Source organism: Nostoc sp. NZL (assembly GCF_015714705.1).
Lineage (GTDB): Bacteria > Cyanobacteriota > Cyanobacteriia > Cyanobacteriales > Nostocaceae > Nostoc > Nostoc foliaceum_A.
This window is the reverse complement of sequence record NZ_WBKL01000082.1, coordinates 1-57,671: the sequence shown is the minus strand read 5'-3', so window position 1 is coordinate 57,671 and position 57,671 is coordinate 1. Positions and strand designations below refer to the sequence as shown.

Genomic DNA, 57,671 nt, shown 5'->3' with positions numbered 1-57,671 from the left:
CGCGTCCAGTATCTTTGACTGTCAACACCACTTCATCACCTTGTTGTTGCGCCCCCAACCAAACCGTAGAACCAGCAGACGAAAATTTAATGGCGTTACTCAGTAGATTGGTCAAGGTTTGGACAATGCGATCGCAATCTGCCAATACTTGACCGGATAGGGCAGAAATGGATAGCGTCACTCCGGCTTTGTCGGCCAGAGGCTGCATGACGTTTACTGCTTGAGTGATCAGATCAACGATATCGCAGATTTCTGGCTCCATCTTCGCTTTACCTGACTCGATCCGCTCAATGTCTAGAATGTCGTTGATTAAGCGTACTAGGCGTTCGGTGCTATCAGTAGCAATTTGCAGCAGGCGTTTTCCCTGGTCTGAGTCTGTCGGTAGTAAACCACTGGCTAGCATTCCTAGAGACCCGTAAATCGAAGTTAAAGGGGTGCGGAGTTCATGACTAACAACAGAGACAAACTCATCTTTCATGCGTTCGATTTGCTTGCGCTCTGTGACATCTCGCAAGATAACTGTATAAAATATCTCCTTACCCATATCGATTTTAGAGATGGAAGCCTCCGCTGGAAATTCAGTCCCATCCTTGCGGCGACCATAGATTTCCCGTCGTTCTCCCATCCTGCGGGCAATATTGGGAGATTGGCCAAAGTCAACCACATGTTGACGATGCGCTTGAAAAAAGCGCTGCGGTAAGAGTAAATCAAGACCTTGGCCAATCACTTCCTGGGCAGAGTAGCCGAAAATCTTCTCTGCTCCTTGATTAAACAAAGTGATGCGTTGGAACCCGTTGATGGAAATAATTGCATCATCAGCAATATCTAAAATCCGGGCAAATCGGGCTTGAGAGAAGCGTAATTCTTCCTGTGTCCGCTGACGTTCATCAAGTTGTGACTGCAACTGTTGATTCACGGTAATTAACTCGGCGGTGCGCTCTGCTACTCTCAATTCCAGTTCGTTGATGGCTTGGTCATTAAGGGATGAGGGAGAAGTTTCTCTCTTTGTTCTCCTGCCCACCTGCGCCACGCGTTGCCGCAATTTTAACCGTTCTAAGCGATTGACAATCCGGGTAACTAATTCTGGCCCCACAATTGGCTTGCTTACAAAGTCATCAGCACCAATGCTAAACACCTGATTTACCATCTCGGCATCGCTATGCACAGTGAGGAATAAGATGGGTAACTCACTCCAGTGCGGATCGTTGCGTACCAATCGGCAAAGTTCTATACCATTTGTATAGGGTAATTCCACATCCAGAATCAGCATATCTGGCGCAACTGCTTCTAAAGTTCCCCAGAACTGAAGTGGATCTTCAAGAGCGATCGCTTTAAGTCCCCAAGGACTAAGTAAGGTTTGCAACAATGCCTGAATTTGCGGATCATCATCCACAACCAATATTTTAGTTTCTGCATGGGGCTGATTTTGCAGCGGTTGCGTCACTGTTTTTAATACCTGTGGGGTTGGTGATGCAGATATTGCCGCTACGTCGTTTCCGTGAATTTCCCGACGCAATAACTTTACCCAACTTTCGAGGTTGCTGATCTCAGATTTACTCAAGGTTTGATCAAAACTCAGTAGCAGTTCAATATTGCGTGCCAATTTTGAGCCAAGAGGCAAGCCAAAAGTACCTAAAGATCCTGCCAAAGTATGCGCCTCTTTGGCTGCAAGCGATCGCAATTCGGGATTTAAACTATTTTGATTTAAAGCTGCGATCGCTTGCTCTAGCACTCTTACCTGCTCGTCTACTCGCCCTTGAAATCGTTGCCAAATTTCCGCAACTGCCATTAGCGCTTGCTGCTGTGATTTGAGATTTAGGACTGGGGACTTTGCATGAGCTAATTCCCTTCTGCTCTCCTGCTCCTCTGTTCCCCTGCCACTCTGCTCCCCTTCTTCAAGCGTTTTCAAACGATAGCCGATACCATAAACTGTTTCAACCAAATCACTGGGCGCTCCTACAGCTTTGAGTTTGTGTCGTAACCCTTTAATATGAGTGCGAACAGCTTCTTCTTGTGGAGTATCTTCATAAGACCAAAGATGTTCTAAAATCATGTCGCAGCTAAACACGCGGCGACTATTTCGTAAGAATAGTTCTAACAGAGCAAACTCTTTTGGGGTAAGTGGCAACAGATTGCCAGCATAATTCACTTCACAGCTACTAGGGTCTAGCCGCAACTTACCATACTCCAGCACAGGTTGCGAGGTTACACCTTTGCGACGTAACAGCGCTCTAATCCGAGCAATTAACTCCTCTTGATCAAAGGGTTTAACTACATAGTCATCTGCGCCTGCATCTAATCCGATCGCTTTCTCATGACTACTATCACGCCCTGTCAATAACAATATTGGCATTTGCAGACCACTAGACCGGATTTTATGACAAAGACTAATGCCATCCAGCTTGGGCAATACTACATCTAAGAGGATTAAATCATAATCGTAAGTTTGAATAAAATCCCAAGCCGCCTCACCATCAGTGGCAACTTCAACCGCATAGTTTTGGTTAGTCAAAACGGCGGTGAGTGCATAGGCATTTAACTCGTCATCTTCTACAACTAAAATTTTCATGTTAAAAGCTTTCCGAATATGGATGCAACAGATAACAAGCAATAAGCTGAAATTGCAAAATAAATTAATATTTATGCTAAATTTGAAAGCATCTTCTAAAAGGTTTATATTTTGGGTTTATACTCATTAATCAATATCAATAATATCAATATTGATAAATTTTTGATTAGATTTTTATAGCTGCCTGCTTAGAAGCCATAGGGGCACGGCACTGCCGTGCCCCTACACCTGGCGATATAATGTTGTACCGCATCTGAGTGGGAACCGCTATACCTTACTTCCAGGTTCTCTTAGTACAGCACGACGTTAATCTACCTACCATCTAAATTAACCAGACAAGGTGCTTAAGCAACTGGTTAAAGGTAAGCAAACTTTCGCCATAGTTTACTAGTGTAATACTATTTCACGTTCACGAAATATCTTCTCTAGTAAGAACGTACATCTAATTTATTTGTTACAAAGATGGTAATGGTATAAGCTATGTATCTTGAGATAAAGGGCAGGGACAGAACACTCCATTGCATCCTCTACCTGAATAATGATCTTTAGAGTTATAAAACTCTCAATACGCTACAACAGAAAAAACCCTCTGCTAAATCTGTGAAAAAACGAGTAACGCTTACCTTTCCGAGACGCGCCGTACAAATGCCAGTCACTTACGTACTGGCTAAAGAGTTCAACGTCGCCGCCAATATTATTCGCGCCCAAGTTGCCCCAAATCAAATTGGCAAACTAGTAGTGGAACTATCGGGAGATATCGATCAATTAGATGCGGCGATCGAGTGGATGCGATCGCGTCATGTTAACGTTTCTTATACTTTAGGCGAAATTGCGATCGATGAGGATGTTTGTGTCCACTGTGGCTTGTGTACTGGGGTTTGTCCTACCGAAGCCCTCACCCTCCACCCAGATACGTACAAGTTGATGTTCACGCGATCGCGTTGTATCGTCTGCGAACAGTGTATCCCCACCTGTCCTGTACAAGCAATCTCCACTAACCTTTAAATTATCCCAGTTCAAACACATCTGCTATTACACCAGCATCACCCACCAACCTAGTTTTTGCTGGAGAATCATAAACTACTAATAGCGAAGGTATGCCATTTACATCCTGAAACAGTGTCATTCCTTCAGCGTGGTCTTCCCGATTTCCATAGGGAATATCTTGCACAAAATCTGGATTGCTGAAGACATTTTCTCGCAAGTTAACGCCATTTATCCAGCGATAAACTTGCACGGGCCCATCTAAATCCATCGTTGGCCCAGCTAAAATCAACAAATCTTGTCTATCTACATACAAATCCCGAATTCCCAAACCATTCAACCAGATAAAATGCTTTTTATATAACTCTTTTGCTTCTCCAATTTGCCGCAGTTTCAGAATTCCAGGGCTAGAATCTTCTAACTCAATTTCCAGCACTACAGCCCAGCCCCGCAATACAGGGCCACGCAAACCCAAAAAAATCCGGTTTTGATAAATGCCTATTCCTTCAATATCAAAGCCGTTATCTTTCCCCGCAATTGCTGCCTTAAGGAACAAGCCTAAATGGGGGTCATCCGCTAAAGCTGTCATCAGTAAATTACCCTCATTTGTCACCTCTAGTTTAGCGGCATTCAACTGCACATCTGGATTTTGGGGGTGTGGGCAAGATGAGAATAGCTTACCTTCTATCAAAGGAATTCGTCCTAAGAGGTAACGGTTGGGTTCTGATTCAATTTTTGCTAGTCTTTTAAAGTTTTGTGCATCAGTTTTATCAGGTTTAGCTTTTTTGCGTTTGTAACTATGAGAACCAACAAACCATAAGTAATTATCTGTATAAGCAAGTCCTTCTATGTCAATTTCTTGGTCTTCTGGCGCAGGTAAATTGATAAATTCAGCTACCCTAAATTGTTGATGACCTGTAAATTTATCAGTATCAACCAAAGAAAGACGTTCAATAGTTGAGGTTTCATCTGACCCCAACCATAAATACTTCTGGTGTGTTAGCAGCACAGCCGATAAGTCTTCTCTATGTTCTTTAAAATTATCTACAAAAGTCAAAATAACTTGATTGAGCAAATGTAAGCTTGGCATTCTAAATCATCTTAATAGTTATAAAAATGTTAATTATGCTATTATAATGTAAACTCCAGGCTCTAACAAAAATATTTAAAATCTACAAATGATATCAAATATCAAGGCAGAATCTGCTCTTATCCTTTTGATAGATATTATATGTTGCTAAAAGAGGATGCAAGTCTTAAAGAGCATAAGCATACTTTATAATTCTCATTGAATAAAAAATATCAAAAGCAGATGCAAATTTTTAACTAATGTTATTATGCAATAACCTCATGAGGTAATCGTCATTTAAGATCAATTATGAAATTAGCCACACAACCCACAGTCAAAACTCTAGGGGACTACGCCTACCAAGCGATTGAGAAACACTTTAAGAAAACCTTGAAGTGGGAAAAATCAGTGAAGAAAGATGAAGACCCAGAAGCGCTACACCAAATGCGAGTGGGAATGCGTCGCTTACGCACAGCGGTAACTCGGTTTGGGGTAGCGGTGGATGTGCCGAAACCAATTAGCGATAAAAATATTGGTAAAATAGCCCGTCGTCTTGGTAGTCTCCGAGATTTAGACGTACTCAAAGAAAGTTTGGAAAACAATTACAAACCAAACTTACCCCGCAAAGAACAAGAATCTTTGCAAACAGCTTTCAAAGCTTTAGCTAAACAACGCGAAGATGTACTATCGAGTGTGCAGAAAACGTTAAAAGATGAGTCTTATAAGTCTTTAAAAGATGCATTAGACAAGTGGTTAGAAAAACCTAATTATCAACCTTTGGCATCTTTTACTATTCAGCAGGTACTACCAGATTTACTTTTACCAGAAGTGAGTAACTTTTTACTGCATCCGGGTTGGCTAGTTGGCACTCAATTTGTAGAATCAGAAGTGAAAATCCATAAAAATTGGGAACCAGAAAAGATAGAAAAACAATTAACAACAGAAGGTGAAATTCTTCACAGTTTGCGGAAGGAAGCTAAACGTATACGCTACCAGATGGAGTTATTTACTGAGTTATATGGCGAGTCTTACGCAGCTTATCTTACAGAAGTAAAAAGTATCCAAGAAATTTTGGGTACGATGCAAGATAGTGCGGTCTTAACTGACTGGCTTACAGATGTCTTCAAGTCAGAAATTCAGACTGAACTGCCTACCCTTGCTACTTTGTTAACTGAAAATCGCTACCAGTCATGGCAGGAGTGGCAACCCTTGCAAGAACGCTATCTGAAAGCTGAAACTAAGCATAGCTTTCATTTAACAATACTGCACCCCCTTTCAGGAGTAATAGGCTAAAAGGATCTAGCGATAAATAAAGACGGGTTGCAGCCCGTCTAAATAGCTTGAAAGTGCAAATACACCTTGTATAGTGTTGAACATAACACAATTAATTTTCTCAGAGTTGCCAATTTGCCAAGCCAGAAAAAGAGCAGATATTGAACTCCTACTGGTTTATATCCGTCCCAATACGGTTCGGTTAACATGTTTGTCTCTCAAAGATTCCCCCAACCCCCCGATAAATTGGGGTTTTTTCTCCTCTTTACCCCCCTGGCTGTCTGCAAAGTCGATTTTGTAAAGAATTTTTAAGAAATTAACATCCTCCAGAAAAAGAAAGACGTAATCCTGAAGTAATCTTCAAAAGTTCAGAATCATAGATTTTGTAGTTTACAGACACGCCCTAGTGTTAAGAGGGAATTATGGCGTTAGGAATGTCGATGCTTCACTTTAGGGTTTTCACCAACCGTTACCATATCTAAAAACTATCAACCAATAGGTTGAACATTCTTCCGTCCCGCATTCCTTGTCCATGTAATCTATGGGCTTCGCACTCTTGAGCAATTTTGAGTCCTCTCTAATCTAAAAGCAGTAATAATTCCCCTTAAAAAATATTGCTTTGTCTAAATCAGTCATAGTAGAGTTTACAGCTACTACATACAAAGGCTTCTCTAAGTGTGTTATCAGAGTGGCTAAGTTGTATGTGAACTCAACCAGCAGCTAAAATCAAGGTTTATAAGCATCAAATATGAATGTTTTACTTCTATACCCCCGTTTTCCAAAAAGTTTTTGGTCTTTTGAAAAAACACTGGCTTTATTAGACCGGAAAGCAATGCTACCGCCTTTAGGTTTGGTTACTGTAGCCGCGATATTACCTCAAGAATGGGAGTATAAACTGGTAGACCGAAATGTTCGCGTCTGTACGGAAGCAGAATGGGCTTGGGCAGATTTGGTTATTATGTCGGCGATGATTGTGCAAAAAGAGGATTTGCTCTCTCAGATATTAGAAGCAAAACAAAGAGGTAAAAGGGTTGCTGTGGGTGGGCCTTTCCCGACAGCGCTACCAGATGAAATGACATCCGCTGGAGCAGATTACTTGATATTGGACGAAGGGGAAATTACCCTACCCTTATTTGTAGAAGCGATCGCCCGGGGCGATCGCACAGGCATTTTTCGCTCTGGCGGTGAAAAACCAGATGTGACTAATACTCCAACTCCTCGCTTTGACTTGCTAGAGTTTGAAGCCTACGCGGAGATGTCGGTGCAATTTTCGCGGGGATGTCCCTTCCAGTGTGAATTCTGCGACATTATTGTGCTGTATGGTCGCAAACCCCGCACCAAAAACCCAGAACAACTCTTAGCAGAGCTTGATTATCTCTACAAACTGGGTTGGCGACGCAGTATTTTCATGGTGGATGACAACTTCATCGGTAATAAGCGGAATGTCAAATTATTTCTGAAGTCTCTTCTACCCTGGATGGTAGAACATAACTATCCCTTTTCCTTTGCCACAGAAGCTTCAGTTGATTTAGCCCAAGATCAAGAACTGATGGATTTGATGGTAGCGTGTAATTTTGGAGCCGTTTTTCTGGGAATTGAAACCCCCGATGAAGAAAGTCTCACTTTCACTCAGAAATACCAGAATACGCGAGACTCACTTAGTGACGCGGTGAATAAGATTACCCGCTCAGGATTGCGAGTCATGGCAGGCTTTATCATTGGGTTTGATGGCGAAAAGGCGGGAGCCGGCGCACGAATTGTGAAATTTGTCGAGCAAACAGCAATTCCCACGGCCTTATTTAGTATGTTGCAAGCGCTTCCAGATACAGCCCTTTGGCATAGATTAGAAAAGGAAGGACGACTCCGCAATAAATCTGCGAATATCAACCAAACCACGTTGATGAATTTTGTCCCAACTCGACCGTTAGAAGACATCGCTCGTGAATATGTGCAGGCATTTTGTGATTTGTATGAGCCAGAACGGTTTTTGGAACGTACATACAAACACTTCCGGCTTTTGGGCGAAGCAACCTACCCGAAAAAAGGCAAAGCTGCCAAGAAACCATTGAATTGGAAAGTACTCCGAGCGTTTCTAATCATTTGCTGGCGGCAGGGTGTACGTCGTCAGACACGCTGGCAATTCTGGCGCAACTTGTGGAGTATGTATCAGCATAATCCGGGTGGGGTGAGTAGCTACTTAGCTGTTTGTGCCCAAATTGAGCATTTCTTGGAGTATCGCCAGATTGTTCGAGATGAAATTGAGGCTCAAGTGGCTGAATTTCTGGAAGCAGAAGCGAGGGTAAAACCTGAAGCACAAGTGATGGTTAATTCGTAGCGAATTAAATTTGGCAATACCTTGCAATGGTAATGCGTCGGGATGCATTGCAATACGGTTTGGTTAAGGCAAGAGACGCGATTTATCGCGTCTTTGTGATCTATAACTTTCATTGAGATGCATTGTTAATGCGTCCCCTTACAATGCATCCCGATACAATGTCCTTGTCCTTAATATGGTTTAGTGCATCTTCATACAGAATTGGTATAAGTGACCATGCCACCCGATAATTTGGAGATTAATGAAACGATCGCGGCACAATTTGCTCAATTGGTGCTGGATTGTATCGGGCGGGAATATCCCCATAGTGGTCTGTATTGGGCTGATAGCGACGAGGATATAAAACCACCGCGTGAATTGACTCCTGCTTTTTATGGCTGCTTAGATTGGCATTCAGCCGTACATGGTCACTGGTTGTTGGTGCGTCTTATGCGTCACTTTCCTGAAGCATCCTTCAATGTAGCGTCAAAGCAAGCACTTGAGCAGAGCCTAACACCTGAGAAGATTCAAGGAGAAATTGCCCATTTTCAACGGCTACCCTTTTTTGAATTTCCTTATGGTGTGGCATGGTTTCTGCAACTGGCTGCGGAACTTCACGAGTGGAATCATGCTCAAGCGAAAGAATGGCGGCTGATATTGGAACCGCTAGAAAATTTGATTGCAGATAATTTACAGCGCTGGATTGACGGACTGAAACTCCCAAATCGCACAGGGATGCATAGCCAAACAGCTTTTGCACTTGGTTTGATGCTAGATTGGGCACGGATTACCAAAAATGCTGATTTTACTCAGTTAGTGGAGAACAAAGCAAAGCAATTCTATCTTTGCGATCGCAACTATTCCTTAGAATTCGAGCCGCTGGGCTACGATTTTCTCTCTCCTGGCCTTGCTGAAGCAGACCTCATGCGGCGAGTTCTCCCAACAACAGCTTTCACTGACTGGCTGACCGATTTTCTTCCACAAATACCGATTGATAATTCAGCAAATTGGTTAGAACCTGTCAGAGTAGATAATCCTCAAGATTATATGCAAGCCCACTTCCACGGTCTTAATCTCAGTCGTGCTTGGATGCTTGAGGGGATCATTTCTGGATTGGCAAATAGCGATCGCCGCATAGAAACACTTCGCTCTGCTGCCGTTCATCATCGTCGGCATGGACTAGCAGATGTTGTAATTGAACATTATGCAGCTAGTCACTGGCTAGGAACTTTTGCTATATATGGCTTAAGGAACTGGGTTGAATAGGGACTTAAACAAAGTAAAAATGAATTAGGATGATCTGCTGAATCGGGTTACCGACTATTCCCAAATCCAGAAATGGTGGTAAATAGTTATGAGTGCTTATCTTTTGGTTAATCTTCACTCTCAAGTTTTGAACAATATCCAGAACAAGGGTTGAACCAACTGACAGATCCAGTTGTAGCAAAATTCCAAGAGCATGATTGGTGGGACTTTGGTCAGGGCTGGACGAATCTACTCAACAATTTAGTCCTAGTCCTTCAACCTTTCATATTCTTTAACTTACTAAAACCTAGGCTCAGGGTTTTTCCAGTTTCACATTTATCAATTGGATTTCTCCCACTAATTGCATTTATAAATCGAATGCAAGGCGCTACTCCAGACACCTTATATTCTGAGGACTTATTATTTGCCTCTGCTTAGAGTGATGGAAGAGCGATATAAAAAATAAGAACAATATTATTATTTGTGCAACTTAAAAGCGCAACAGCTTAACATTTCCCTCGACTCTACCTCTCGGCTGAACTTCTATTATTCGTGAGAAATCTTCTCTTAATCCCCCTGGTTGGTCATCGCAACCAGAATCACTACCTACCCCGCATTACTGAGGGTATACGATTTAGTTACCTTTTTGAAGATCCAAAAATATCTTTTTAGCCCTATAGGTTCATTGAAGGGGAACATCAGTAGCTCAGGATAAAGATTTTTAATTAAGTCATTAGCAAGCATTTGAGAACGCTTATAATCGGGCGGTAAACTTAACATTATTTCAATAATTTTACGATGACAGAAGGGATAAGCCCGGAAAGCACTTGTTATGTGACCATAATGTTGGGGTCCAGCCCAACATCCTAATTTCTGTTCGATATGTAAAAAGTCTAATATTGTAAAAGAGTTATTAATTGCTAAGTTAGTAAGCCATTGATTTGCTTGTTTTTTCAGGTAAGCAGTAACTGGGAGTTTAAGTCTTTGTAAGAGTTCATTTGAATCAATAAAAGTGGATTCTGTATCAGACCCGCTCCAATTTTGAGAACGTCCAACTCCGCTACCGATTGCTATTAATATTCCACGCTGCGGATCTAACTGTTTAAGTGTCCGAACATTTCTCCATGTCCTCCCTGCAACACAATTTCCGGTTCTATACAACCATTCGTTTAGTTCTGTTTCCGTTGCTTCTTCAAATTCTATAACCCTATGATTTAATCCATAGCTCTTTGCCATTTTAGAGGCAACTTCGCAATCTAACCTTCCTCCTTTATCAGGTATTCTTATTGTAAAAAATTCAAGATTTTTGAGATGTTCTCGTGCACATGCTAGGAGCATCCTGGAGTCTCTCCCAGCTGTTAATGACATATAAAGCGGGTAATTCCGAACAAGTGCTGTGATATTATTCTTTACAATAGATACAATTTCATATACAGAACGTTCAACATCTTCATCTTGAATCATAGTTATTTCGTCAATAGGCCAATGCCTTGTTGATTGCCAATTCTTCAAATCTAAAAAATGATTGGGTAATAGTCGTTCAACTGAATGCCTTGGGGTTAAACCAAATGGATACCAGTTATCCTTTCTAGGAATATCTAGTGTATTAATTAATTCATAATTATCTTTAGAATCTTCCGAATATGGAATTAAGGCTGTTGACGAAGCGACAATCTGCTGTTGAGCACAGAAAACTGTTGAGAGAGAACCAAAGGGATCTAAATAAACACGTGAGATATCACTTGTGAGAAAGATGGCTAGGAAACGTCCACCAAAGGCATAAAGTGATGATTCCAGTTGAGAAGCTGCGCTGCTATCCTTTGGAGACACCGAGATTTGTAAGCTTTTATTCAGCAATAGACCATTTGTATCAATTGGATAACCGAGTAACCATCCTATAGAAGAGGAATCAGATGCAAGAATTTCAATTACTGGCAAATCTGGATGAAATCCTAAGCACCAGGAGCCGCTACGTCGTGTATTCCAATTTTTTGGTATATAATTTTCTATTTGACAGAGAATAAACTGTCCGATTAAACTATTAACATTAGTAATCATAATGTATTCCTAACAATTAAAAAACTAGAAACTCTCTTACAGTAGTATGAGTGGGTGCAAGTATACTTGTATTCAGCAGCGGGCGCTGCTAAGGATATAGGCATCACTGTGCCAAAACGGGTTGCATTGTAAACGCTTGAAACTTCGTTTTCCAAAGTTTGTGGTTTACTAATAACTACCAGCAATTAAGCATTTGATACAATCTCTCTAAAGAGATAAGAAAATTGATGAGCCGCTTTCAATACTGCGTAGCTTGCCGCCGCAGGCATGGCCACGGATAAGACTGTAACCAACAAAACGAGGCAAACGCATTAGTGCATTGGGAATATGGCAACGGCAACGTCGCTTTGATGACGGCAACGTTGGCAACAACAAGGTTTATTCCTGTTCTTTCTTCCGCCACATTCGCCACAAATGAATCGGATTGAGGATGAATGGTTACACCTTAAACGTGAGCAGCTATCAAGCCAAGTTTTTGAAGATGATTATGAAGTGGTGATGGCTGTAATTTCTGGTATTGAAGCTAGAGGTGAAAAGGGTGGCTACGAAGTTGAGCGTTTTATCTTTAATTAGATCCCTCTACTTACCTCCTAAGGAATCGTGGGTTGCAAGGACAAATTATTTGAACAGTCTGGGCGATCTCACAACCTATCAGACTTTGTAAATAGGGGTTTTCCCCATCCCCAATCTCCAAACCTTAAAAGATGCCAAGTAAATATGCCTTAGCTGACTGAGACTGTCAGGATCAAAGAGTAAAGAGTAAAAGGCAATCTATTTTGACTTTTAACTTTCTCCTTTTGTTCAACTTCCACAACGGGAGGTTTAATCTTGACTAAATTGAAAGTTGGTATCAATGGCTTCGGCCGAATCGGGCGACTCGTGCTTCGTGCTGGCATCGATAACCCCAACATCGAGTTTGTGGGAATTAACGACCTAGTACCACCAGATAACCTCGCTTACCTATTAAAGTACGACTCAACCCACGGGAAATTAAAGCAAAAGGTTGAAGCCAGGGAAGACGGCATTCTCATTGACGGACATTTCATTCCTTGTGTGTCGGTGAGAAATCCAGCAGAGTTACCTTGGGGAAAATTAGGTGCAGATTATGTCGTAGAAGCCACCGGACTCTTCACTGACTACGAAGGAGCCGCCAACCACCTGAAAGCAGGTGCAAAGCGAGTGGTAATTTCCGCTCCCACCAAAGATCCAGATAAAGTTCCTACCCTACTAATGGGTGTAAATCATCACCTATTTGACTCCAGCAAGGATATAATTGTATCCAATGCTAGCTGCACTACAAACTGTCTAGCTCCCATAGCTAAGGTCATCAATGACAACTTTGGGTTGACCGAAGGGTTAATGACCACAGTTCATGCCATGACCGCCACTCAGCCAACTGTAGACGGCCCCAGCAAGAAAGACTGGCGGGGTGGTCGAGGTGCAAGCCAGAATATTATTCCCTCGTCCACAGGCGCAGCTAAAGCCGTGGCGTTGGTTTTACCAGAATTGAAGGGTAGGCTGACTGGTATGGCATTACGAGTTCCGACTCCTGATGTCTCTGTAGTTGATTTAACTTTCAAAACTGCCAAAGCCACCAGTTATAAGGAAATCTGTGCTGCCATGAAGGAAGCTGCCGCAGGTTCGCTAGCGGGTATCCTGGGTTACACAGATGAAGAAGTAGTTTCCACAGATTTTCAAGGCGATACCCATTCCAGTATCTTCGATGCAGGTGCTGGGATTGAGTTGAATTCCAACTTTTTCAAGGTAATTGCCTGGTATGACAACGAGTGGGGCTACTCGAATCGCGTGATTGACCTGATGTTGTCTATGTCACAGAAGGAAAAACTCGCACCGACAGCTGCTGTGGTTTGATTGGTCATTAGTCATTGGTCATTGGTCATTGGTGATTAACTTTTGACTTTTGACCCTTGATTTTTGGGATCTGGGTCAAATGGTAAATACTCCGAAAATAAAACGTAATTTAGTACCTTTATTTAGTAAGTGCGTGATATGAAGCACATGTGAATTTGGATGGTTTGGGCGATGTCTATAACGGATTGTGACGCTTGATGACTCGCTAACGCTGCGCTATCGGTGAGGCATCGCATAATACCAATTCTTCAAAAGAATGCTAAAGATTTAAACCGGGCAACCCAAATAAAATCTGAAGTTTCTTAATTACGTAGCTTGCTTCTCGCCTTTGGCGAGTATTACAAATTACGAATTACGAATTACGAATTGGTATGAGGCATCCAAATTTGCAAGTTACTCCTCAACCCCTAATCCCTATGCGTCGAACCAAAATCATTTGTACTGTTGGGCCGGCTACATCTGCACCCGAAAAGCTGCAAGCTTTAGTAGTAGCTGGAATGAATGTGGCTCGGCTGAATTTTTCCCACGGAGCCTATGAATTTCACGCCCAAACGGCTCAGTATCTCAGGCAAATTAGTACTGAGCAGCAAAAGCCGATCGCAATTATGCAAGACCTGTGTGGCCCCAAGATTCGCTTGGGAACGTTACCACCAGAAGGGTTAAATTTAGAAGCTGGTAGTGAAGTCACCTTTGTTTTGCAAGAAAAGGGTGAGAGTATTGACGAACTACCCTTACCATTACCGACTTTGTTCGCAATGGTGCGACCGGGCGAACCGATTTTGATTAATGATGGCCGCGTCAAGTTGATTGTTACTGCTCGTGATGCTGATCGCATTCGCGCCCAAGTAAAAATTGGCGGGCTAATTTCTACGCACAAAGGAGTAAACCTACCACAAACGCCTTTACCTGTTAGTTCGATCACCGAAAAAGACTTGCTGGATCTACGCTTTGGGATTCAGTTGGGTGTAGACTGGGTAGCGGTGTCCTTTGTGCGCTCGCCACAAGACTTAGAACCCGCCAAGCGCATGATTGAAGCTGCTGGTGCTTCCATCCGCTTAATTGCCAAAATCGAAAGAGCAGAAGCAGTAGAGAATTTTGACTCCATTCTTAAGGTTGCCGATGCGATTATGATTGCCCGTGGCGATTTAGGGGTGGAAGTACCAATTCACGAAGTGCCCCTAATTCAAAAAGATATTATTCGCCGTTGCAATCGTGCTGGCAAGCCGGTGATTACAGCCACCCAAATGCTAGAGTCGATGATTAGCGCCCCTGATCCCACCCGCGCTGAAGCCACCGATGTTGCCAACTCCATCTTAGATGGTACGGATGCAGTAATGCTTTCTGGTGAAACAGCTGTCGGACAATATCCCATCGCCGCCGTCGAGATGATGCACAACATCGCCGTGCGGACAGAACAGGCTCTAGATGAGGGTAGCAAACATGCCTGGTGTCATGAGGCAGGCAGTCTCAGCGTCACCGAATCTGTAGCAGAATCCGTGTGTCGCATCGCCTATGAAACAGGCTCACGGGCAATTCTCTGTAACACTTCATCAGGAAGTACGGCGAGAATGGTGTCTAAATATCGCCCTACTTCTCCCATTATTGCCCTCACCTCTGACATCACTGCTTATCGCCAACTAGCCCTTTCTTGGGGTGTAGAAGCTTTGCTGATCCCACCAGTTCATAATGCCGAAGAGATGTTTACCAATGTAGTGAACACAGTTGTAGTCATGGGCCTAGCGAATAAGGGCGATAAAGTAGTGATTACCTCTGGTGTTCCAATTGGTAAATCGGGCACAACTAGTTTAATCAAAGTGCATTCCATTGGACAGCCAATTTCGGCATAAGGCACTTAGAATAGGGCTGTGGCTCAAGATAGTAAGCAAAATTGGGCAATGATTAAGAAAAATTGCCAGAATCAGAATTGAAGGAAGAGTAAAGAGTGTAAAGAACTGGGGAATAAGTAAATCCTAAACAAACATCACGGAGTCTTTTATGTCTAAGAATTTACTGGAACAATTGCGAGAAGTGACTGTTGTAGTCGCCGATACAGGGGATATCCAGGCAATTGAAAAATTTAAACCCCAAGATGCCACCACCAATCCTTCTCTGATTACTGCTGCGGCGCAAATGCCAGAATATCAGGGAATTGTCGATCAAACTTTACTCCAGGCTAAAAAAGATGCTGGAGCCGGAGCCACCCAAGCACAGATAGTTTCTCTAGCTTTTGACCGTTTGGCAGTTGCCTTTGGATTAAAGATTTTACAAATCATCCCCGGTCGGGTGTCTACGGAAGTGGATGCTCGTTTGTCTTATGATACTGAAGCTACCCTAACTAAGGCACGGGACTTAATTGCTCAGTATAAAGCCGCTGGGATTGGTCGCGATCGCGTTTTAATTAAAATTGCCACCACCTGGGAAGGCATTCGCGCTGCGGAAATTCTCGAAAAAGAAGGTATTCACTGTAACCTTACCTTGTTGTTTGGTCTTCACCAAGCGATCGCCTGTGCAGAAGCTGGCGTTACCCTAATTTCTCCTTTCGTCGGTCGGATTCTCGACTGGTACAAAAAAGATACCGGACGCGATAGCTATCCAGCAGCCGAAGATCCGGGAGTTTTGTCCGTCACCAAAATCTACAACTACTACAAGAAATTTGGCTATAAAACCGAAGTTATGGGAGCTAGCTTCCGTAATCTTGGTGAAATTACTGAACTTGCAGGTAGTGATTTGCTGACTATTTCACCGTCACTTTTGGCTGAATTGCAGTCAACTGTTGCAGAACTGCCACGTAAACTTGACCCCGCCAAGGCAGCAAGTTTGTCAATCGAAAAGATATCCATTGACAAAGCTAGCTATGACAAAATGCACGCTGCTGACCGCATGGCAACCGACAAACTAGACGAGGGCATCAAAGGTTTCACTAAGGCATTAGAAGACCTTGAAAAACTTTTGGCAGACCGACTGGTTCGCCTTGAAGGAGAGGTAGTAGCAAGTCATTAGAAGATAAAAATCGTTAGTGGTTAGTGGTTCAACCACCAATCACTAACCATTAGTTAGTTGCATCAGCTATCATCAATACCGTCGTCTGATAATCTGGTATCTTCCGTAAGGCTGCCGTCGTTGGATAAACTGCCGTTGTCTAAACTGCTGCCGTCGCTGGATATTTTGGTATCTTCCAAAAGAGCGCCGTGGTCGAATATTTTGGTATCTTCCAAAAGGCTGCCTTCGTCGGATCATTTGGTATCTTCCAAAAGGCTGGCGGCGTCGGATAATCTGCCGTCTTCGAATAATTTGGTATCGTCCTGGCCGCCGTTGAGCAATTAAAAGCTCTCCGGTTTTGTCTCCAACTAGGTTGGCATCTGACGCAGCACTCTGTTCATTGCGAGCATTAGTTAAAGAAATATCCTTGGCTTCAGCTAATGAGGGCGGATACACAAAGGCACATAGCAATAGTGCTATTGAGGATAACTTCCTAAAACCTTTCATGTTTTTGCTTCCACTAGACTTTCGGTAATAACTTTATTAAAACACCTGAAAGTCAGCAAATTATCGCTTATACACTTTTTTTAAACTTAAATTGGGATGAAATATTGTATTCAAATTCCAGCCTTATGAATAATTGCAAATTGGCTCAAACTGTGCATTTCAAGAGTTAGTTTCTAGCAAAATATAATTTTTTTCAATTAATTACCTTTTGCACAAACCACCCTAAGACACTTAATCCTAGCAACAAAGGTGTTAACCAATCACTCCAACGCACATATAAAGTTTGTGTCTGTCGCCGATAAATTGTTTCAGCATGAGTTTCGTAAGTATTATATCCAGACATCCACAAAGTTTTACCGTGAGGATCTACAAAGGCTGAATATCCTGTATTCGTTGCCCGTGCTGACCATCTATCAGTTTCAATTGCCCGCATGATATCCTGTGCATGGTGCTGAAATGGCATGGATGCACTGTAATGGGCATCGTTAGAAGAACTGAGGATAAATTGCCCACCCATAGCAGCTTGACGGCGAAATTGTTCAGGAAAAGCAGATTCATAACATATACTAGCGATCGCACGACCAAAAGGCGTGTCAAATAACTGATTTGGTGAACCAGGAACTTGGTGTGCCTCCAAAGGCGACAAGCGTTGAACTAGTCCGCCTAAAATTTCTTCAAAGGGAATATATTCTCCCAATGGTACTAGTTTGGCTTTATCGTAGCGGCTGACAATTTCACCCTTACCGTTGAAACTAAACAAGCTAATTGTATAACTGTCTCCCCGTTCGCCAAAAGCCCCAATCCAAGCAACTACACCTTTTTTCTTCACTGCTGCGACTAAAGCAGTTTCCATCAAGTTGCGCTGGAAAATAGGTAAGGCTCCTTCAGGGGTGAGGACTGCATCTACACCTTGGTCTGCTAAAGTTAGATATCCATTGGTGTAGTTTTCTTGGGCGCGACGAAACCCTTCGGAACTTCGTAAAAGTCGGTTTGGGATATTACCTTGAATAATCCCCACTTTCAAGGCTGCTTCTGGTACTTGGGCGATGGGACGGCTATATAAGATAAAACCAATGAGGTGTAAGGTAATTAATAGTCCTGTGGCGATAACTAAGTATTTATTAACGAACCGCAGAGGCGCAGAGAAGCCAGTGCGCCCTTGCGGTTCCCCGACTTCTAGCAACTGGCGCGACACAGAGGAAATCTTGGTGTCTCGGCGGTTTATATATGCTTCAGCAATTAAACCATTAACAGCAACTATTGCTGCTGTCACAGTATTAGGCCCAGAGAGTTGACCCAGATGTACAATTACGAGATTGTGCGGGCTTTGGGTGTAAGCAAGAGAACTCCACCACAGGGGGCCGGCACTCCACAGACTCTCTAAGCCGCACCAGACTGCTGTACCAATCAGTACACGTAGCCAAGGTTTTTGTCCGGCTAGGCGAACCATGACAGCCGCCCAAATAGCAACGAATACCCCTCCCAAGAGGCTGATAAATCCCCAACAAAAAAGAGTGATTGCCAAACTTGGCAACCAAGGAACGCCCAACCATGTCATCGGATGAATTCCGGTAATCCAAGATAGGGCGACACCGTGATAACCAATACCCCAGAGGAAAGACGGGGGGGATTGGTTTTTGCCTTTAGCTGAAGTAACAACTAGCACCCATAAGGGGACTAGGGCAATCCAAGCCAAGAACCATGCACCTACTGGGGCTACGGTTAGCCCCATTAAAATGCCGCTAGCTAAGGCAGTTAAATAAGGGAGTAAGGCGGTTAACCTCTCTCCCTGCTTTTTATTCTGCTTCTTCTGCATCGACAGCATCAGGTGGAACTATTGCAACTCCGGTAATAGCGTCATCTTCGTCTAAACGCTGCACTCTGACTCCAGTTGCCGATCGCGATTGGATAGAAATTGCATTGACCGCTTGACGGATGATAATACCGCGATTTGTCACCATCATGATTTCATCATCATCATTGTTGACAATGCGTAGGGTTGCCAACTTGTCTTTGTTTTTGCGGTTTTTGAACTTGGTTGCCATTAAACCCTGACCAGCACGGTTTTGCAGGCGGAACTGGGCAACTGGTACGCGCTTACCATATCCTCCCATTGTAATTACCAACACCCAAGGGCCAACTACGCCACTGCTAGGCACTTCTGCTGACTCTTCAGTAGTTTCGGTAATTTCGATATCTTCTGTTTCGATTGTCTCGATTGCTTCGATATCTTCAACTTCGGCTTCTGCAACATCCAAAGTTTCAAGAATTGCTGCGGGTAGAATATCCATGCCCACGAGTTCATCTTTATTTTTGAGTTTCATGGCTTTCACCCCACGAGTCGCCCTACTTAAAGGACGTAGTTGTTCGTGGTTGCACCGGAAGTTAATCGCCATCCCGTTACGAGAACCAATAATTACACTGTCCTCTACTCTGGCGCGTCGCACCCAGCGCAGTTGGTCGCCTTCTTCTAAGGAAATGGCAATCAAACCATTGGCGCGAATGTGACTAAAGGCTGCCAATTCGGTTTTCTTGATATTGCCGCCCTTAGTGAGCATGACTAGATATTCTTCGTTGCTAAACTCGTCAACGGGTACAATCGAGGTGATTTTTTCCTCTTTGGGAATGGGTAACATCTGGACGATTGGTGTGCCGCGACTGGTACGCGAACTCGCTGGAATTTGATAAGCTCTCAGGCAATAAACAACACCACGCTCACTAAAGAATAAAATACTGTCGTGATCGCAGCAAGTCAAAAAATGCTCAATGGTGTCATCATCTTTCACCTTGGCTGCGGCTTTACCTCTGGTAGCACGGCTTTGGGCTTCAAAGGTGTTGACTGGCATCCGTTTGATGTAGCCTTGCTCTGTAACCAAAATGATCGCTTTTTCATTGGCAATTAGATCGCGATCATCTAATTCCCCTTCCCCTGGTAAAATCACCGTGCGGCGGGGTGTGGCAAAGTTAGTTTTCAGTTGCCCGACTTCAGTTTCAATAATTTCCAGCACCCTCTCGCGGCGTGCCAAGATATCTTGCAAGTCGGTAATTTTCGCTTGTAATTCCTCGTGTTCCAAACGAATTTTGTCTGCTTCTAAGGCAGTCAACCGTCGCAATTGCATCTGCAAAATTGCATCTGCTTGCACTTCCGAAAGTCCGTAAGTTGTGATCAACTCGCCTTTGGCTGTGGGCGCATCGGGAGCATGGCGAATCAAGACAATAATCGGATCTAACTGGGACAAGGCAATCAATAACCCTTGCAGGAGATGATCGCGTTCTTCAGCTTTCCGCAGTTCGTAGCGGGTGCGTCTGGCAATGGATTCGATGCGGAAATCTAAGAAGACGCTTAAGAATTGCTTGAGGGTGAGTACCTGGGGTTCGCTATTCACCAACGCCAGCATATTTGCGCCGAAGTTGGCTTGCAGTGGCGTTTGTTTGTAAAGGTTGTTCAGTACAACGCGGGGATAAGCATCACGCTTAAGTTCGATGACAACTCGCATCCCGTCGCGATCGCTTTCATCCCGGATATCTGCAATGCCCTCTAGCCGCTTTTCGTTCACCATTTCGGCGATTTTTTCAATCAGCGCCGCTTTATTGGTTTGATAGGGCAATTCGGTGATGATAATTGCTTCTCTATCTGGTCGTCCTCGTTGTTCAACGGTTTCAATGTTAGCCACACCACGCATGGTAATGGAACCACGCCCGGTAGTGTAAGCTTCTCGAATGGCAGATGTCCCTAAAATTTGCGCCCCAGTCGGAAAGTCTGGGCCGTGGACATACTGCATTAATTCGAGATCGGTGATTTCTGGATTGTGGATTACAGCCACCAAAGCATCAATCAATTCGCCCAAATTGTGCGGCGGAATGTTGGTTGCCATGCCCACGGCAATCCCAGAGGAACCGTTGAGCAACAATTGGGGAATCCGTGCCGGTAAGACTGTGGGTTCTTGCTGGGAACCGTCGAAGTTATCTGCGAAATCTACGGTTTCATACTCGATGTCATGCAATAGCCCAGCGCTAGTTAAAGCTTGTAAGCGGCATTCTGTGTACCGCATTGCCGCTGGCGGATCGTTGTCTACCGAACCGAAGTTACCATGTCCGTTTACTAGGGGCGATCGCATGGAAAAATCCTGTGCCATCCGCACCAAGGCATCATATACTGCCGTGTCGCCGTGGGGGTGATATTTACCCAACACTTCCCCCACCACACGGGCGCATTTCTTAAACGGGCGATCGTGGAGCAGACCTAGCTCGTGCATTGCGTAAAGAATGCGACGATGCACAGGTTTTAGACCATCCCTGGCATCTGGCAACGCCCGACCCACTATCACGCTCATGGCGTATTCCAGATAAGACTGCGACATTTCGGTTCGCAAGTCTATCGGGATAATCCTCTCCTGTGAGGTTGTCATAACCTAAAAATCTCCAAAAATCGTAGATTTTAGCTTTTTTACTCAACAAAGCGCAAAATTATTCTAAATTGCTCTTGAATAATTGCCATAATTTGATACAATTCTAGCATGTATTGCCTTTTTTTGACTCGAAGACTAACCCAAATATCTAGTTGAAAAAGAGTATAATAATTTACCCTTTATAAGCTCTAGCTAATTAACAAGAGCAATGAACGAAAAGGTTGCTTGGTGTAAAATTGCTTAAATTAAAATACGACGGGGTAAATTTAAGACAACAATCTAAATTGGCTTTATAAGCTCTTACTTTTATAACCGTTATTTACTCGACTTGTCACTAAATAAGGTCTGAAAAATGAAACCATAGTTTATCATTTCTACTTAGACAAACAGCAGAAATGGATAAAGCTTTCCAAGATGTAATTAAAGGAACACTCGCAAAAATTGGTATCAGAATTAACAGGGTATTTTCACATAAAGGAGAGCAAATTTTGGCAGCAGTCCGAGTCCGCCAGCATGTTAATCCACTGGGTAAAAAGTATCAAACACCAGCAAGCCCCATTGACTGGGAAAAAATTTATGCAAAGCCAAATCAACCACTACATTTAGATATTGGCTGCGCTAAAGGGCAGTTTTTGGTGAATATGGCCCAAATAGAACCCAACTGGAATTTTCTCGGCTTAGAAATTCGGGAACCGCTGGTGGTGGAGGCGAATAAATTACGTTCTGAGTTGGCTTTAACAAACCTGCACTACTTATTTTGCAATGTGAATAACTCACTGCGATCGCTGTTATCTTCCCTCCCTTCAGGAAGTTTACAACGCGTTACAATTCAATTCCCCGATCCTTGGTTTAAAACCCGTCATGCTAAACGCCGTGTAGTGCAACCAGAACTAGTGGCAGAATTAGCCAATTATCTTGCGGTTGGAGGAGTTGTATTTCTGCAATCAGATATGGAATTTGTCGCTGTGGAAATGCGCGATCGCTTTGCTGCTCACCCAGCTTATCAGAAAGTGGGTACAGAAGAATGGTTGGCTGAAAATCCGCTACCAGTCCCTACAGAACGGGAAATAGGTACACAAAAAAAGGGCGAACCTGTTTATCGGGCTTTGTTTAAAAGGGTGAAAAGTACTGATTAGAGATAGTAAGCCAATACAGTTAAGTTAAGCATTCCTTTCTTCCCTTTTTTCTCTTTCTTCTCTTCCTTTGCGCCCTACCCTTCTCCTTCGGAGACGCTACGCGAACGGGAAGCCACTTCGTGTCTATGCGCCCTTTGCGGTTCGTTAAAAAATTGACTTTGTTTGACAAAGAGTTGAGCCTTAACCCAAACGTATTGGATAGTAAGCTGATGCGCATCTAAAGTATATAAACACTCTTGATGGTCGTTAACTGTTGACTGTTGACGGTTAACAGTCATCAGTCATTAGGTAAATGTACAAATTATTATGAATCTGGATTGATACATTTAAGATGCTCACAGCCAAAACCTTGAGTCATCATTGCAGATAGTTGTTGAGAAACTTGTCCATCAAAGTTGAATTCTCGCATGATTTGGTCATACATTTGCCCTTGGGCTATCAGCTTTGCCATTTGCTGAAACTCGACCCAACTCAAATCACTCTCAACAAATGCTTTAGCAAGGGTAATTACCAGTTCCTCATAATCATTGTCTTCCAGTTTCGTCATCATCCGGTGTTCAATGTGAAGCGAATCATCGAAACAGTAATACCAGGATTTCGGTTGCTGCTTAAGTACTCTTCGGAAAAAATCCTGCTGTTTGGAGCGACTAACAGCCTGATCTCCTTCACTACATACCATTAACATAGGGGCAGAAACACAGCCTTGAGCCTTTTCTAAAACCTGACCTCCCAATTCAAGAAATATCCGTAATGCCTTGAGATAAAAACCTTTATAACCAAAATTGCCTGATGCATCTTTGTTGAACCATTCAAAGTAAATTGGCAAAATTTTGATCAGTTGATCGAATAGTGAATAGCGGCTACCCAAATAAGGGGTGAACAATAAGGTGCGGTCAATCTGCTGGGGATGCTTTAAAGCTAACCAAGCAGCTAAAGTTCCACCTGTAGATAATCCACCAATTACAACTTGTTGACCTATCGTTTTGGCAATCTGCAACCATTTGATGACAAATTCCTGGTATATCTGAATATCTGTTGGGAGCGGTGGAGGATTTTGACGGCTCCAGTTACCTGAGCGTCCATGACCGGGTTGTAAAGGAATCAAAACATTGTATCCTGCTTTAAAAAAAGCTTTGCCGAGTGGCTCAAACTGGTAAGGCCCTGCTGTGAAACCATGCAAGAATAGGCAAACTTTTGATGTGGAATTAGGATGAATAAAGAATTTTGAACGACAGGCTTCGTTTTTTAGCCCAAGTGCCGACTCTGATTGATGAACTTGCTCAAGGATCTGTGCTGTCTTGCGAATGGCAACTTCCATTTTATTACTTATCGTACTTCTGCATATATCTGTTATTTTCTTCACTCAGTAAGCCTGCCGAATCTAGCAAATGGTATATTGTTGATTTTGCCGCTCGCAGATGAATAGGAAGTTCGGCTGGTCAAGCATTAGAAACTATATTCATCTCCCTGGTCTGATACTACGATATCTGTCGGTGCGAATATCAGTAATTACTCGATCAATCTGGCTTTTTGCTGCCCCTAAAGTGGCTAGGAGATGTGCGCCTAATTCTAGGGCGGCTTCAAATTCTGGTTGGACGACTTCCTTGGCTCCCATTTGCGTGAGCAGGTCAATTTCATTATCATGGTGCGATCGCGCAATTACATCTAATTTGGGGGCGATCGCTAATGCGCGTTTTAGAAGTAATCGCGAACTGGCAGGATCAGGTAAGGCAATTGCTAGGGCTTTGGCAGTTTCTAAATGAGTTTTCTCTAACACTAATTCGGAATCAGCATCACCAAAAATATAGGGGATGCGCTGCATTCTCAATCTTTGAATAGCGGCTTCACTATTTTCAATGACTAAGACTACATATCCCTGATTGAGCAAAATATTCACAATCACTTGCCCGACTCTTCCGTAACCTGCAACCACAACATGACCGCTAATAGTTTCTGGAATTGAGAAGATGTTGGGTTCTGTAAATTGTCGCAGTAATTTAGCAAAAAACGGGATTTGGGTGAGATATTCTACCAACTGCGGCGCAATTTTGAGCGATATGGGAGTCAGAACTAGTGTAATTGCTGTTGTCTCTAATAGTAGAAAATAAGTTCTTTCGGGAATAAGTTGGAGTTGTAAACCTGCTAAAGCTAAGACAAAAGAAAACTCTCCAATCTGATTAATCCCCAGACTGGTAAGGATGGTAGTCTTGAGGGAATAGCCAAATTTAAAAATGATTGGCATCAAAACAATTGCCTTACCCAGCATGACTAGAGTTACCAGTCCCAAAACTAGCCCCAAATTTTGGATGAGTGCGACTGGATCGATCAGCATTCCAATGGAAGCAAAGAATAGACAAGCAAAGGTATCTCTTAAAGGTAAAACTTTGGCGAGGGCATGATCTGCATGTTCAATTTCCGAAACCATTAACCCGGCAATAAATGCACCCATCTCGATTGACAGACCCAGTTTAGCTGTCACCAAAGCCACACCCAAACATAGAGCAATTACGGTCAGAACGAATAACTCTGTGCTTTCCGTAGCTGCCACGTTACTAATTAACTTCGGCACTATCCAACGACCAAAAGCGATCGCTAATGCTAAAAATAGCAAAACTTTCAGCAAAGCCATACCTATCGCCCAAACAAGTCTTTCTGGTTGGTTGAGGACAGGTAAAAATGCTAACATCAATCCCAACGCTAAATCCTGAGCAATTAAAATTGCCAGCATGACTTGACCGTGGACTGTATTCGTTTCACCTCGTTCTGTCAAAGTTTTCAATACTACTGCTGTGGAGGACAGGGATAGAACCACCCCTAAAAAAATGCCTTGTGTAAAGTTCTCAACCCAACCCAACGCAATTGTTAAAAATGCCACCAAAGCCGTAGTTAGCCCAATTTGCAACAAACTACCCTTAATTGCAATATCCTTGACCCGCTTCAACTCTGCTAAAGAAAATTCCACACCTAGGGCAAATAACAAAAAAGCTACACCAATTGATGCTAGAGATTGAATCCGTGGTACATCGCTTAACAGCTTGAAGCCATAAGGGCCTAGAGCCAATCCAGCCACTAAATAACCCAGCAAAACAGGTTGCCGCAGTCGGTTAGCTAAATATCCTCCTAATGCTGAAGCACCTAGAACAGTTGTGAAGTCCAGAATCAAGCCATGCTCTGCTGCCATATTTTTTTGCTGTTAATCAATTAGTCAGCGCAGGTGTAAGTAGGTTGGTGTAAATAATTATCGTTGGAAAAAGGCAGGGGGCAGGGAGCAGGGGGAGAAAGGGTTTGAGCCTTGTTTACTTTTCTTCACACAGTTTGGTTTTATTGTGCCGACTTACTTAACTGTCAGATAGCTTCTGCGACTGCGATCGCCACCGTCAGATCATCACCGAGGTGGCGGGAAGCCCACTTGCTTTTTGGGGTGTTTCGACTGCGCTCAACACAAGTGTCCGGGATAGCCGCCCCGCCGCTGATGACTGATGACTGTTAACCGTCATCAGTCATCAGTATGCACGTGAAATCCCTTTTAACCAAAATAATATGATGTATCATGAGTGGCTGCCCATTCAGGTTTATAGGTAGCAAGCGATCGCATATACTGAGCACGTTCAAAAGCACTGGGATTTGGGCAATACTTTTGGCTCATACTCCCCTGCATTTGCTGTACTGATTCGTATTCGTATTTTTGCATCCATTCGCGTATTTCCTGCTCAACGACTCGAATGTGGTTAATACCATGTTGTAACAGTACTGAGCAAAGCATCGTAATCTTGGCACCAGCCATGAGCATTTTTAACGCATCATTTCCTCTGTGGATACCACTGGTTGCAGCTAAATCAGCATGAATGCGTCCATAGAGAATTGCAATCCATCGCAGAGGTAATCGCATGGACTGCGGTGTACTTAACAGCACATTAGGTTCAACCTCCAGAAGATTGAGATTAATATCTGGTTGATAAAAGCGGTTAAATAGTACTAAAGCATCAGCACCCGCCTCATCCAAACGTTTTGCCATATTTGCCATATTTGTGAAATATGGGCTAAGTTTGACTGCTACGGGCATAGTTACTACTGCTTTGACTGCACGAAGAATATTAATATAGGTCTGTTCAATTTCATTACTTGTTAGTTCCATATCGGTAGGAACGTAGTAAATATTCAATTCCAGTGCGTTTGCTCCTGCTTGCTGAATTTGTTTGGCATAGTTTGTCCATCCACCAACGGATGATCCATTGAGGCTGGCAATAATCGGAATGTTCACCTTTTCTTTAGCTTTATGGATATGCTCTAAATAAGTTTCTGGCCCCACCCGAAAGCTGGTTGAATTAGGGAAGTAAGTTAAGGCTTCAGGAAAACTTTCAGTACCTTGGGTAAGGTGATGATGGAGTTCATAATATTCTAGGCGCAACTGTTCCTCAAACAGCGAATGCATAACTATCGCTGCTGCACCCGCGTCTTCCATCTGCCGAATGTTGTCAATGTCCTCAGATAGAGGTGATGCAGAGGGAACAAGAGGCGATCGCAATTTCATCCCCATATAAGTTGTAGTCAAATCCATCATCTTTACTCCTTCTTTCAATGTTATGTAGAAGTTTGTTTTCTTCTGTACAAAATCTTTAGTTGCTAAAATATTTGGATGAGATATATCTTGAAATACTCTATTTCTTTTTCCTTTACGTCCTCGGACTCCTTCTATGACGAGACGCTGCACGTTGTTTGTTAAAATATTCTATTCAAGCCGCGAAGATAAATTTTAAAATAATCTCAGAGGATATTTTAAAACTGTTTGGCTATAATTTTTGGTGGGAAACTGGAATCAAAATCCCACTTTTTTAGTGGGCTTTAGGGGGATATCAAACGTTTTTATACCAATCAGACGACTTTTAAAACATCCTCTCACTCAGAGAAGAGAGATTAGGCGAAATCTTTAATTTTCAATAATTTCTTGCAGCCAAATATTGATACATTTGCCAACGGGTTTTCACATCTGCTTGAGCTTCTTTAAGTAACTGCTGTGCCACTTCTTCGTTACTCTTAGTCAACATCTTGAAGCGGTTTTCTAAATACATATATTTCTCTAATGGTAACTTTGGTGTGCGCGAATCAAGTTGTAGTGGGTTTACTCCTTGCTTGATGCGGTCTGGATTAAATCGATACAGTAACCATTGACCTGAATCGACAGCAGCTTTTTGATTCTGCATTGCTGTACTCATATTGATCCCGTGGGCAATGCAATGGCTGTAGGCAATAATTAGCGATGGGCCTTCATAAGCCTCAGCTTCTAGGAAAGCCTTGAGGGTATGTTCATCGCGTGCGCCCATTGCGACGCTGGCAATATAGACATTGCCATAAGTCATCGCCATTAAACCCAAGTCTTTTTTAGGTGCAACTTTACCCCCAGCCGCAAATTTAGCTACAGCTGCTTTGGGCGTGGCTTTGGACATTTGTCCACCTGTATTGGAATAAACTTCAGTATCAAGAATGAGAATATTAACGTTGTGTCCACTGGCTAAGACGTGATCTAGTCCACCGAATCCGATATCGTAACCCCAGCCATCACCACCGATAATCCAAACACTCTTTTTCACTAAGTAATCAGCTAGCGATTTTAGATTTTGGATTTTAGATTTTAAATTGGTGTCTATTTCCGCAGTCAAAATTTTATCTAACTTCTGTTTCAATAGCGCTACCCTTTCTCGTTGTTCCCAAATATCAGCTTCATCTTTTTGTTCGGCATTGAGGATACTATTTGCCAGTTCTTCATCTACATCTGTTGTGAGTTGTTTGAGTAATTCCGCAGCAAATTCTGCTTGTTTATCAATCGAAATGCGAAAACCAAGTCCAAATTCGGCGTTATCTTCAAATAAACTATTAGACCAAGCTGGCCCGCGTCCTTCGAGATTGTGCGTCCAAGGTGTGGTGGGTAAATTACCACCATAGATAGAAGAACAACCAGTTGCGTTGGCAACAATCATGCGATCGCCAAACAACTGTGTTGCTAATTTAATATAAGGTGTCTCGCCACAACCAGCGCAAGCCCCAGAAAATTCAAATAATGGTTCTTGCATCTGCTGTTGGTTAATATGAGTCAGCTTCAGATGGCTTCTATCTGGATTAGGAATATTCAAAAAGAAGTCCCAATTTTCCCGTTCTTGTTCGCGTAATGGTCTTTGCGGTTCCATATTGATGGCTTTGCGGCGTAGTTCTGATTTATTCTTCGCCGGGCAAACATCTACGCAAATTCCGCAGCCAGTACAATCTTCTGCTGCCACTTGGATAGTGTATTTCAAACCTTGCCAATCGTGGTCTTTGGCATTGGCACTCTTAAAGGTCGATGGGGCATTTTCTAACTGCTGCGGTTCGTAAACCTTACTCCGAATGACACTGTGAGGGCACACCATCACGCACTTGCCACACTGAATGCAGACATCTGTATCCCAAACGGGTATTTCTTGGGCAATGTTACGCTTTTCCCATTTTGCTGTACCAGTGGGATAAGTCCCGTCTGCTGGTAAAGCACTAACTGGCAGTTCATCTCCTTGACGGGCAATCATTTTACCTAAGACATCACGGACAAAAGCAGGTGCAGTATCAAGAGTTGGGGATTGTTTTTCTTTCCCATTCCCAATTCCCAATTCCCTATTCCCCACCTCATACAAATTCTCTAATGTCGTATCCACCGCGTTGATGTTCATCTGTACAATTTCGTCGCCCTTCTGGCTGTAAATCTTGCGGATGGAGTTTTTGATGGAGGCGATCGCTTCTTCTCGTGGCAATACACCCGATAAAGCGAAGAAACAAACCTGCATTACTGTGTTGATTCTGCCAGCCATGCCTGCTTGACGAGCAACTTTATAGGCATTAATTACATAAAATTTCAGACGCTTTTGAATAATTTGTTCTTGTACTGATAGCGGCAGATGATCCCAAACTTCATCCTGTTCATAAGGTGAATTAACTAAGAATGTGCCGTCTGGTATGATGTCTTTCAGGATCGGAAATTTTTCGATAAATTCCCATTGATGACAGCCGACAAAGTTAGCTTTGCTGATTAAATAGGTTGAGCGAATTGGTTGTGAACCAAAGCGTAAGTGAGAAACTGTGACAGAACCTGATTTCTTGGAGTCGTAGACAAAATAGCCTTGAGCGTAATTGCTTGTTTCTTCTCCAATAATTTTGATTGAGTTTTTATTAGCGCCCACTGTACCATCTGCACCCAAACCATAAAAAATTGCTCTTACTATGTTGTCTGGTTCAATGCTAAAGTCAGGGTTATAATTCAAGCTGGTGTGGGTGATATCATCGTTAATACCGATGGTGAAATTATTTTTTTTTTGTTCAGCCGCAGCAAGGTTATCAAAGACGGCTTTAATCATCGCTGGCGTAAATTCTTTAGAAGATAAACCGTAACGACCACCCACTACTTGAGGAGGGGGAGATAGGGAAATTCTTGGCCCTGCTTTCGAAGCTTCATGAATTGCATTTACCACATCTAAATAGAGAGGTTCACCTGATGCACCTGGTTCTTTCGTGCGGTCTAAAACTGCTATGCTACGGATAGTTGTTGGTAAAGCAGCGACAAAACGCTTTACATCAAATGGGCGATATAGTCTTACTTTCAAAACACCCACTTTCTCACCACGGGCGTTGAGGTAATCTACTATTTCATGTACAGCCTCACAACCAGAACCCATCAGCACAATAACTCGTTCGGCTGCTGGGTCGCCGTGGTATTCAAATAGTTGGTACTGTCGCCCAGTCATCGCGGCAAATTCATCCATGACTTTCTGGGTGATGTCTGCACAAGCTAGATAGTAAGGATTGACAGTTTCCCTGGCTTGGAAGTAGACATCAGGGTTTTGTGTTGTACCGCGCAAAACTGGTTTGTCGGGGGTGAGGGCGCGTGACCGATGGGCGAATACTAATTCATCGGGAATGAATTCTCGCAAATCATCTTCTGTTAAAGTTTCTACTTTATTAATTTCGTGGGAGGTACGAAAGCCATCAAAAAAGTGTAAGAACGGTATTCGTGATTCTAAGGTTGTCCGTGTTGCTATTAAAGCAAAATCCTGTGCTTCTTGGACTGATGCGGCACACAGCATGGCAAAACCAGTACCCCGCGCTGCCATGACATCGCTGTGGTCACCGAAAATGGAGAGGGCTTGTGCGGCTAGCGATCGCGCGGCAATATGAAATACTGTAGGTGTTAATTCCCCAGCAATTTTGTACATATTGGGGATCATCAACAATAATCCCTGTGATGCTGTAAATGTGGTTGTCAGTGAACCAGTTTGCAAAGCACCATGTACAGCACCAGCTACACCTCCTTCACTTTGCATCTCTACCACCGAGGGAACAGTACCCCAAATGTTGGGTTTGCCTTCACTAGCCCAAGTATCTGCCCACTCAGCCATTGGTGAAGAGGGAGTAATAGGATAAATCGCAATGACTTCATTCAGTCGATAGACGACTTGGGCAACAGCTTCATTGCCGTCTATGGTTGCAAAGCTTCTCTTGTTCATCTTCTTGCACCGGTGAAAGTCTCTAAGCGCTAGCAATGACTAAAGTGGATCTACTTTCGACATTAGAATAAGAAGTTGAGAAACTTGTGAAGAATTGATGGGTTTGTGATTTAAAGTGCCAGCAGCCGTCGCAGTAACTCGGCGCATACCAAACAAAGTCAATTTTTTAACGAACCGCATTCGCGCAGCGTCTCGTTAGAGAAGGACGCATAGACACGTTCGCGGAGCGTCTCGTAGAGAAGTGGCTTCCCGTTCGCGTAGCGTCTCCGAAGGAGAAGGGTAGGGCGCAAAGGAAGAGAAGAAAGAGAAAAAAGGGAAGAAAGAAATGCTTAACTGAACTGTATTGCGGTATAGCCGCCCTGCCGACGTTAACTATTGACTGTTAACCGTCAACCGTCATCAGTATGCACGTGTTATCCCATCCCCTTTTAGGGGTGGGATGAGCTTAATGTTATGTCTTAATATTACCCAGCCAAAGTTTGATACTTTTTAAACATCCGCTCACAACTTTCTTTTCTCATCAGGAATATCTCCCTCAAAAGGTTGAACCCCTGTATCTGGATAATCATCATCCTTGGGTGCAAAAATTCTCGCTGCTGCACTTGAGATGTAGTTGATGATTTGTGCAGGAGCTTCTTTAATTGATTTAAGAAACTGCTGTAATTTTGTTGAGACTGTCATAACATTGTTACTAAATTTATCTACTTCCCAAATTTAAAAAAATAATTTGATGAACTTGTGAGGAAATTATTGTATAGAGTAGTTTTACCAATCTTGGTAAAACATAATTAACAAAAAGATACAAAACTATCTCTATAAATCTATGAAGATGATATATTGCTCAACAACTGAATTTCATTAAGTAATGCGATGTGCGACCTATTCTTGTAACCTCTCTCCAAATCTATCCCCGAAAGGTCGATAGGCTTTGATTCTTACTCCCCTTCTCTCTCTTTGAGACGCTGCGCGAACGTAGGGAAAGGATTGGGGGTTAGCTTTGAGATAAAGTTGTACAGGGCGTTAAGTAAACTTTTTATTCGCCAAAAAGAAGTTAACTCCAAACTCTAACTTTTGACTAAATTTATCTAACTTTGGTTAGAGGTTTAAATTTGGGGGATCAGCAACATAAAGATAAACGGGTAAAATTTACACTCAACATTTATTGGCATTCTTATCTACAGCTTTTGTCGTAGCACTCTTAAATAATTCTTAATTGATTGGATAGCTGCATAAAATACTTATGTTTGTTTCTCTTCCATTAGATTAATTTGCCAAATAAATCAGATTAATATAAAAACATCAAAATCAAAATCAAAATTGTAGAATTTACCAAAAGATTTCTTAAATTGTCAGAATCTTTCAATCCACAGCAGCACTAAAATTTGGTCGGATGTACTTCTGAGAAATTTCCGGCAATGTTGATGATTTTGGCTTACCTTGGGGACAGCCTTGCACTTTGGCATTTTCTCGAATTTTAGATGCTCAAGAGATTTTAATTGCCTACAAAACCTCTACCAATGACCGACGAAATGATTTTGTGATTGTAGACAATAGAAGCTAAAATCCCTTCTCATTGCCTGTTTACAGACCCTTCATGGAGGTGTCAGATGGATTTTCCGACCTTAATTTCAGCACTGACAGCAGCAGCAACCACATTGATCACAGTTCTGCGATATATGCGGGAAGCAGAAAACACAGGAGAACCCTTAAGGGCAAACGGGAAGGGAAAACCTACTCTACCAATGAGGAAATTCCAAACTGCATTCCTAACTAGTGTAATAATCGTTGGTTTGTTGATGGGAGTGGTACGACCTTTAGGGATGTTGCAGCCATCGGAGTTGGCAGCATTCGATTATATGATGCGATCGCGGCCTATTGAGCAACCAGATTCTCGCCTACTAATAATCACAATTAACGATGATGATCTGGAATATCAAGCTCAGAAAAATATGGAAAGGAGAGCCGCATCACTATCAGACCAAGCACTTGATGCACTTTTACAAAAATTGAATCCGCATCAACCGCGAGTCATTGGTTTGGATATTTTTCGTGATTTTGGTGTCAACCTACAATTCAAAGACTTAGTAAAACAATTGCAGAAGAACAACAATTTGATTCTTACGTGCAGTATTGGAGGTATAAAAGCTTCACCTGAAATTCAATTAGCACAATATCAACGTTTGGGATTTAGTAATATTCCCGAAGATCCAAACAAGGTTATCCGTCGCCAATTATTAGCTCAGACACCTAGCAGCCAATGTTATACAGATCAATCATTTAGCCTACGAATTGCACTTCGTTACTTAGAAACAGAAAATATTTCACCAATCCAACAGACTGTAGATCAGAGGTTACAAATTGGTACAGTAATTTTTCCCAAGTTAGTTTCAGATGCTGGTGGGTATCAGTTACCAAGAACAGAAGATTTGGGCTACCAAATTCTCCTCAATTATCGATCGCTGAAACCAGATGAATCAATTGCCCAGCAAATAAGCTTGACGGATATCCTTGAAGGTTCGCAAGACGCTAAACTACCAAGTCTCGTTAATAATCGCATTGTTTTAATCGGTACTACTGCCCCTAGTTTTAGGGATTTTCATATGACTCCCTATGGTACAGAAATGCCTGGAGTGTTAATTCAGGCACACATGGTGAGTCAAATTATTAGTGCTGTGTTAAATCAACGACCCTTGTTATGGTGGTGGCCACAGGCGGTAGAAATTATCTGGGTTTGGCTTTGGGCATTCTTCGTAGGGATATTGATTGAGTATTGGCGATCGCCAGTTAGGAGGGGGCTAGTTGTGGTTATAGCGATCAGTATTTTGTATGGACTATGTTTTTTAGCTTTTATGAAGGGTGGGTGGTTGCCAGTTATACCCACAATACTTAGTTTGTTCCTAACAGGAGTGTGCGTAGTAATTGCCTTAACGTATGTGCAAATCACTTCTACCACTTCTAGTACTCCTAGCGCTCCTACTACTCCTACTACTCCTAGCACTCCTACCAATAGTTAATAGTTTTTAGAGGAAATTATGAGTAACAAGAAGCGAACTTTTCCAAAAAATTCTCTTATCCTCTTTTTGTCTTCGGTTATGGCTGGCTTGACAAGCTACCCCATATTAGTATTTGCAGAGTCTCCCAGATTAACTATAAATTCTAACTTTCGTTTAGTACAATCATCTCGGAGACAAAAGCTAGATTTTACTTCAACAGGTAGACCAAATCGACAAACAGATGCTGCTAGCCGTGGTAATTGTGATGGAATAGAAGCAACAGAACTAACTGCTTTGGTGCCTAAAAATGGGGGATCTACTGTATCTGAGTATCCTACTTTTTGGGTTTATGTTCCTAATCTCCCGAAAGATATCAGATATGCTGAGTTAGTATTGCAGGATGAAGCAGAACAAAAAACCATAGAAAGAACTCGATACACACTTCAATCAACACCAGGATTTGTTAATGTTACTGTGCCATCAAAACCCCAAAATTCATTAAAACAAGGCAAGGTTTATAATTGGTCTTTTCGGATGGTTTGTAATGATGGAAATAGTTTTGATGTTGGTGGAACAGTAGAACGAATAAACCTTGGTTCTGCTAATACTAATGATTACCAAAGCTATTTAAATAATAAGATTTGGTATGATGCCTTGAATAATTTAGCTGAACGTCGCCGTCGCAATCCACAAGATCCAACATTAAAACAGGAATGGGCTGATTTATTAAAAGCTAATGGTGTGGTTGGCTTAGAAAGACTGGCTCAAGAATCTCGTTTTGGTACTGTAGTTTCCCAAAATTAAAGCCAATTTCCTACTAAAACAAAGGGGGCCCAATAATAAGGACGCTCCCATTTTTTATTGCGATCGCGATTGTTTAATAGAGCTAACTGAGCTTGCTGAAGAGCCTCAGCTTTACTGACATTTTTTCGGCCATTGGCATTAACTAATTTACTATAAAATTCACCCATGAGTTCAGATGTAGACTCATCATTTACTGACCACAAGCTGGCTAGTGTACTTCTTGCTCCGGCTCGTACAGCAACACCAGCTAGCCCTAAAGTAGCGCGGCTGTCTCCTGTGGCTGTTTTACAAGCACTGAGAACAAGTAGTTCAATCGATATTGGTTGATTTATCTTACCTGATCGCAGTAATTTATCCAAATCTTTGATTTTAATTAGGTGATCCCAGGTAGCAATAAAAGTCTTTTCGGGGTCAGAGTTAAATTCTCCGTGAGTTGCTAAGTGAACAATAGTATATTTGGCATTTGCTAGATGCTCTTGCAGTGTAGCTTTGAGAAAAGCCCGATCCAGTAACTTTTCATTGTTTGGCAGTTGCTTTTGAATTTTTCCTAATTCATTAGGTACAAATTTAAGATTAGAGAATAACTGATTTTCGTCAGGAAAACTACGCTGTTCACTCATGCCAGCAAGCATGGCATTGAGGCGGACATTTGCTAAAGGACGAGGACTGATCAGTTGAAGACCAGGGGTGATAACTAAAGCATATTTTTGTACTAAATATTCTTGACTGGCACGATCATAAAGAACTGCCATTGGGATATTTCGTAATAGACCATCCAATACAAATACTAAGGTTTTGACTTTACTATCAACTAGCTTGCTTTGTGCTGGTTTAATTAACCAATCGTATGTCTGTTGTGATAGTTCCTGAATTTCACCAGCAAAGCGTGTTTTATCGTTGAGACGCTCTATTAATTGTGTTAAGTTGTCTTTTAATTGGGCTTGAGTAACTGTTGTAGTGTAGTGTTCTAAGTTTTCTTGCCCTGGCAATTTGAGAATTAACTCTAAGCGATCCGGCAAGGTAATTGTATATAAAACTGCTGCTGCTGGAGTAGCTTTATCTACGACTCGATCAATCTGTTGTGGTTTAGCTTCAATGCAGGCATCTCGAAAGTAATCATCCAGTTCTGCCAGCTGAAGTGCTTCAATTGCATCACGAGCTTGTTTGAGGTTGGTTTGGTTAGAGTTATTAGCTTGCAACAGTAAACCGACAAATTCCCGATAAACTGGGGCTACACTGTCTCGAAACGTGTATTGTATGTCTGGATTAATTACAGTTAAGTCTTTACGCAGTGACTTGAGAGTTTCAACCGCAGCTGTATACGCTGCGATGGCTCCTTGTTGGTTCTCCTGAATTCGCCGCAGTCGTCCTAATTGCCATTGCCAACGATAGGCAATATGTGGCGCATCAAAAGCCGAAACTAGTTGCAATGCTTCTTGAGTAAACCTTTGAGCATTTGGTATTTCCCCAATTTCTTGGTAAACTCCGCCTAAATAACCTAAAGCGTAGGCTTGTGCTTGGTTGTCTTGCAAAACTTGAGCCTGGTTACGTGCGGTGGTGACAATTTTTGCAATATCTTCCCACGCAGGAATCAGCGTAGGTTGCAAAGTATTACCCCCAGTGTTAGTTGTTTTTTCCTGGCTTACACCACACTGCTGAAGTAGGGGGGACGACAGTTGAGATACTTCTGGATTTACTGCTGATTTTAGACAAATTAGATTTTGTGCCAAATTTATTTGAGCATAGATGGCTCCATGACTCATTGGCAATTTATCTAGCTGGGATTGAATTTTAGGCAGTAGCGTTGATATCTCAGACCATTGTTGAGTCTCGATGAGGAGACTGAGTAAATTTAGTTTTGCCTTGGCGCTAATGTTTGCATCGGTAGATAATTCAGCTTGGTGATAGCAGGCTGCTGCTTGTTGGTATAGTTCGGAAACAGTATTATTTGCTCGTGCCATGCAGTCTTGAGATGATGTGAATGTAATTGGCGTGGGAATGGTTTCTATTTGGGCTTTTTGATTGCCCAAAGACAGAACTGTATTACCTAAACTGAAGTAGCCAGCAGCCAAGTTTTGGGAATCACCCAATTGTTTTGCTAATTTCACACTTTCTGCCAAGATTAGTTGGGACTGTTCGCTGTTGCCAATTACTCGCAGAACATCACCAAGACTACGTAATCCTAAAACTTGTAAAGACGCTAAATCGCCTGTTCCTGAGAATTTCTCTGTCAGGGTTTGCAACTGTTGTTTTGAGATATCAAGGTCTTGATGCTCAAGTTCTAAAGATTCTAGTAATATTTCACAAGCCCGGCGATAAAGCCCTAATTCTTGCATTGCCTGAGCTTGGTTAATCTGACTCTGGATGAACTTATGTTTATTGCCGATATTCTTATATATATCAGCTGCCTGTTGCCAAGTTTTCAGGGCTATTTGCGATCGCCCAACTGCTAGTTGTAGCTGTCCTTGAATATCCAACGTTTGCGCCTGGATGAGGCGTTGCGTTGGTGTTTTTTCCTGGATTTCTAGGAGTTTGAGACTAGTTGCGATCGCCTGTTTTGCTTCAGCCCACTTACCTAGTTGTTGCTGTGTAAGCGAAAGATTACTCAAAGCCATTGCCTGATTGAGATTATCGCCTTGAGCAGCAAAACCTTCAGCCGTTTTTTGCCAAACCAAAGCCGCCTGCTCAAACTGTCCGGTAGTGTAGAGTTTTTTGGCTTGTTCCACCAGTTGTAAGGGATTTTGCTGAGTTTGAACGATGATAGATGATGCAGAGACTTGGTGAGCAACCAGGGGAATGCTCAAGGAGAGGACAAATAAAAGTATTAAGAGGATGAGCGATCGCGGTTTAGTTACTGTGCGCGATCGTTTGGCTAGATTTTGTAATCTCTGAAATAGGTTAGACAGTTTGATATACATAATTCTGCCTTCCTCGTTGATTTTTTCTTTATGGGTTAAAAATACGTGAATTCCAGACTTTGGCTTAACCCCTAGACTTTGGCTTAACCCCTCTCCAAACCTCTCCCCGCGACGGGTAGAGGCTTTGACTCTTGTTCCACTTCCCCTGTAGGGAAGGGGTTGGGGGTTAGGTTTAAAAGAACGTTGCACACCACGTTTAATTACGAATTACGAATTAATTCAAGGTACTGGACAGACATCTGAATTAAGGAGACGTTGCGAACCCGTACCTGTAGGGTCGTATGCTGTAAGCATCACCTCACCATTCTTGTCGAATATCCATCCTTGGGCAGGCACAATGGGTTTGACAACTGAAGATTTAGTTTTCTGCTCTGTCTCCCTGCGCCTCTGCTCCCCTGCGCCTCCACTTCCCCCAGGTGCAGGCTCGACTAAATCAACTCGCACAGCATCACTGCTAGTAGCTTCATTGGGGCTAGGTGGTACGCCACCTCGTCCAGTAATGATAAACTTACTGTTTAAACCCCGTTGACAGGGATTTTGGGCAATTTGCTCAGTGGGATCAACAACATTCTTGGGCAATTCAACTAAACCATGACTGGGATCAACATTTGAGAGGTTGAGTTTGACTTCACCACTGAATTCTAGCCCCCGTTCAGAAGAGGAAGTAATATCACTCTCTAATGTTGGTTGCTTCCGAAACTTGATGCCAAATATACCTTGAGCATTGATGCTTACTCTTCCCCCAAAACTTTCTTCAGCATCAGCACTAATATTACTGTCTTCTGTTGGAACAGCAACTAAGCTTTCAGTCTTAATGGTGATATTGCCACCAGTTGCAGAGCCTGTGGCATTGGTGGTAATGTTGCTGTTGCGGCGCAAGATTAAATCACGAGAGTTTAGAATAATATTGCCTTTACCCCCAGAAGTATTAGCTCTAATAGATGCCTTGTTATCTAGACGAATATCTTTAGGTGTTGTGATTTCTATATTGCCAGCATTGCCTTTTACACCAGACTCCACATCACTGGTGATTCCACTAAAGAAAATATCTTGTTTTCCTGCTAAGTCTGTATTAGAAAAACCATCAAAGATAACGTCTTTACTGGCCTGAATGTTTATGTTGCCAGCATTACCTTTTCCAGGAAGCTGGTTATCGTATGCTCCACGAACTATGGTTTGAATTTGAGAACCATTAAGTAACGACAGTGAACCAGTTTTAATCTTAACTTCACCACCCTGTCCTACTGCTCCACTTTCTACATTGTTGAAGATATAACTGCTATTTTCTAGATTGATTCCATCATCAGCCTGCAATGAAATCATGCCAGCACGGCTTGGTTGTCCAGTCGTATCCTGTTGTTGTGAAGAAGTGCTGGAATTTAGGCTTGCCCTATCTCTCATGCTCAGTGATCGAGCTTTAATCTCAATTACGCCAGCATTGCCAACTCCAGTGTTTTTCACATCGCTGTAGATGGCAGTCTCACTACCTGTTAGTGAGACGGAATCTTTGGCTTGCACAAATATGTTTCCTGCATCTCCGGTTCCAAAAGTGTTAGCAGTTAGTTCAGCGCGATCGCTTAAGGAGAGCATCCCTGTTTTGATATTGATATCACCACCTTTACCAATCGCTCCCTCACCTAAAACACTGCGAATGCTACTGGGATTTCGATTCACATCATTAGTAACACCAGAAATTGTCAGTGCATCACGGACATCAATATTCACCTTGCCTGCATTGCCACGACCAGCAGGTTGTCCATCTTTGGCTCCACGAACGATGGTTTGAATTTGAGAGCCATTGCGTAAAGACAGTGAGCCTGCTTGAATCTTCACCTCCCCACCCTGTCCTTTTGCTTCATGTTCTAAATTACTGTGAATATCGCTGCGATCAAGGGTTACTGCGTCATCAATGTCCAATGTTACAGTTCCAGCTTGGCTTAATTTTCCCTCAGTATTCTGTGTTGCAGAGGTGTCTGTTTGTATGTAAGAGCCATCTTTCATATTGAGTGACCTAGCTTGAATACTAATGTCACCTCCATTCCCTATTGCTCCAATATTCGCCTTACTAAAGATATTACTATTCTCTAGCGAAATTAAATCTTTAGCTTGTACCAAGATGCTACCTGCATTTCCTTGTCCACTTGTACTAGAGCTTAGTTCTGAACCACCACCGAGGGCAACAGAATCTGAAACATTTACCTGAATATTGCCAGCATTAGAAAATCCCTGAGTTTCTGCTTGTCTAAAAGTATCAGTAAATAATTTAGCGCCATTAGTAAGAGACAGTGTACGTGCATTGATTGTAATGTCAGCACTCTGTCCAGTACCTACAAACTGAAATCCTTGTATTTCTCCTTTGCCAAATACAGAGGTGCTGACCGCAGTTCCTATTCCATCAAAAGAAACAGTTGCATCCTTGGCTTGAATAACTATGTTTCCTGCATTCCCTGATCCAGCAGTAATTGCTTGCAGATTTGAGCCACTGCTTAAAAAGATCGAGTCTGTTAGGTTAACTTGAATATTCCCAGCATTCCCTTTTCCAAGTGTCGATGTAGCTATTTGAGCGTTATTAGATAAAGAAAGCGATCGCGCATTGATCACAATGTCATCTGCACTCCCTATGGCTGATGGTGCTACAGCACTGACTACTCCGCTACCTTTTCTGCCTGCGTCCAAGGACAAAAAATCCCTAGCTGTAATAGTCACTCTTCCAGCATCCCCTTTTCCAAAAGTGGATGAACCAATCACAAAATTCCCTTTTCCTTCAAGGGAATGTGTATTTATTAGTACATCTCCCGCATTTCCTGATGATGCCAAACCTACTGTATTACTAATTTGACTAAAGGAATTAGCTTCTCCCTGAATTATCACTTTATCTGTCGTATCTATTTCAATATTGCCTGCCTGTGCGCCAATTACTTCCAAACCTGATTTTATCCCTGCCGAAAGGGAACTTCCTCCTGTTAGCTCTAAATTTTGAGCGTAGATGTTAACACTACCTCCCCCTCCAGCAGTAACATCTATCTGAGTGCCATTGGTCAGTGATACATTGCCTCGCGCTACACCATCAGGAAAACTCAAGCTACCATCACTTTTCAGACCAACTATTCCTGCTGCTGCCAAACCTCCTAAAGCAACTTGTCCTCCTGATCCTGTCAATCTTCCCCTATTTAAACTAATGTCTCCACCTACAAGAGATAAAGTTTTCCCTGACGTTACCTGAAGCCCTACATTATCGGCATCGGCTACAAATCGATTGGTGATACTTGCTGGATTATCCCGAAACTGCAAGCCAATGGGAATATTAATCGCCAACATGGGTGGTACTTGCGGGTTGATGGCGCTAAACTCCAACCCACTATCAAACAATAAACTGTTCGCTGTACTAGCCAAGAATGAACCGCGCATATCTAGACGCGCATCTGACCCAAAGAAAATCCCATTAGGATTGATGAAAAATAGATTGGCGTTGCCGTCTTCAACACCAAGCGTTCCGAATATATTGGAAGGTCTTCCCCCTGTAACCCGACTGAGAATGTTGTCAATTCCAGCCGGATTGGAAAAATAGGCTTTTCCTTCTTGACCAACATTAAATTCCCGAAAACTATGAAAAAGGTTCGCTCCCCGACGCGCACCGCCATTAATTCGGTCAGTTTTGGCATTCGAGTTGACTACTGACCTTTCAGCACCAAGACTATTATCAGGAATTATCTGCCCTTTGGCCGTGTCTATGGAAGCAAGATACCCCAATGTGGACAGGGGTAAGGTGATGAAAAAGAGCGATCGCCATTTGCTGATTTTATGCGATCGTTTGGCTAGATTTTGTAATCTCTGAAATAGGTTAGACAGTTTAAAATTCATATTCTGCCTTCCTTGTCAATATTTTCTAGAGCTTAATAGACTAAAAAATCAAAATCAGGCTACAGAAGCAACTCTGGAAATTTAGATAAAATCTGACAAATCTTAATTATGTAGCTTACTTACCGCAGAGTATTACGAATTACCAATTACGAATTACTTCAAGGCACTAGGCAAGAATCTGGACTGAGAGGACGTTGAGAACCTGTGCCTGTAGGGTCATAAGCTGTGAGCATCACCTCACCATTTTTGTCGAATATCCATCCTTGGGCAGGCACAATTGCTTTAGAAACTGAAGATTTAGTTTTCTCCTCTGCGCCTCTGCGCCTCTGCTCCCCTACTCCCCTGCTTTCCGCAAGTGCAGGCTCGACTAAATCGACTCGCACAGCGTCACTGCTAGTTGCGTCATTGGGGCTAGGTGGTAAACCACCGCGTCCAGTGATGATAAATTTGCTACCTACACCCCGTTGACAAGGATTTTGGGCAATTTGCTCAGTGGAATCAACGGCATTCTTTGGCAATTTAACTAACCCATGACTGGGGTCAACATTTGAGATATTGAGTGTTACTTCGCCACTGAATTTCGGCCCCCGTTCAGAAGAAGCAGTTATGTCACTCTTTGGAGTTGGTAGCTTACGGGATTGAGTGCCAAATTTACCTTTAGCATAGATGTCTGCCTTCCCACCAAAGCTTTCTTCTGCATTGGCTGTGATATCACTATTTTCAAAAGCTACTAAGTTGTTGGTGTTGATATTAATGTTGCCACCAGTTGCAGAGCCTCTGGCGTTGGTAGCGATGTTGCTGTTGCGGCGCAAGATTAAATCGCGGGAGTCTAGAGTAATATTACCTTGTCCACCTCGTGTATTAGCACTGATGGATGCCTTATTGTCTAGCCAGATGTCTTGATCAGTTGTGATTTTTATATTGCCTGCTTGGAAGTTATTCTTATCGCTATCAGTACTTATTTGAGAGCCATTATTTAAAGACAGGGAATTGATTTTGAGCTTAATGTTGCCTGCATTTCCTTGCCCCTTTGTGCTAGAAGATATTTGAGCTTTATCACTCATCAAAAGTGACCCGATCTTCTCGGTACCAATATCTATATTGCCACCATTGCCATTGCCCCCCTCTTCGACAGTGCTGAAGATACCACTGTCGAAGCGATCATTACCCACTCCCACAATTTGGATATCATCAACTTTGAGTTTGACATCTCCGGCTTTAGTCTTGCCATCAGGGACTTTGCCTCCATCAGCACCACCACGGATAAAGGTATTCAGTTGTCCCCCATTGGTCAACGATAGTGACCTAGCAGTAATATTGATATCTCCGCCTTGGCCTTTACCTCCTGCTTCTACGGTACTGAAGACAGCACTGGTGGAGTCATTATGCACACCATCAAAAGATACAGTATCTTTGGCTTTAATCGTCACACTGCCTGCATCTCCTGTTCCAGCCGTACTGGCAGATATTTGAGCGCCGTCCCTGACTGACAGCGACCCAATCTTTATATCAATATCAATATTGCCAGCATTGCCTCTAGCTTTAGGTTCCACTTTGCTGGAGATGCCACTAGGGAAGCGATCATTACCCACTCCCACAATTTGGATATCATCATCAACTTTGAGCTTGACATCTCCAGCTTTAACATTGTTATCAGGGTCATCAGGGGCTTTGCCTCCACCAGCACGGATAAAGGTATTCAGTTGTCCCCCATTGGTTAACGACAGTGACCTAGCAGTAATATTGATGTCTCCGCCATTGCCTTCACCTCCAGCTTCTACAGTACTGAAAGCAGCGCTGGGATAGCCTTGGTTCTCTACACCATCAAAAGATACGGTATTTTTGGCTGTAATCGTCATACTGCCTGCGTTGCCCTTTCCAGCAGTACTGGCAGATATTTGAGCGCCATCTCTTACTGAGAGGGAGCCAATATCCATCTTAATACTGCCACCATTACCTGTAGCGCCCGATCCGACACTGGTGAAGATGCCACTAGGGAGACGTTTATTACTCATCTCTGCCACCCCTATAATCTCAACTGCATCGTCAACTTTGAGCTTGATATTTCCGGCATTATTATTGTCATCTGGGGTTGTGCTTTTTGCTTCGCGGATAAACGTGTTCAGTTGTCCTCCATTTTTTAAAGAGAGTGACTTTGTAGTGATGCTAATATGTCCACTTTTGCCCTCACCTCCTGTTTGTACATTACTGAAAACTGCGCTGGGATCGCCTTGGTTATCTACACCATCAAAAGATACGGTATCAGTAGCATTAATTGTTACACTACCTGCATCGCTCTTTCCAGAAGTACTTGCAGATATTTGAGCACCATCCTTCACATCTAGTGATTTTATGACTAGCTCTATTTTGCCCCCCCTTCCAGTTGCATCACTGTTCACATCGCTTAAGATTATGCCATTCCTCAAAGAGACATTTGCATTAGAAGCATCAATACTTATATTGCCTGCTTTTCCAGATCCAGATGTATTAGCTTGCAAGTTGGAGCCATCATTGATAACAATAGAATCAGTAGCTTTAAGTTGAATATCTCCAGCATTCCCTTGTCCGGTCGTCGAAGTATCTATTTGAGCATTGTTGGATAAGGATAATGAAGAAGCATCAATACTTATATTGCCTGCATTTTCTGACCCACTGGTAACAGCTTGCAAGTTGGAGCCACCATTTATAACAATAGAATCAGTAGCTTTAAGTTGAATATCTCCAGCATTCCCTTGTCCGGTCGTCGACGAAGTATTTATTAGAGCATTGTTGGATAAGGATAATGAAGAAGCATCAATACTTATATTGCCTGCATTTTCTGACCCACTGGTAACAGCTTGCAAGTTGGAGCCACCATTTATAACAATAGAATCAGTAGCTTTAAGTTGAATATCTCCAGCATTCCCTTGTCCGGTCGTCGACGAAGTATTTATTAGAGCATTGTTGGATAAGGATAATGAAGAAGCATCAATACTTATATTGCCTGCATTCCCTTGTAGAAGGGTTGAGGTATCTATTAGAGCATTGTTGGATAAGGATAGCGATCGCGCCTTAATATTTACCTCTGCTCTATTACCTCCTACGTTGGGTCTAGCATAACCAAAGAAGGCTTCATAATACTCCAGTATCAACTGAGCCTCATGACCAATATTCCCCTTTCCACCGGGAGTTATCTGCCAACCTGGTTTTTTTAGCTCATCTGCAAAATTTTCTGGGCTAATGAAGGCTATTGACCCTTGAATTGTCACTTTATCTGTAGCATCAATTTCAATCTTGCCTGCTTGCTCACTAAAGGTTTCCAATTCTTGTTCTACCCCAGCCCAAAGCGAGCTTCCTTCTAAAAGCTCCAGGTTTTGAGCTTTAATATTAATATTGCCCCCATTTTCAGCAATTACATTAACCAACGCATCATTAGTGAGTGATACATCGCTTCGTGTCACACCATCAGGAAAACTCAAGCTACCATCACTGTTAAAACCAACTATTCCTTTCCCTGCTAAACCCCCTAAGTTGACTTGTCCTCCGGCTGCGGTCAATCTTCCTTCATCTAAACTAATGTCCCCACCTACAAGAGATAAACTTTTCCCTGAATCCACCTGAAGCCCCACATCATCAGCTACAGACCGGTTAGTGATCCTCCCTGGATTATCCCGAAACCGCAAACCAATGGGAATATTAATCGCCAGCATGGGTGGTGCTTGCGGGTTGGTAGTGCTAAATTCCAACCCACCATCAAACAATAAACTGTTTGCTGTACTCGCCAAGAATGAACCGCGCATATCTAAACGCGCATCTGACCCAAAGAAAATCCCATTAGGATTGATGAAAAATAGATTGGCGTTGCCGTCTTCAACACCAAGCGTTCCGAATATATTGGAAGGTTTTCCCCCTGTAACCCGACTGAGAATGTTGTCAATTCCAGCCGGATTGGAAAAATAGGCTTTTCCTTCTTGACCAACATTAAATTCCTGAAAACTATGAAAAAGGTTTGCCCCCCGACGCGCACCGCCATCAATTAGATCGGTGTTGGCATTCGAGTTGACAACTGACTGTTCAGTACCGAGACTCTTATCAGGAATTATCTGCCCTTTGGCGGTGTCCATAGAAGCAAGACACCCTAAGGTAGCTAAAGGTAAGCTGATGAGAAAGAGCGATCGCCTCAGTCCTTGCATACTCTCCAACCTCTGGAATATTAGTTAGGAAGGCGATGGTAAATTTCAACTATTTCACAGAAGGTTGATTAATGCTGAGATTGAAAGTTTAGTTATCTAAATAAAAACATCCAATCAGTCAGATATTCACTGCCAATGAGAATTTTTCCCCACAACTCAAATAACAAGATTGAACACTTACGCATCGTACATCTGTACAGTAAGTAATATCTATATCTCCTCCATCATTCTTTAGTCTCATCCCACTTCTGTTCCTTTTGATAGAGATTAATCTCCAAATCTTGTTTTTCCTTACCTTAATAACGTCTCTCAACAAAGTGTTTTTTGATTAAAATAACTTAATTAAAACGACTTGATATTGACAGAAAAAGACAGTCCATTTTCTTGTAATGAATTGTTACTTCCATCAACATCAATCAATGGTAACCCCCAGTCAAGGCGCATATTTAACCAGTCTGACATTTGCCACTGCAAGCCTAACCCTGTTGATAGCAAGGTATTAGAATCTAGCTCAGAGTTTGCGGAACTATTCCAACCAATGCCAAAGTCAACAAATGGAGTCAGGTGTAAAATTCCCTGGACTTCCGGTACCCGTAAAATTGGTAATTGCATCTCAGCAGATAAGAAAGCGCCGTTGTCAGTTAGTAGCAAATCTTGGCGATAACCCCGGACACTCCCTAAGCCTCCGATCGCAAATTGTTCTAAAGGTACAAGTTGGCGTGTTGTCAATTGTAAATCTGAGCGTAGCACTAACAATGTCTCTGGAGCCAGAAGTCTGACATACTGTCCTTGTCCCCGCCAATAAAAAAAACGACTGTCTGGCGGCTCATCGTTAATTGTGGCGTTAAACGCACCTATCCCTAGATTGAATTGTGAACGTAAGGCAAATACTTCTGTGGAATTGCGACTCGTCCATTCTTGAAAAAACCGCAATGCAGAAATGCGAGTTCTGCCATTATCATCAGCACCTGGGGAAATGGGAAAATCTAATCCCAACAGAGATGTTTTGCTTTGTTGTTGCGAAAAAGTCAAACCTAGAGCAAATTCTTGTCTGGGAGTTTGCAATAAAGGCTGACGTAGGGTTAGTTCAAAAGATTCAGAATTACCCAGGATATCGAGGCGGTCAAAAGGTGGTTCAACTACCTGAGTGTTGCTTGCACCATATGTTAATTGCACTGTACCATTGTGGGGATTAATGGGGACTGTGTAGCTAATATCGTATGAATTACTACCATCAGTATTACTGTAAGTCGCTCTGAGTTTATCCCCGAAACCGAGTAAATTTCCTTCACTCAATCGCAATCCCCGGCGAATGCTACCTACACTGGGGGCGCGACCATTATCAACAAAAAATTCTCCCTCTAAAGAATCAGCCTCCTTGACAGTCACTTTCAGGAGGCTTAACTCTGGACTTGTCCCCGCAGATAGTTCAGCGGAAATATTTTGAATTAGAGGGTCGAGTTGTAATAATTGTATGGCTTGCAGCAAGCGATCGCGATTTAAAGGTTTGCGGGCTGCGATCGCTAACCGGCTTTTAATGTATCCTGGGTTCAAGCGACTTGTGCCTGTCACCTGAATATCTTCTAAGCCGCCTTCCACAATTTGAACTTTGACAACAGCTTGGTCTTTTGTAAAACGTTGCTGGGCTGGAATTACTGCACCAGAATTTATATAACCAGCGTCGGTATACAATCGACTGATAATTGCCTCTACTTGTAGTAATTCTGTAAAGGTAATGGGCTTGCCTAGAAATTGCCCAGTTGCTTTAGCTAATTCTTCATTACTAAAAGCAGTATTGCCGATAAATTCAAACCGCTCAATTACAATCTTCTCTGGAATTTCGGGGGGAGTTTGAGGCGTAGGTGAACTGGGAGATGGTGTTTGCAATAAATTTTCGTTTGGCAATGGTGCTGGTATTTTTGGTGGTTCAGGGATTGTCGGTCTAACTGGTGATGGTATTTGAGTTAATACAAAGTTGTTTTCGTTTGTATAAATTGGTGGTGTGGTCAAGTAATGGGGTGATGAAGTGTTTTTTGCCTGTACGTTTATTGCTTGCCAAGTTTTTGTTGGACTAGCAACAGAAATACTACTGCTACCAACGCTCATAGTGGTGACTATAATAAATAACCGAACTTTCTGTAAGATGTTTTTCAACAGCATAAGCCAGTTTTTTAAGATAGGGTTGTAGGTAGGAATTAAGTTATGGCTAAAACTTAACCTTATCGTCGATATTTCTCTAAATATTTGATTATCTAAAAGTGCTTGCACTTAGCTTAAAAAGCTTGAGTAAGATTTATTTACTACTTATAAATAAGAAAGCTAAATAGGCGAAGCAATGACGAAATAGAAGCTGAGTACACCCGTAGGGGCACGGCACTGCCTATTGGTGTCAACTTAACGTAAAAGCCAGTCTCTAACAAGCTTTTAGAGATTGACTCTTGTCTCGTTCCCAGTCTCCGACTGGGAATGCCGTCCTGGCGGCAGAGCCGCTTTTGAGTTGCATTTCCAGCCCAGAGGCTGGAAACGAGATTTGAAAAGGCTTTTTGCTTAAGTTGACACCAATGGGCACTGCCGTGCCCCTACACCTCGTGATGTAATGTTGTACCCCATCTGAATGGGAACCGCTATATAAACGTAACTAATCAAGGAAAGTGACAACAATATTTGGCACAGTCATATTCAAAAGCTCTACCAATTGCCCAATCTATTGATGACAATCTTTATGATTCAAATAAATTCCATAAAACAGGATATTTTCTTAAGATTATAAAAATGTGGCGAAGTTTCATCCACCTTGAGGAGGACAGGATTATTATTCCCTTTTTGATTACGAGCAAGTGAGAATAAACAGAAACAAACTTGAAACAGTAAGCAATTAGGATGATTACGCCACGCAAAAGAGCAATCAAAAAATCAGGCTTATGAGATAACTATGATTCAATTATCTGACTGTAACTACCTTCTTCCGTACTTGCTATTTCTAAAAGAGTTTTCATTACGGAGTCAGGATTAAGACTGATAGAATCAATACCTTCCTGAACCAGAAATTTAGCAAATTCTGGATAGTCACTGGGCGCTTGCCCACAAATTCCTATTGTGCGCCCGTGCTTTTTAACTGTGGCTATGACCTTGGCAATCATCCGCTTCACAGCTTCATTGCGTTCATCAAATAAATGCGCTACTAATTCCGAATCTCTATCTACTCCTAATGTCAATTGTGTCAGGTCATTAGAGCCAATTGAGAATCCATCAAAGATTTCACAAAACTCATCGGCCAATTGCACATTACTCGGTAACTCGCACATCACATAAACCTGTAAACTGTTTTCTCCCCGCACCAAACCATGCTTCGCCATCTCTGATAGCACGCGCTGACCTTCTTCGGGAGTGCGACAAAATGGCACCATTAAAATTACATTAGTTAAACCCATGCGATCGCGCACATTTTTCATCGCTAGACATTCTAAAGCGAAGCCTTCACGGTAGCGTTCATCGTAGTAGCGAGAAGCACCACGCCACCCCAGCATCGGGTTTTCTTCTTGGGGTTCAAACTGTTTGCCACCTAAAAGGTTAGCATATTCGTTAGTCTTGAAGTCTGATAGGCGCACAATCACAGGTTTGGGATAAAAAGCAGCTGCGATCGTGCCAATACCTTGAGCTAGTTTATCGATAAAGTATGCAGCTTTATCTTCGTATTGGGCAGTTAATTCGGCAATCTTAGATTTAGCCAACTGATCTTCTAATTCATGAAAGTGAATTAATGCTAGTGGATGTGTCTTAATATGATTAGCAATAATAAATTCCATTCGCGCTAATCCTACTCCATCATTAGGGATAGCGGCAAAACTCAATGCTTCTTCTGGATTGCCCACATTCATCATAATTTTGGTACGAGTCTGGGGCAAATTTTCCAATGCTAATTCTTTGACTTTATATGGCAACAAACCTTGGTAAACCTTCCCAGTTTCACCTTCTGCACAAGAAACGGTAATTTCTTGTCCTGTTTTCAATACGGCGGTGGCATTACCACAACCAACTATTGCCGGAATACCTATTTCTCTAGCAATAATTGCACTATGGCAAGTACGTCCACCTTGGTTAGTGATAATTGCACTAGCGCGTTTCATAATTGGTTCCCAGTCGGGATCAGTACGATTTGTGACTAGCACTTCTCCAGGTTGAAACTGGTTAATTTGATGCACATCCAGAATCACTCTGGCTTTACCTTGGCCAATCATCTCACCCACACTCCGCCCTGTACTCAACACTTCACCTTTTTGTTGTAATTGATAAGTGCGGAGAACATTTTTTGATTTTTGAGACTGTACTGTTTCGGGACGCGCCTGCACGATAAAAAGTTCATTGGTAATCCCGTCTTTAGCCCACTCAATATCCATTGGTGTGTAGACACCACGGACTTGTGAGTAATGTTCTTCAATCAGGCAGCAAGCTTGGGCTAATTGTAAAATTTCTTCATCAGTAAGGGCATATTTTAGGCGATCGCACGGCGCAACAGAAATATTTTTAGTCAATTTCGATCCACCAGTATCGTAGATCATCTTGATTTCTTTTGTACCCAAGCGTTTTTCTAAAATTGGGCGATATCCCTGCTTTAGGGTAGGTTTAAATACTAAATACTCATCAGGATTGACTGCTCCCTGTACTACATTTTCTCCCAAACCATAAGCGGCAGTAATTAGTGCTACATCATGAAAACCTGTCTCAGTATCAATTGAGAACATCACCCCAGATGTTGCTAGGTCAGAACGCACCATTTTTTGTACGCCTACCGAGAGGGCTATGCTAAAGTGGTCAAACCCTTTGAGTTCACGGTAGGAAATAGCACGGTCAGTATAGATTGAGGCAAAGCACTTGTGACAAGCTTCTAGTACACCTTGCAACCCGTGGACATTCAGGTAGGTTTCTTGCTGTCCGGCAAAGCTAGCATCAGGTAAATCTTCTGCTGTGGCGCTAGAACGGACTGCGACATCGGTATTAGTGCCATATTGTTCTTCAAGGTCTTGATAAGCTTGGGTAATTGCTTGTTGCAATTCTAGTGGAAATGGAGTTTGCAGCATTAAAGCTCGTACTTGCTTTCCAATAGAATGGAGATTGTTCACATCTTCTATATTTAAATCTGCAAACAATTGCCGTAATTTAGGTTCCAAACCTGCTGAAGAGATAAAATAATGATAAGCGTAAGCTGTAGTAGCAAAACCTGTGGGAATCTTGATGCCTTTGGGTACAAGCTGCTGAATCATTTCCCCCAAAGAAGCATTCTTGCCACCTACTAAAGGTATATCTGCAATTCCAACTTGGTTTAAAGGTAATACCAAGGCTTTGTCTTGGGAAAATTGATGAGTAGTTTGTTGATTAATTAGTGCTTCTGGCATGGAAAATTTCCTTTTATCAAGCTAATCACGAGGGTTATATTCGTCTCATACTTATAGTTATAAAAAGATTATTTGAGGAACTTGTGAAGGTGTAGCTAATTCGTAATACTCACCTCCGGCGATAAGCAAGCTACGTAATTTAGAAAATTTTATTTCATTTGGGGTTTTGGAATTTTATCTTATAAAGGTAGTTTCAAGTAAAAAATACTACCTAATCCTATTTTACTTTCAACCCAGATTTGCCCGTTGTGTTGCTCTATTATATTGCGACAAATAGCTAGACCTAAACCTGTTCCACCTTGTTTGCGAGAATCGGAAGCATCCACTTGATGAAATCGCTCAAAAATAGATTCTAATTTGTTAGGAGGAATTCCTCTACCTTCGTCTCGTACCTTAAACAACACATCCGAAGTTTGACCATCTTTTCCTTTGATTTCTTCTACTGATATTAATACATTAGATTCTTTAGGTGAAAACTTAATTGCATTACTTAGTAAATTTGTTAGTACCTGAATAATCCGATCCTTGTCAACTTTTAATTCAATATCTTGAGGTAAAACTGACAAAATTATTCCAGCATTATTAGCCATTAATTGCATTAATTCTGTAGCTTCTATTAATAAGTCAGCAGCATTAATTTGTTGTTTATTTAAAGTAATTTTTCCAGATTGTAATCTTTCTAAATCTAAAATATCATTTACTAGTCTGACTAAGCGTTCAGAACTGTCTGACACAATTTGAATGATGCGTTTACCCTGTTCAGAATCAAGTTTTACCAAACCAGTTTTCAATAAGCTTAAACCTCCTTGGATTGAAGTCATGGGGGTACGTAATTCGTGACTAACAACTGAGATGAACTCACTCTTGATTTTTTCTAATGCATAGCGTTGAGTGATATCTTCACCAATGCTCATAGTACCTACTCTTATGCCTTGTGAATCTTGTAGTAGCGTATTGTTCCAGGCAATTACGCGTTCTTCTCTAGATTTAGTAATAATTTGGTTCTGGTAGTGAGAATGTAATTCTTGCTCTAACGTTTCTACAAAAACCTTTTGTATATTATCTTGCTGATACTGCGGGATAAAATTGGCAATCCACTCTTTACCTAAAATTTCTTCCTCGGTATACCCACTCAATTCTAAAAAGAAAGGATTAACGTATTCAACTTTACCTGTATTATCCAGTCCGATAACTAACAACTGCACGTTTTCTAATAAGCTGCGCCAACGGCGTTCTGCTTCACGTAGTTGAGCTTTAATTTTTATCTGTTGGTTAATCGTTAATGTCAAAATATTGATGAATTTATGCAAGTGTGCATTTGCTTGAGATAATTCAGCAGTGCGCTTGGCAACTCTTATTTCTAACTCTGCCTTTGATTGTTGTAAAATTACTTCTACTTCCTTGCGTTGGGTTATATCCAAACAAGTACCAAGCATTCGTATTGCTGTACCTTCGTCGTCATAGATACATTTTCCTTTAGCCGCAATCCAGTGAATGCTACCGTCAGTCCAAATTACTCTGTATTCTACATAATATTCAGATTTATTGTCTTTGGAATCCATTACTTTTCGATTCACTGCTTTTCTATCCTCAGGGTGGAGGCAGGCGAGAAAAGCTTCATATTTACCTACAAACGTACCCGGAGTTATACCAAATAATTGCTCTTGACGACTTGACCATTTGAGATGGTTAGTCAAAAGATTCCAATCCCAAGTTCCCATCTGAGAAGCTTCTAAAGCTAACCTTAAATGTTCTTCACTTTCTTGCAAAGCAATCTCAGTCTGTTTTTCTTTAGTTATTTCTTTTAAAAAAACTGATACGCCTTCCAAAGAAGGATAAATGCAATTTTTAAACCAGCGATCGCTCGATGGATAATATTCTTCTAGCTGAATAAACTTTTGCTCAGTGAAGGCCTGTAAATAAGCTTCATAAGAATGCTGACGAAATTCTTCGGTACATTCTTGCCAAATATTTTTACCAATTAAATCCTTTGGTTCTCTGCCAAAAATTTCTGCTGCTTTTTGATTAACGTATGTATAGCACCAATTAGCATCGATAGCTATAAAAGCATCACTAATACTCTCTAATATATTAAATAAACGATTTTTGCTTGCTTCCGCTTCTGCACAAGCAGCTTGTTCGCGGATTATCATCTGTGCTATTTTTTCTTCTGTCTGTTTGCGCTCTGTAATATTCGTTAGCGTTACTACAGCACCAATAATTTGCTTGTCTAAATTTAATAATGGAGTAGCACTCAACAATAAATTAAATTCGCTACCATCTTCGCGGGTTAAGAATACTTCTACACCTTGAAAACATTGACCTTGCAGCAAGCTAGATAGTGAAAATACTTCTTGTTTTTGCTGGCAATTTGGTAATTTATCAATAAACAAACACTCTTCTATTTTTTGATAGCCACTACAATAATTACATTGCAGTGGAAACGACAAATCAAATTTTTGAAATAATGGATTCTTACCACACAGTTGCTGTGCTGCTTGATTTGCGCGAATAATTTGCCAATTTTGGTCACATACAATGATTGCTTCGGCTGCTTGTTCCAGAATAGAATTTGCTAGTCTTTCAGCCGCCACAATTTCTGCATTACGTTTTTGCTCAGTTAAGTCGGTTACTACTATGCAAGTAACTACTACTACATCGTCAATTTGCAATGCCTTGAAAGACAAATAAACAGGTATCTGAGTTTCATCTTCAGCAATTAAGTAAACCTCACCTCGACAAAATTCCTGTTTTGCTTGCTGAAATAATGCTTGAAATACCTGTTTTTCTTGTGGCGCTATGTAATCCTCAAAGTTAGAACCGATTACTTTCTCTAGTGGCTTTTTGAGCATTACCGCTAAAGGATGATTACAGTAAAGAATTGTTCCATGATTATCTATAGTCACAGCGCCTTCATGCATCTGTTGCAAAAAAGCACGGTAAGGATAATCAGCATCTTGCAAAGTGAAAATTCGTTCTTCTTGAGCGCTAGATATAACTAAAGCATCTACCTCACCTATTCTGATAGCTCTAAAAGTCTCTTCTAAAACTTGTATTCGATTACGTAGAGCTATATTTTCTAGTTCAAGTTCTTGATGTGTTTTCACTGCAATCACCCTAAACAAATTCGTAATTCGTAATAGCCTGTGGCAAGCTGCTTCTCTACGAGAGGCTTCGCCAACGTGTCTACGTAATACTCTCCTCCGGTAAGAAGCAGGCTACGTAATTAATTGTATGATGCACTCAATTCATTAGACTTCTTGCACGAATATTCAACAACTTGTTAGCTGCGATCGCATCAATTTCGTAGCCTAATCTAATAAATAATGCTTCTAGGTCATATTCGCCTGTTTCTTCAATCTGACTGCGCTCAACTTGAACATGGTCAATTACTAATTTTTTTTCTTTGATTAATTCCGCTACATCCCACCCGAAGGAAACAACATTTTGTGTTAACTCTTCAGCAGTTTCTTCAAACGCCATAAATACGCCTGGTTCATCAAATAAGGTAGCACCCCGTACCAAAAATTCCATTGCCATCAGTGTTTTGCCACAACCTGCTCTACCACAAAGTAATACTGGTCTTCCTTGCGGCAACCCTCCATAAGTAATTTCATCTAAGCCTTGTATTCCGGTTGGGCATTTGGCAAGCATTGTAGGTTTCAGTTGTGGATCAATTTTTTCTTTATTCATATCTAACCTAAATGCTTACTTGAGAGTAATCACAATAGTAGGGACTAGTATTTCCAAGAAAAACTAACTCTAAAAACTATCTCATTTCTATTTGCTTATACTAATTTATAGAAAGTTTGTGAGGATTTTGTGAAGAAGTGTATTCCTTTGACAAAAGCAATGGATTATGTGAAATAGTTGTAATTGAAAATAATTATCATCTTTGAAAAAGCTGCCTTGTTAACTCAGACGTGACTGTAGTGCTGCCCCAAAATCCTGTAATAAATATCTAACACAATTTCTGTATTGCTATCAAATTGTTCTAAATCAATTCATTTTCAGTAAAAAATCCTCATCTTGATTAACCTCCTGTTCCTAATTGGCAAATTGGAGGAATATTGAGTTGTGAGATATTTTTTTGCATGTTACATTGTATTTTTTAAATTTTTGCCTACTCACAAAATCTTCACAATTATTGGTTATTATCTTGTTGTCAGGGTGTTAATAAAATTTTTCTGTCATCTTACTTAAAGTCACAATCAAAATAAAGTTTGTTAATAAATACTAGGGTTTTGATTGATAAATCTGTAGCTCAAGGAGAAGTATTGAATATGACAAAGCGATTATTAGTTATAGATGATGAAGATAGTGTGCGGGAAATTGTTCAAATCTCGTTAGAGTCAGTGGCTGGCTGGGATATACTAACAGCATCTTCAGGTAGCGAGGGAATAGAAATTGCAGAATCTGAGCATCCTGATGCCATTTTACTAGATGTAATGATGCCTGAGATGGATGGGCCAACTACTTTTAAGCAACTACAGGCAACTGTTGCAACCTGTGATATTCCTACTATTATGCTGACTGCTAAAGCTCAATCTGATGAAAAACAGCAGTTGAGGGATTTAGGAGTGGCAGGAGTAATTACTAAGCCTTGTCTACCCCTAGATTTAGTTAATGACATCTGTAAGATTCTTAATTGGAATCAAGTTACCAATCTGTTAAACTAAACTACATTTAGAAAATTATCAAAATGTAGACTACAGTTTTGGAGAAAGAAAAAACTGGAAATTAGTCCATGTATACTCTACATAAATTATTCCATTAACTTTGAGATGGCTATTTATATGGATGTAAAACCCTTGCTAATTTTCAGTGTCAGACAATTTTGAACTTGATTTTTTACAAAGTGACATTAAATTGTGTTTTGACAATCGCTGTGAGTAATGTTGCCAATATAAGTACTGAGCGATCGCGCCGTTTGCACTAAAAAATTATTGGGATCTACAAGACATGGACTGCAAGCCAAGACTGCCTCTAAAGGAACTGCTACAACTTGTCCATTTTGCCAAGCTACCATCTGTGCAGATTGCCCATCAGCTAATAAATCCACAGCAGCTTTACCAAAAGCGGTTGCTATCAAACGGTCTAAAGCTGAAGGAATACCACCTCGTTGGATGTGTCCCAAAACGGAAACCCGAATATCAATTTGATCGTTACTGCAACGGCGAATTTCATCAGCAATATATTGACCCATGCCACAGGATGGCTTTTCAGAGGATGGATGGCTAGATGAATCAGCTGCTATTTGAGCGCCTTCCGCCACGACTACAATTGCAAATCTGCGTCCCCAGCGATCGCGTAATTCTGCCAAATGTTCGCACACACCTTTAATTGTGTAGGGAATTTCAGGAATCAAAATCACATCTGCACCGCCTGCAATGCCAGATTGTAATGCTAAGTGACCTGCTTTCCGTCCCATGACTTCGACAATCATCACGCGATCGTGACTAGCAGCTGTAAATGTCAAACGATTTAGGGCATCTACAATCGTGTTGACCGCAGTATCAAACCCAACTACTCTTTCTGTTTTGCCTACATCATTATCAATTGTTTTTGGAATGGCAACGAACTGCCAATTTCCTTTGCTTTGTAGTTGGTTGAGAATTGCTAAACTGCCATCTCCACCAATACCAATTAAGGCATCTAGTTCTAAAGCATGATAACCAGCAACAATCTCGTCAACATGAGCTAGAGTATCCCCTTTGTTGATACTACCCAGAATCGTGCCTCCCATATTCAACAAGGGGTCAATACCACGTAGGTCTAGACCATGTATGCTCAGAGGAATCGCTTTTCTCTCTAAAAGCCCTCTAGTCGCATAAGGAATACCCACTACCTGCCAGTCATAGGTAAGAGTGGCGTGGTTTACAACTGCCCGAATTACAGCATTGAGTCCAGGACAGTCGCCACCACTAGTAAGAATACCAAGTCGTTTTTGCATGGTCATCACACCTCAACAACAAAGGAAGGAGGCAGAGGAGAGGAGGCATAACTAATACTGTCCTCTGCCTCACTTTTAAACCCTGTTTCGGCTATATGTTGAGATTAAGCCAAAAATCTGAGGAAGTTGTGAGGCTCTAACTTAGATATTATGCTGCTAGCAGTAATAAACTCCAACCTGCTTGTGTGACAAAAGTTACTGGAAGTACGGTAATCCAACAAATAGCGATCAAATTCAAATGATATTAGAGGCGTTGTGTTAAGCTCATCCCACCCCTAAAAAGGGATGGGATAACACGTGCATACTGATGACGGTTAACAGTCATCAGTCAACAGTTACAGCACTTGCGTCTATTATGAGGTACACTAGATTAAAATATAAATACTTTTAAATGAAGTCATATTCTGTCGATCTACGAGAAAAAATAGTTGCAGCACATCTTGAGAAAAACATCTCAATCAGGAAAGTAGCTAACATATTTTCCGTGTCAAAGAGTTTAGTGCAAAAGCTGGTAAAACAACAAAAACTTGAAGGAAATTTACAATCTAAGCCGCGAGGAAAGCCGCAATTTAGTCATTTAACAAATGCAGATATAGAGTTGAGAGAATTAGTTGAATCATATCCAGATGCAACATTAATAG

Annotated in this window: 34 protein-coding genes and 1 pseudogene (1 of these 35 running past the window's edge); 14 read left to right on the top strand and 21 right to left on the bottom strand. The window is 41.9% G+C overall.

Features of this window, described 5'->3' with window-relative positions:
* Positions 1-2,569, bottom strand: partial view of a response regulator gene (locus F8R90_RS12225; RefSeq protein WP_196510954.1) — the 5' portion only. Its footprint begins 422 nt before the window's first position; the window shows 2,569 of its 2,991 coding nt (coding positions 1-2,569); its start codon is at positions 2,567-2,569; its stop codon lies off the left edge, out of view.
* A gap of 600 nt (positions 2,570-3,169) precedes the next feature.
* Here F8R90_RS12225 and F8R90_RS12220 point away from each other — a divergent pair.
* Positions 3,170-3,574, top strand: coding sequence for an NIL domain-containing protein (locus F8R90_RS12220; protein WP_196510953.1), 405 nt, complete (start codon positions 3,170-3,172; stop codon positions 3,572-3,574).
* Position 3,575: 1 nt separating this feature from the next.
* Here the strand turns inward: F8R90_RS12220 and F8R90_RS12215 are convergent, their stop codons facing one another.
* Positions 3,576-4,643 (bottom strand): DUF3616 domain-containing protein, encoded by a 1,068-nt coding sequence (locus tag F8R90_RS12215; protein WP_196510952.1) that lies wholly within the window; start codon positions 4,641-4,643, stop codon positions 3,576-3,578.
* A gap of 288 nt (positions 4,644-4,931) precedes the next feature.
* Here F8R90_RS12215 and F8R90_RS12210 point away from each other — a divergent pair, with 288 nt between their 5' ends.
* The 3 genes from F8R90_RS12210 (at position 4,932) to F8R90_RS12200 (ending at position 9,474) form a co-directional block, all read left to right on the top strand.
* The gene (locus tag F8R90_RS12210; RefSeq protein ID WP_190893745.1) at positions 4,932-5,915 is read left to right on the top strand and encodes a CHAD domain-containing protein; all 984 of its coding nucleotides are present in this window, start codon (positions 4,932-4,934) and stop codon (positions 5,913-5,915) included.
* Positions 5,916-6,642: 727 nt separating this feature from the next.
* Positions 6,643-8,229, top strand: coding sequence for a B12-binding domain-containing radical SAM protein (locus F8R90_RS12205; RefSeq protein ID WP_196510951.1), 1,587 nt, complete (start codon positions 6,643-6,645; stop codon positions 8,227-8,229).
* 216 nt (positions 8,230-8,445) lie between these two features.
* Positions 8,446-9,474 (top strand): DUF2891 domain-containing protein, encoded by a 1,029-nt coding sequence (locus F8R90_RS12200; RefSeq protein ID WP_196510950.1) that lies wholly within the window; start codon positions 8,446-8,448, stop codon positions 9,472-9,474.
* A gap of 585 nt (positions 9,475-10,059) precedes the next feature.
* Here F8R90_RS12200 and F8R90_RS12195 read toward each other — a convergent pair.
* Positions 10,060-11,511, bottom strand: a complete 1,452-nt coding sequence (locus F8R90_RS12195) for a hypothetical protein (RefSeq protein WP_196510949.1) — start codon at positions 11,509-11,511, stop codon at positions 10,060-10,062.
* 381 nt (positions 11,512-11,892) lie between these two features.
* Between F8R90_RS12195 and F8R90_RS12190 the strand changes: the two are divergent.
* The 4 genes and pseudogenes from F8R90_RS12190 to F8R90_RS12175 all read left to right on the top strand — a co-directional run.
* A pseudogene (locus F8R90_RS12190) lies at positions 11,893-12,084 on the top strand (transposase); the annotation flags it as partial.
* Between the two features lie 255 nt (positions 12,085-12,339).
* On the top strand, positions 12,340-13,383 hold the full coding sequence (gene gap, locus F8R90_RS12185; protein ID WP_196510948.1) for a type I glyceraldehyde-3-phosphate dehydrogenase: 1,044 nt from the start codon (positions 12,340-12,342) through the stop codon (positions 13,381-13,383).
* Between the two features lie 416 nt (positions 13,384-13,799).
* A complete protein-coding gene (gene pyk / locus F8R90_RS12180; RefSeq protein ID WP_196510947.1) occupies positions 13,800-15,230 on the top strand; it encodes a pyruvate kinase in 1,431 nt (476 codons plus the stop codon).
* A gap of 148 nt (positions 15,231-15,378) precedes the next feature.
* Positions 15,379-16,383 carry a transaldolase gene (locus tag F8R90_RS12175; RefSeq protein WP_196510946.1) on the top strand — a complete coding sequence of 335 codons (1,005 nt, stop codon included), beginning with the start codon at positions 15,379-15,381 and terminating at the stop codon, positions 16,381-16,383.
* A 72-nt stretch (positions 16,384-16,455) separates the two neighbouring features.
* Here F8R90_RS12175 and F8R90_RS12170 read toward each other — a convergent pair whose 3' ends face one another.
* The 3 genes from F8R90_RS12170 to gyrA all read right to left on the bottom strand — a co-directional run bounded on the left by F8R90_RS12170 (position 16,456) and on the right by gyrA (position 21,278).
* A complete protein-coding gene (locus tag F8R90_RS12170) occupies positions 16,456-16,869 on the bottom strand; it encodes a hypothetical protein (protein WP_196510945.1) in 414 nt (137 codons plus the stop codon).
* 193 nt (positions 16,870-17,062) lie between these two features.
* Positions 17,063-18,685: an apolipoprotein N-acyltransferase gene (gene lnt, locus F8R90_RS12165; protein ID WP_196510944.1), complete on the bottom strand. Its 1,623-nt coding sequence runs from the start codon at positions 18,683-18,685 to the stop codon at positions 17,063-17,065.
* Complete coding sequence (gene gyrA, locus F8R90_RS12160; RefSeq protein WP_196510943.1) at positions 18,666-21,278, bottom strand: DNA topoisomerase (ATP-hydrolyzing) subunit A; 2,613 nt, start codon at positions 21,276-21,278, stop codon at positions 18,666-18,668. The genes lnt and gyrA overlap by 20 nt, the downstream gene beginning before the upstream one ends.
* Positions 21,279-21,766: 488 nt before the next feature.
* On the opposite strand from gyrA, the gene trmB reads away from it, so the two are divergent.
* The gene (gene trmB / locus F8R90_RS12155) at positions 21,767-22,414 is read left to right on the top strand and encodes a tRNA (guanosine(46)-N7)-methyltransferase TrmB (protein ID WP_196510961.1); all 648 of its coding nucleotides are present in this window, start codon (positions 21,767-21,769) and stop codon (positions 22,412-22,414) included.
* A 74-nt stretch (positions 22,415-22,488) separates the two neighbouring features.
* On the opposite strand, the gene F8R90_RS12150 is transcribed toward trmB, so the two are convergent.
* The 3 genes from F8R90_RS12150 to F8R90_RS12140 form a co-directional block, all read right to left on the bottom strand.
* On the bottom strand, positions 22,489-22,692 hold the full coding sequence (locus tag F8R90_RS12150; RefSeq protein ID WP_196510942.1) for a hypothetical protein: 204 nt from the start codon (positions 22,690-22,692) through the stop codon (positions 22,489-22,491).
* 26 nt (positions 22,693-22,718) lie between these two features.
* Positions 22,719-23,732, bottom strand: coding sequence for an alpha/beta hydrolase (locus tag F8R90_RS12145; protein WP_196510941.1), 1,014 nt, complete (start codon positions 23,730-23,732; stop codon positions 22,719-22,721).
* Between the two features lie 141 nt (positions 23,733-23,873).
* Positions 23,874-25,595, bottom strand: coding sequence for a cation:proton antiporter (locus F8R90_RS12140; RefSeq protein ID WP_196510940.1), 1,722 nt, complete (start codon positions 25,593-25,595; stop codon positions 23,874-23,876).
* A 111-nt stretch (positions 25,596-25,706) separates the two neighbouring features.
* Between F8R90_RS12140 and F8R90_RS12135 the strand changes: the two genes are divergently transcribed.
* Positions 25,707-25,904: a hypothetical protein gene (locus F8R90_RS12135; RefSeq protein ID WP_196510939.1), complete on the top strand. Its 198-nt coding sequence runs from the start codon at positions 25,707-25,709 to the stop codon at positions 25,902-25,904.
* A gap of 36 nt (positions 25,905-25,940) precedes the next feature.
* On the opposite strand, the gene F8R90_RS12130 is transcribed toward F8R90_RS12135, so the two are convergent.
* The 3 genes from F8R90_RS12130 to F8R90_RS12120 all read right to left on the bottom strand — a co-directional run bounded on the left by F8R90_RS12130 (position 25,941) and on the right by F8R90_RS12120 (position 31,617).
* Entirely contained in the window at positions 25,941-26,972 is a 1,032-nt protein-coding gene (locus F8R90_RS12130; RefSeq protein ID WP_196510960.1) for a dihydroorotate dehydrogenase-like protein, read from the bottom strand.
* A 376-nt stretch (positions 26,973-27,348) separates the two neighbouring features.
* Entirely contained in the window at positions 27,349-30,936 is a 3,588-nt protein-coding gene (gene nifJ, locus F8R90_RS12125) for a pyruvate:ferredoxin (flavodoxin) oxidoreductase (protein WP_196510938.1), read from the bottom strand.
* A gap of 501 nt (positions 30,937-31,437) precedes the next feature.
* Positions 31,438-31,617: a hypothetical protein gene (locus F8R90_RS12120; RefSeq protein WP_196510937.1), complete on the bottom strand. Its 180-nt coding sequence runs from the start codon at positions 31,615-31,617 to the stop codon at positions 31,438-31,440.
* A gap of 926 nt (positions 31,618-32,543) precedes the next feature.
* Between F8R90_RS12120 and F8R90_RS12115 the strand changes: the two genes are divergently transcribed.
* Together F8R90_RS12115 and F8R90_RS12110 are read left to right on the top strand one after the other, a co-directional pair.
* Positions 32,544-33,950, top strand: coding sequence for a CHASE2 domain-containing protein (locus F8R90_RS12115; RefSeq protein WP_196510936.1), 1,407 nt, complete (start codon positions 32,544-32,546; stop codon positions 33,948-33,950).
* 78 nt (positions 33,951-34,028) lie between these two features.
* On the top strand, positions 34,029-34,733 hold the full coding sequence (locus F8R90_RS12110) for a DUF928 domain-containing protein (protein WP_230966272.1): 705 nt from the start codon (positions 34,029-34,031) through the stop codon (positions 34,731-34,733).
* On the opposite strand, the gene F8R90_RS12105 is transcribed toward F8R90_RS12110, so the two are convergent.
* The 8 genes from F8R90_RS12105 to F8R90_RS12070 all read right to left on the bottom strand — a co-directional run bounded on the left by F8R90_RS12105 (position 34,730) and on the right by F8R90_RS12070 (position 54,770).
* Positions 34,730-37,651, bottom strand: a complete 2,922-nt coding sequence (locus F8R90_RS12105) for a CHAT domain-containing protein (protein ID WP_196510934.1) — start codon at positions 37,649-37,651, stop codon at positions 34,730-34,732. The genes F8R90_RS12110 and F8R90_RS12105 overlap by 4 nt on opposite strands.
* A 219-nt stretch (positions 37,652-37,870) precedes the next feature.
* Positions 37,871-41,512 (bottom strand): two-partner secretion domain-containing protein, encoded by a 3,642-nt coding sequence (locus tag F8R90_RS12100; RefSeq protein ID WP_196510933.1) that lies wholly within the window; start codon positions 41,510-41,512, stop codon positions 37,871-37,873.
* Between the two features lie 158 nt (positions 41,513-41,670).
* Complete coding sequence (locus tag F8R90_RS12095; RefSeq protein ID WP_196510932.1) at positions 41,671-45,684, bottom strand: two-partner secretion domain-containing protein; 4,014 nt, start codon at positions 45,682-45,684, stop codon at positions 41,671-41,673.
* A 342-nt stretch (positions 45,685-46,026) separates the two neighbouring features.
* The gene (locus tag F8R90_RS12090) at positions 46,027-47,790 is read right to left on the bottom strand and encodes a ShlB/FhaC/HecB family hemolysin secretion/activation protein (protein ID WP_230966271.1); all 1,764 of its coding nucleotides are present in this window, start codon (positions 47,788-47,790) and stop codon (positions 46,027-46,029) included.
* Positions 47,791-48,097: 307 nt separating this feature from the next.
* A complete protein-coding gene (locus F8R90_RS12085; RefSeq protein WP_196510930.1) occupies positions 48,098-48,253 on the bottom strand; it encodes a hypothetical protein in 156 nt (51 codons plus the stop codon).
* Between the two features lie 361 nt (positions 48,254-48,614).
* Positions 48,615-51,077: a phosphoenolpyruvate synthase gene (ppsA, locus tag F8R90_RS12080; protein WP_196510929.1), complete on the bottom strand. Its 2,463-nt coding sequence runs from the start codon at positions 51,075-51,077 to the stop codon at positions 48,615-48,617.
* 179 nt (positions 51,078-51,256) lie between these two features.
* The gene (locus tag F8R90_RS12075; RefSeq protein WP_196510928.1) at positions 51,257-54,184 is read right to left on the bottom strand and encodes a PAS domain S-box protein; all 2,928 of its coding nucleotides are present in this window, start codon (positions 54,182-54,184) and stop codon (positions 51,257-51,259) included.
* A 136-nt stretch (positions 54,185-54,320) separates the two neighbouring features.
* Positions 54,321-54,770 carry an ATPase domain-containing protein gene (locus tag F8R90_RS12070; RefSeq protein ID WP_230966270.1) on the bottom strand — a complete coding sequence of 150 codons (450 nt, stop codon included), beginning with the start codon at positions 54,768-54,770 and terminating at the stop codon, positions 54,321-54,323.
* Between the two features lie 590 nt (positions 54,771-55,360).
* Here F8R90_RS12070 and F8R90_RS12065 point away from each other — a divergent pair.
* Positions 55,361-55,756: a response regulator gene (locus F8R90_RS12065; protein WP_196510927.1), complete on the top strand. Its 396-nt coding sequence runs from the start codon at positions 55,361-55,363 to the stop codon at positions 55,754-55,756.
* 185 nt (positions 55,757-55,941) lie between these two features.
* Here F8R90_RS12065 and F8R90_RS12060 read toward each other — a convergent pair whose 3' ends face one another.
* The gene (locus F8R90_RS12060; protein ID WP_196510926.1) at positions 55,942-57,030 is read right to left on the bottom strand and encodes an ATP-dependent 6-phosphofructokinase; all 1,089 of its coding nucleotides are present in this window, start codon (positions 57,028-57,030) and stop codon (positions 55,942-55,944) included.
* Positions 57,031-57,421: 391 nt separating this feature from the next.
* Between F8R90_RS12060 and F8R90_RS33835 the strand changes: the two genes are divergently transcribed.
* Positions 57,422-57,671: IS630 transposase-related protein (locus F8R90_RS33835; protein WP_442946745.1), on the top strand; the 250-nt coding region annotated here is incomplete at its 3' end.

Excerpts from the sequence above, each read along its gene's own strand:
- F8R90_RS12215 (WP_196510952.1), bottom strand. The coding sequence starts at position 4,643 with ATGCCAAGCTTACATTTGCTCAATCAAGTTATTTTGACTTTTGTAGAT.
- F8R90_RS12210 (WP_190893745.1), top strand. The coding sequence starts at position 4,932 with ATGAAATTAGCCACACAACCCACAGTCAAAACTCTAGGGGACTACGCC.
- F8R90_RS12205 (WP_196510951.1), top strand. The coding sequence starts at position 6,643 with ATGAATGTTTTACTTCTATACCCCCGTTTTCCAAAAAGTTTTTGGTCT.
- F8R90_RS12200 (WP_196510950.1), top strand. The coding sequence starts at position 8,446 with ATGCCACCCGATAATTTGGAGATTAATGAAACGATCGCGGCACAATTT.
- F8R90_RS12195 (WP_196510949.1), bottom strand. The coding sequence starts at position 11,511 with ATGATTACTAATGTTAATAGTTTAATCGGACAGTTTATTCTCTGTCAA.
- pyk (WP_196510947.1), top strand. The coding sequence starts at position 13,800 with ATGCGTCGAACCAAAATCATTTGTACTGTTGGGCCGGCTACATCTGCA.
- F8R90_RS12175 (WP_196510946.1), top strand. The coding sequence starts at position 15,379 with ATGTCTAAGAATTTACTGGAACAATTGCGAGAAGTGACTGTTGTAGTC.
- F8R90_RS12170 (WP_196510945.1), bottom strand. The coding sequence starts at position 16,869 with ATGAAAGGTTTTAGGAAGTTATCCTCAATAGCACTATTGCTATGTGCC.
- lnt (WP_196510944.1), bottom strand. The coding sequence starts at position 18,685 with ATGCAGAAGAAGCAGAATAAAAAGCAGGGAGAGAGGTTAACCGCCTTA.
- gyrA (WP_196510943.1), bottom strand. The coding sequence starts at position 21,278 with ATGACAACCTCACAGGAGAGGATTATCCCGATAGACTTGCGAACCGAA.
- F8R90_RS12150 (WP_196510942.1), bottom strand. The coding sequence starts at position 22,692 with ATGACTGTTAACCGTCAACAGTCAACAGTTAACGACCATCAAGAGTGT.
- F8R90_RS12145 (WP_196510941.1), bottom strand. The coding sequence starts at position 23,732 with ATGGAAGTTGCCATTCGCAAGACAGCACAGATCCTTGAGCAAGTTCAT.
- F8R90_RS12140 (WP_196510940.1), bottom strand. The coding sequence starts at position 25,595 with ATGGCAGCAGAGCATGGCTTGATTCTGGACTTCACAACTGTTCTAGGT.
- F8R90_RS12130 (WP_196510960.1), bottom strand. The coding sequence starts at position 26,972 with ATGGATTTGACTACAACTTATATGGGGATGAAATTGCGATCGCCTCTT.
- nifJ (WP_196510938.1), bottom strand. The coding sequence starts at position 30,936 with ATGAACAAGAGAAGCTTTGCAACCATAGACGGCAATGAAGCTGTTGCC.
- F8R90_RS12120 (WP_196510937.1), bottom strand. The coding sequence starts at position 31,617 with ATGACAGTCTCAACAAAATTACAGCAGTTTCTTAAATCAATTAAAGAA.
- F8R90_RS12115 (WP_196510936.1), top strand. The coding sequence starts at position 32,544 with ATGGATTTTCCGACCTTAATTTCAGCACTGACAGCAGCAGCAACCACA.
- F8R90_RS12110 (WP_230966272.1), top strand. The coding sequence starts at position 34,029 with ATGGCTGGCTTGACAAGCTACCCCATATTAGTATTTGCAGAGTCTCCC.
- F8R90_RS12105 (WP_196510934.1), bottom strand. The coding sequence starts at position 37,651 with ATGTATATCAAACTGTCTAACCTATTTCAGAGATTACAAAATCTAGCC.
- F8R90_RS12100 (WP_196510933.1), bottom strand. The coding sequence starts at position 41,512 with ATGAATTTTAAACTGTCTAACCTATTTCAGAGATTACAAAATCTAGCC.
- F8R90_RS12095 (WP_196510932.1), bottom strand. The coding sequence starts at position 45,684 with ATGCAAGGACTGAGGCGATCGCTCTTTCTCATCAGCTTACCTTTAGCT.
- F8R90_RS12090 (WP_230966271.1), bottom strand. The coding sequence starts at position 47,790 with ATGAGCGTTGGTAGCAGTAGTATTTCTGTTGCTAGTCCAACAAAAACT.
- ppsA (WP_196510929.1), bottom strand. The coding sequence starts at position 51,077 with ATGCCAGAAGCACTAATTAATCAACAAACTACTCATCAATTTTCCCAA.
- F8R90_RS12070 (WP_230966270.1), bottom strand. The coding sequence starts at position 54,770 with ATGAATAAAGAAAAAATTGATCCACAACTGAAACCTACAATGCTTGCC.
- F8R90_RS12065 (WP_196510927.1), top strand. The coding sequence starts at position 55,361 with ATGACAAAGCGATTATTAGTTATAGATGATGAAGATAGTGTGCGGGAA.
- F8R90_RS12060 (WP_196510926.1), bottom strand. The coding sequence starts at position 57,030 with ATGCAAAAACGACTTGGTATTCTTACTAGTGGTGGCGACTGTCCTGGA.